Annotated in this window: 51 protein-coding genes, 1 pseudogene, 1 riboswitch and 1 other annotated feature (1 of these 54 running past the window's edge); of the genes and pseudogenes, 9 read left to right on the top strand and 43 right to left on the bottom strand. The window is 32.5% G+C overall.

Translation table 11 applies throughout. The features are described from left to right. From T473_RS0109560 to T473_RS0109515, 10 genes are all read right to left on the bottom strand, one after another. A protein-coding gene (locus T473_RS0109560) for an N-acyl-D-amino-acid deacylase family protein (protein WP_024621698.1) crosses the window boundary here: on the bottom strand, positions 1 to 1,014 show its 5' portion. The gene continues 567 nt to the left of window position 1, outside the view; the window shows 1,014 of its 1,581 coding nt (coding positions 1–1,014); it begins with the start codon at positions 1,012 to 1,014; its stop codon lies beyond the left edge, outside the window. Between the two features lie 78 nt (positions 1,015 to 1,092). Continuing rightward, the gene (locus T473_RS0109555; protein ID WP_024621697.1) at positions 1,093 to 2,280 is read right to left on the bottom strand and encodes a YgeY family selenium metabolism-linked hydrolase; all 1,188 of its coding nucleotides are present in this window, start codon (positions 2,278 to 2,280) and stop codon (positions 1,093 to 1,095) included. Between the two features lie 140 nt (positions 2,281 to 2,420). Further along, positions 2,421 to 3,653: a diaminopropionate ammonia-lyase gene (dpaL, locus tag T473_RS0109550; RefSeq protein WP_024621696.1), complete on the bottom strand. Its 1,233-nt coding sequence runs from the start codon at positions 3,651 to 3,653 to the stop codon at positions 2,421 to 2,423. Between the two features lie 229 nt (positions 3,654 to 3,882). Next, positions 3,883 to 5,703: a sigma-54 interaction domain-containing protein gene (locus T473_RS0109545; RefSeq protein WP_024621695.1), complete on the bottom strand. Its 1,821-nt coding sequence runs from the start codon at positions 5,701 to 5,703 to the stop codon at positions 3,883 to 3,885. Positions 5,704 to 5,953: 250 nt separating this feature from the next. Continuing rightward, positions 5,954 to 6,331, bottom strand: a complete 378-nt coding sequence (locus T473_RS0109540) for a RidA family protein (RefSeq protein WP_024621694.1) — start codon at positions 6,329 to 6,331, stop codon at positions 5,954 to 5,956. A gap of 374 nt (positions 6,332 to 6,705) precedes the next feature. Further along, the gene (gene hslO / locus T473_RS0109535; protein WP_024621693.1) at positions 6,706 to 7,581 is read right to left on the bottom strand and encodes an Hsp33 family molecular chaperone HslO; all 876 of its coding nucleotides are present in this window, start codon (positions 7,579 to 7,581) and stop codon (positions 6,706 to 6,708) included. A gap of 119 nt (positions 7,582 to 7,700) precedes the next feature. Then, positions 7,701 to 8,447 carry a class I SAM-dependent DNA methyltransferase gene (locus T473_RS0109530; RefSeq protein ID WP_024621692.1) on the bottom strand — a complete coding sequence of 249 codons (747 nt, stop codon included), beginning with the start codon at positions 8,445 to 8,447 and terminating at the stop codon, positions 7,701 to 7,703. Between the two features lies 1 nt (position 8,448). Continuing rightward, positions 8,449 to 8,766, bottom strand: coding sequence for a small, acid-soluble spore protein, alpha/beta type (locus T473_RS19780; protein ID WP_024621691.1), 318 nt, complete (start codon positions 8,764 to 8,766; stop codon positions 8,449 to 8,451). Between the two features lie 71 nt (positions 8,767 to 8,837). Beyond that, entirely contained in the window at positions 8,838 to 9,956 is a 1,119-nt protein-coding gene (locus T473_RS0109520) for an N-acetyldiaminopimelate deacetylase (RefSeq protein WP_024621690.1), read from the bottom strand. A gap of 564 nt (positions 9,957 to 10,520) precedes the next feature. After that, entirely contained in the window at positions 10,521 to 11,714 is a 1,194-nt protein-coding gene (locus T473_RS0109515; protein ID WP_024621689.1) for an L-serine ammonia-lyase, iron-sulfur-dependent, subunit alpha, read from the bottom strand. Positions 11,715 to 12,073: 359 nt separating this feature from the next. Further along, a riboswitch (Lysine riboswitch) is annotated at positions 12,074 to 12,242 on the top strand. A gap of 243 nt (positions 12,243 to 12,485) precedes the next feature. Here T473_RS0109515 and T473_RS0109510 point away from each other — a divergent pair. The 5 genes and pseudogenes from T473_RS0109510 (at position 12,486) to dapB (T473_RS0109490) (ending at position 17,170) form a co-directional block, all read left to right on the top strand. Then, a complete protein-coding gene (locus T473_RS0109510) occupies positions 12,486 to 13,487 on the top strand; it encodes an aspartate-semialdehyde dehydrogenase (RefSeq protein ID WP_024621688.1) in 1,002 nt (333 codons plus the stop codon). Positions 13,488 to 13,625: 138 nt separating this feature from the next. Then, positions 13,626 to 14,513 (top strand): 4-hydroxy-tetrahydrodipicolinate synthase, encoded by an 888-nt coding sequence (dapA, locus tag T473_RS0109505; protein WP_024621687.1) that lies wholly within the window; start codon positions 13,626 to 13,628, stop codon positions 14,511 to 14,513. Positions 14,514 to 14,672: 159 nt separating this feature from the next. Beyond that, a pseudogene (gene dapB, locus T473_RS16595) lies at positions 14,673 to 15,424 on the top strand (4-hydroxy-tetrahydrodipicolinate reductase). A 19-nt stretch (positions 15,425 to 15,443) separates the two neighbouring features. Then, positions 15,444 to 16,160: a 2,3,4,5-tetrahydropyridine-2,6-dicarboxylate N-acetyltransferase gene (dapD, locus tag T473_RS0109495; protein ID WP_024621686.1), complete on the top strand. Its 717-nt coding sequence runs from the start codon at positions 15,444 to 15,446 to the stop codon at positions 16,158 to 16,160. Between the two features lie 248 nt (positions 16,161 to 16,408). Next, positions 16,409 to 17,170, top strand: coding sequence for a 4-hydroxy-tetrahydrodipicolinate reductase (gene dapB, locus T473_RS0109490; RefSeq protein ID WP_024621685.1), 762 nt, complete (start codon positions 16,409 to 16,411; stop codon positions 17,168 to 17,170). 289 nt (positions 17,171 to 17,459) lie between these two features. Here the strand turns inward: dapB (T473_RS0109490) and T473_RS0109485 are convergent, their stop codons facing one another. Further along, positions 17,460 to 18,185: an MBL fold metallo-hydrolase gene (locus tag T473_RS0109485; RefSeq protein ID WP_024621684.1), complete on the bottom strand. Its 726-nt coding sequence runs from the start codon at positions 18,183 to 18,185 to the stop codon at positions 17,460 to 17,462. A 366-nt stretch (positions 18,186 to 18,551) separates the two neighbouring features. Between T473_RS0109485 and T473_RS0109480 the strand changes: the two genes are divergently transcribed. Continuing rightward, entirely contained in the window at positions 18,552 to 18,995 is a 444-nt protein-coding gene (locus T473_RS0109480) for a GNAT family N-acetyltransferase (RefSeq protein ID WP_024621683.1), read from the top strand. 47 nt (positions 18,996 to 19,042) lie between these two features. On the opposite strand, the gene T473_RS0109475 is transcribed toward T473_RS0109480, so the two are convergent. The 16 genes from T473_RS0109475 to T473_RS0109390 form a co-directional block, all read right to left on the bottom strand. Continuing rightward, a complete protein-coding gene (locus T473_RS0109475; protein ID WP_024621682.1) occupies positions 19,043 to 20,026 on the bottom strand; it encodes an ornithine cyclodeaminase family protein in 984 nt (327 codons plus the stop codon). A 382-nt stretch (positions 20,027 to 20,408) separates the two neighbouring features. Continuing rightward, positions 20,409 to 21,716 carry an L-cysteine desulfidase family protein gene (locus T473_RS0109470; protein WP_024621681.1) on the bottom strand — a complete coding sequence of 436 codons (1,308 nt, stop codon included), beginning with the start codon at positions 21,714 to 21,716 and terminating at the stop codon, positions 20,409 to 20,411. Between the two features lie 197 nt (positions 21,717 to 21,913). Next, positions 21,914 to 23,677, bottom strand: a complete 1,764-nt coding sequence (locus tag T473_RS0109465) for a sigma-54 interaction domain-containing protein (RefSeq protein WP_330369454.1) — start codon at positions 23,675 to 23,677, stop codon at positions 21,914 to 21,916. Between the two features lie 48 nt (positions 23,678 to 23,725). Next, positions 23,726 to 23,881 carry a hypothetical protein gene (locus T473_RS18865; protein WP_200865887.1) on the bottom strand — a complete coding sequence of 52 codons (156 nt, stop codon included), beginning with the start codon at positions 23,879 to 23,881 and terminating at the stop codon, positions 23,726 to 23,728. An 82-nt stretch (positions 23,882 to 23,963) separates the two neighbouring features. Then, a complete protein-coding gene (locus T473_RS0109455; protein WP_242825909.1) occupies positions 23,964 to 24,524 on the bottom strand; it encodes a class I SAM-dependent methyltransferase in 561 nt (186 codons plus the stop codon). 194 nt (positions 24,525 to 24,718) lie between these two features. Beyond that, positions 24,719 to 25,354 carry a single-stranded DNA-binding protein gene (locus T473_RS0109450; RefSeq protein ID WP_024621678.1) on the bottom strand — a complete coding sequence of 212 codons (636 nt, stop codon included), beginning with the start codon at positions 25,352 to 25,354 and terminating at the stop codon, positions 24,719 to 24,721. A gap of 626 nt (positions 25,355 to 25,980) precedes the next feature. Further along, positions 25,981 to 26,871, bottom strand: coding sequence for a sulfite exporter TauE/SafE family protein (locus T473_RS0109440; RefSeq protein WP_029791676.1), 891 nt, complete (start codon positions 26,869 to 26,871; stop codon positions 25,981 to 25,983). 134 nt (positions 26,872 to 27,005) lie between these two features. Beyond that, the gene (locus T473_RS0109435) at positions 27,006 to 28,013 is read right to left on the bottom strand and encodes a proline racemase (protein WP_024621676.1); all 1,008 of its coding nucleotides are present in this window, start codon (positions 28,011 to 28,013) and stop codon (positions 27,006 to 27,008) included. Positions 28,014 to 28,258: 245 nt separating this feature from the next. After that, positions 28,259 to 28,729, bottom strand: coding sequence for a glycine/sarcosine/betaine reductase component B subunit (locus tag T473_RS0109430; RefSeq protein ID WP_024621675.1), 471 nt, complete (start codon positions 28,727 to 28,729; stop codon positions 28,259 to 28,261). A gap of 14 nt (positions 28,730 to 28,743) precedes the next feature. Then, complete coding sequence (gene prdD, locus T473_RS0109425; RefSeq protein WP_024621674.1) at positions 28,744 to 29,502, bottom strand: proline reductase cluster protein PrdD; 759 nt, start codon at positions 29,500 to 29,502, stop codon at positions 28,744 to 28,746. Positions 29,503 to 29,576: 74 nt separating this feature from the next. Beyond that, positions 29,577 to 30,302: a D-proline reductase (dithiol) protein PrdB gene (gene prdB / locus T473_RS17750; RefSeq protein ID WP_077173604.1), complete on the bottom strand. Its 726-nt coding sequence runs from the start codon at positions 30,300 to 30,302 to the stop codon at positions 29,577 to 29,579. A 43-nt stretch (positions 30,303 to 30,345) separates the two neighbouring features. Beyond that, positions 30,346 to 30,648, bottom strand: a complete 303-nt coding sequence (locus tag T473_RS0109410; protein WP_024621671.1) for a CBO2463/CBO2479 domain-containing protein — start codon at positions 30,646 to 30,648, stop codon at positions 30,346 to 30,348. Between the two features lie 43 nt (positions 30,649 to 30,691). Next, on the bottom strand, positions 30,692 to 32,578 hold the full coding sequence (prdA, locus tag T473_RS0109405) for a D-proline reductase (dithiol) proprotein PrdA (protein WP_024621670.1): 1,887 nt from the start codon (positions 32,576 to 32,578) through the stop codon (positions 30,692 to 30,694). 18 nt (positions 32,579 to 32,596) lie between these two features. Then, positions 32,597 to 33,883 (bottom strand): proline reductase-associated electron transfer protein PrdC, encoded by a 1,287-nt coding sequence (prdC, locus tag T473_RS0109400; RefSeq protein ID WP_242825908.1) that lies wholly within the window; start codon positions 33,881 to 33,883, stop codon positions 32,597 to 32,599. 347 nt (positions 33,884 to 34,230) lie between these two features. Beyond that, on the bottom strand, positions 34,231 to 35,988 hold the full coding sequence (prdR, locus tag T473_RS0109395; protein ID WP_024621668.1) for a sigma-54 dependent transcriptional regulator PrdR: 1,758 nt from the start codon (positions 35,986 to 35,988) through the stop codon (positions 34,231 to 34,233). Positions 35,989 to 36,076: 88 nt separating this feature from the next. Beyond that, the gene (locus tag T473_RS0109390; RefSeq protein WP_024621667.1) at positions 36,077 to 36,838 is read right to left on the bottom strand and encodes a polysaccharide deacetylase family protein; all 762 of its coding nucleotides are present in this window, start codon (positions 36,836 to 36,838) and stop codon (positions 36,077 to 36,079) included. Between the two features lie 349 nt (positions 36,839 to 37,187). Here T473_RS0109390 and T473_RS0109385 point away from each other — a divergent pair, with 349 nt between their 5' ends. Both T473_RS0109385 and T473_RS0109380 read left to right on the top strand, forming a co-directional pair. Next, a complete protein-coding gene (locus T473_RS0109385; RefSeq protein WP_024621666.1) occupies positions 37,188 to 37,400 on the top strand; it encodes an alpha/beta-type small acid-soluble spore protein in 213 nt (70 codons plus the stop codon). Between the two features lie 179 nt (positions 37,401 to 37,579). Next, the gene (locus T473_RS0109380) at positions 37,580 to 38,134 is read left to right on the top strand and encodes a DUF4364 family protein (protein WP_024621665.1); all 555 of its coding nucleotides are present in this window, start codon (positions 37,580 to 37,582) and stop codon (positions 38,132 to 38,134) included. Here the strand turns inward: T473_RS0109380 and T473_RS0109375 are convergent. Then, complete coding sequence (locus tag T473_RS0109375) at positions 38,118 to 38,984, bottom strand: YncE family protein (RefSeq protein ID WP_024621664.1); 867 nt, start codon at positions 38,982 to 38,984, stop codon at positions 38,118 to 38,120. The genes T473_RS0109380 and T473_RS0109375 overlap by 17 nt on opposite strands. Before the next feature lie 163 nt (positions 38,985 to 39,147). Between T473_RS0109375 and T473_RS0109370 the strand changes: the two genes are divergently transcribed. After that, positions 39,148 to 39,393: a TIGR03905 family TSCPD domain-containing protein gene (locus T473_RS0109370; protein ID WP_024621663.1), complete on the top strand. Its 246-nt coding sequence runs from the start codon at positions 39,148 to 39,150 to the stop codon at positions 39,391 to 39,393. A 95-nt stretch (positions 39,394 to 39,488) separates the two neighbouring features. Here T473_RS0109370 and T473_RS0109365 read toward each other — a convergent pair whose 3' ends face one another. From T473_RS0109365 to T473_RS0109295, 15 genes are all read right to left on the bottom strand, one after another. Beyond that, entirely contained in the window at positions 39,489 to 40,787 is a 1,299-nt protein-coding gene (locus T473_RS0109365) for a bifunctional folylpolyglutamate synthase/dihydrofolate synthase (RefSeq protein WP_024621662.1), read from the bottom strand. Between the two features lie 22 nt (positions 40,788 to 40,809). Next, complete coding sequence (locus T473_RS0109360; protein ID WP_024621661.1) at positions 40,810 to 41,823, bottom strand: S8 family serine peptidase; 1,014 nt, start codon at positions 41,821 to 41,823, stop codon at positions 40,810 to 40,812. A gap of 211 nt (positions 41,824 to 42,034) precedes the next feature. Further along, the gene (locus T473_RS0109355; RefSeq protein ID WP_242825905.1) at positions 42,035 to 42,745 is read right to left on the bottom strand and encodes a LytR/AlgR family response regulator transcription factor; all 711 of its coding nucleotides are present in this window, start codon (positions 42,743 to 42,745) and stop codon (positions 42,035 to 42,037) included. Between the two features lie 271 nt (positions 42,746 to 43,016). After that, positions 43,017 to 45,683 carry a valine--tRNA ligase gene (locus T473_RS0109350; RefSeq protein WP_024621659.1) on the bottom strand — a complete coding sequence of 889 codons (2,667 nt, stop codon included), beginning with the start codon at positions 45,681 to 45,683 and terminating at the stop codon, positions 43,017 to 43,019. A 56-nt stretch (positions 45,684 to 45,739) separates the two neighbouring features. After that, positions 45,740 to 45,961 (bottom strand) — a binding site (T-box leader). Positions 45,962 to 46,107: 146 nt separating this feature from the next. Further along, positions 46,108 to 46,938 (bottom strand): polysaccharide deacetylase family protein, encoded by an 831-nt coding sequence (locus tag T473_RS0109345; protein ID WP_024621658.1) that lies wholly within the window; start codon positions 46,936 to 46,938, stop codon positions 46,108 to 46,110. A 99-nt stretch (positions 46,939 to 47,037) separates the two neighbouring features. Beyond that, positions 47,038 to 48,432 carry a [Fe-Fe] hydrogenase large subunit C-terminal domain-containing protein gene (locus tag T473_RS0109340; protein ID WP_024621657.1) on the bottom strand — a complete coding sequence of 465 codons (1,395 nt, stop codon included), beginning with the start codon at positions 48,430 to 48,432 and terminating at the stop codon, positions 47,038 to 47,040. 136 nt (positions 48,433 to 48,568) lie between these two features. Then, a complete protein-coding gene (locus T473_RS0109335; protein ID WP_024621656.1) occupies positions 48,569 to 49,456 on the bottom strand; it encodes an FUSC family protein in 888 nt (295 codons plus the stop codon). Between the two features lie 138 nt (positions 49,457 to 49,594). Further along, a complete protein-coding gene (phoU, locus tag T473_RS0109330) occupies positions 49,595 to 50,248 on the bottom strand; it encodes a phosphate signaling complex protein PhoU (RefSeq protein WP_024621655.1) in 654 nt (217 codons plus the stop codon). Positions 50,249 to 50,280: 32 nt separating this feature from the next. After that, positions 50,281 to 51,045: a phosphate ABC transporter ATP-binding protein PstB gene (pstB, locus tag T473_RS0109325; protein WP_024621654.1), complete on the bottom strand. Its 765-nt coding sequence runs from the start codon at positions 51,043 to 51,045 to the stop codon at positions 50,281 to 50,283. A 15-nt stretch (positions 51,046 to 51,060) separates the two neighbouring features. Continuing rightward, positions 51,061 to 51,885: a phosphate ABC transporter permease PstA gene (gene pstA / locus T473_RS0109320; RefSeq protein WP_024621653.1), complete on the bottom strand. Its 825-nt coding sequence runs from the start codon at positions 51,883 to 51,885 to the stop codon at positions 51,061 to 51,063. A 1-nt stretch (position 51,886) separates the two neighbouring features. Beyond that, entirely contained in the window at positions 51,887 to 52,816 is a 930-nt protein-coding gene (pstC, locus tag T473_RS0109315; RefSeq protein ID WP_024621652.1) for a phosphate ABC transporter permease subunit PstC, read from the bottom strand. A 381-nt stretch (positions 52,817 to 53,197) separates the two neighbouring features. Continuing rightward, positions 53,198 to 54,028: a phosphate ABC transporter substrate-binding protein gene (locus tag T473_RS0109310; protein ID WP_024621651.1), complete on the bottom strand. Its 831-nt coding sequence runs from the start codon at positions 54,026 to 54,028 to the stop codon at positions 53,198 to 53,200. 172 nt (positions 54,029 to 54,200) lie between these two features. After that, positions 54,201 to 55,985 (bottom strand): oligoendopeptidase F, encoded by a 1,785-nt coding sequence (gene pepF / locus T473_RS0109305; RefSeq protein WP_024621650.1) that lies wholly within the window; start codon positions 55,983 to 55,985, stop codon positions 54,201 to 54,203. A 22-nt stretch (positions 55,986 to 56,007) separates the two neighbouring features. After that, positions 56,008 to 56,856 carry a DegV family protein gene (locus T473_RS0109300; RefSeq protein WP_024621649.1) on the bottom strand — a complete coding sequence of 283 codons (849 nt, stop codon included), beginning with the start codon at positions 56,854 to 56,856 and terminating at the stop codon, positions 56,008 to 56,010. 120 nt (positions 56,857 to 56,976) lie between these two features. Further along, complete coding sequence (locus tag T473_RS0109295; RefSeq protein WP_024621648.1) at positions 56,977 to 57,624, bottom strand: MgtC/SapB family protein; 648 nt, start codon at positions 57,622 to 57,624, stop codon at positions 56,977 to 56,979. Positions 57,625 to 57,671: the final 47 nt, after the last annotated feature.

Below are 57,671 nucleotides of genomic sequence, written 5' to 3'. Positions count from 1 at the left end.
AAATTGTATAAAGTTATCCCAACCTTCGATTCCGTTAGCTATATCATCTTTCATTTTTTGTCTATCAGCTTCGTTGTTAAGTCTTTCTATAAGATTATCTGTTCCACCAGCATGTGCCCATGGAGGTAAAACAACTCCTAACATAGTACTTCCTGCTGCATATGGATATTGATCTAGAGAAACAGTAAGTCCCTCTTCTTTAGCTTTGTCTAATAATTCTAACATTTGTGGAATGAACTTCCAGTTAGCTTTACCACAAACTTTAAAGTGTGAGAAGTGAATTTTAATTCCAGATTTTTTACCTATTTCGATAATCTCTTCCATTGATGACACTATTGTGTCAGCTTCACTTCTTTGGTGAACAACAAATGGTCTATCGTATTTTGCACCTATTTTACATATTTCAATGATCTCTTCTGTCAATGAGTATGCACAAGGTATATATATAAGCCCACTTGATATACCAATAGCCCCTGCTTTTAATTCTCTCTCTGTGATTTCACACATCTTTTGAATTTCTTCTTTAGTAGCAGGTCTATCTTCAAGTCCCATAGCTTCCATTCTGATATTTCCGTGAGGCACTAAATATGTCTCATTAAGGCCAATCCCATTATCTTCCATCATTTTCAGATAATTTTCAGTAGTCTCATAATTCCAGTCTATTTCATCACTTTCACCATCTAGACCTGCAAGATTTTTTCTCCATGGAGATATAAATTCTTTAGGTAATGGGGCCATAGATATGCCATCTTGCCCCAAAACCTCAGTTGTAATACCCTGTCTAATTTTTACCTCATTATATGGATTTACTAAAATCATCAAATCTGAATGGCTATGAGTATCGATAAATCCTGGGCAAACTACTCTTCCTTGAGCGTCTATAACTTTATCAGCTTGCTCATCTAGTTTAGCACCTAACTTAAGTATTCTGTCGTTCTCGATTAATAGATCGCCTTCATAAGGAACAATATTATTTCCATCTATGATAAGCCCATTTTTTATTAAAGTTCTCACAAAACCATCTCCAATTCTATTGTTCAATACATAAAATATCTCTTATATCTATATCATATACAATGTGTCAGTTTGAATTTATTTTCCGTAAACTGATTTTAATATACCGTAGTATCCTTTTGCACCTGTGAAAAGTTGCTCTAATTCTATATACTCATCTATAGTATGAGCAAGATTTTCTTTTGATGGCCCGAATCCTATAGTTCTTATTCCTGCCTCACCAGCGTAGTGGCTTCCGTTAGTACAGAATGAATATTGAGTTATTTCTGGGTTTATTCCAGCTTCTTTTAATCCTTTGTAAGCAGCTTGAACGAACTCATCATTCTCATCGTATAACCAACCTGGGAAGAATCTTTCACTCTCTATTGTGTTTCCTGTGTAGCAAAGTTCTTTTCCGAATGCGTAAGAAACTTTAGCGTTTAGCTCTGAATCTTCTTTCATCATTTTTTCTAATAACTCTTGAACTGGAGCTAAAACACCTTCTCTAGTTTCACCAACTAGTAATCTTCTATCGAAAGTAGCTTTACAATAATCTGGCACTACTGACGCTCCTGGGTATGGAGAAGATTTTATATCAGTAAGAACTAATATTCCGTCTCCTAATCCACCTTGGTTTGGAGGAGTCAAGTTTTGAATTGCTTGAATTACATTAGCCATTTTGTAAACAGCGTTTATTCCTTTTTCTGGGTTTGCAGAGTGAGCTGGTTTTCCGAAAGTTTCAACAACTACTTCCGCTCTACCTCTTTGACCTATTTTAAGGTTTAATTCTGAAGATTCACCTATAACAACATAGTCAGGTTTAACTGCTGCACTTATTTCTCTAGCAGAAACACCTTCGAATATTTCTTCATGAACAACACCAGCTACATATAATTCACCAGCGAAATCTTTATTAGTATCTTTTGCGAAGTAAGAAACAGCGGTCATCATAGCACTGAATTGACCTTTCATGTCTGAAGTTCCTCTTCCGTATAATTTACCATCAACTATTTTACCTTCGTATGGTGGTTGAGTCCAAGCAGATGGATCTGGAACTGGAACAGTATCTATATGTCCATCAAATAATATTTTCTTTCCTGGTTTATTTCCTTTTATACAACCTATTATGTTACCGTATCTATCTCTTGACCAACTGTCAAATCCTAATTTTTCCATGTTAGCTTCTATAGCTTTTACTACATTTTCTTCTTGCCCTGAATCACTTGCCTGTCTTATAAGATCTTGTAAAACTCCTGTTAATTCTTGTTCTCTTGCTGTAGTTAACATTTCAATTCCTCCAACCAATTCATATTTAATTTTTTTATTTAAATTTTACTATTCTATTTTATAGTCTTTAAAACTTGTTATCTTTTTATATTTCTATCATTTTAACTTTTATTCATTTAAAATTAAAAGTTCTAAACTTATTATTTTCTTCCGTGAGGTCCATGAACACTTGGGCAATTTCCATCCCATACTATGCTTTTGTACATTTCTGGATCAGTGTCACCTTCTGTACTTATAACTAATACTTTAGAGTTAGCATCTAATCTAAGAGCATCTCTTAAGTCTTTCATATCGTCGTTTGTCATTATTTCAGCTACTAATCCTGTAGTAACAGCTCCTGACTCTCCTGATATTACTTTTTCGTCTCCTCTTAATGGGTTACCTAAAGTTCTCATACCTTTAGAAGCTACCCAGTCTGGTGCAGAAACGAATGCTGAAGCATAGTTTTTAAGTACTTCAAATCCTATTGTGTTTACTTCTCCACAAGCAAGACCAGCCATTATTGTAGGCATATCTCCACCAACAGCCACTGCTTTTCCGTCGTTTACTTCAGCTGATTTGTAGTAGCAATCTGCTTCGTCAGCTTCTACAACTACAGTTATAGGGCACTCCTCAAAAGCGTTTGCAACGTAACCTTGAACAGCTCCTGCTAATGATCCAACTCCTGCTTGAACAAATACATGAGTTGGTCTATCTACACCGTACTCTTTTAATTGTTCAACAGCTTCTTTAGCCATTGTTCCGTATCCTTGCATAATCCATGCTGGGATGTCTTCGTAACCTTCCCAAGCTGTATCTTGAACTACTAGTCCTCCTGTTTCATTAGCATGCTTAGTAGCTAATCTAACAGCGTCATCGTAGTTTAAATCAGTTATACTTGCATCAGCACCTTCGTCTTTGATCTTGTTAAGTCTAAATTCTGTAGATCCTATTGGCATGTAGACTACTGATTTTTGCTTTAATCTGTTTGCAGTCCAAGCAACTCCTCTACCGTGGTTACCATCAGTAGCTGTGTAGAAAGTTACATCTCCTAATTCTTTTCTAGTATCATCTGATATTAATTTATCGTAAGGTAGTTCTGATATATCTTTTCCTAATTTATCTGCCATCCATTTACCCATAGCATAAGATCCACCTAATACTTTAAATGCGTTTAAACCAAATCTGTAAGACTCGTCTTTAACGAATAATCCTCCTACACCTAATTCTTTAGCTAAATTATCTAGTTTCACTAATGGAGTTTTAGTATATTGTGGGAAACTTTCGTGGAATTTCTTAACCTTGTCTATTTCCGCATCTTTTAAAAAGTCTATTATTTGTTCTTTGTTATCTGTCTTTGGTAAAGTATTTACTTTCCATTTGATTTCTCTCATTTATTTTTCTCCTTTCGATTTTCACAATTTAAATTATATTTCCGTCTATATTTAATAGCAATTAGTATGCCAACTACGCTTTTGTTAAATAAATATTTTTTATCTAGTGTCTAAGCCATTTATCATTATTGTCGATTTGTCTGTATCTTTATCGATTATTATTTAATACAAAAAATTCTCGTTATGATAACATTTTCCCAATTCGAGAATTATCATAACGAGAATTAATTTATTCGTCTTCTAATTTTCTATAAAGAGTAGCTAAACCTATCCCAAGCTTCTTAGCTAGAAGCTTCTTAGTCTTAGTATCCCTACCATACTTGTCTAGTAACTTATTTATATACATAAGCTCTAAATCCTTTATTTTAATTATATTTTCTTCATTTTCTAGTAAATCTGCAGATACCTCACTTATATAAGAATTAATCGTTATAGATAGTGAAACATCACTTTTTCCATTTATAGGATCCACTTCTTCTTCGTAGTAATTTAAAATATCCACAGGAAGCATATCCTTATAAATCGCGCCCTCATCATCCACTAAATTCATCATATACTCTACAGCGTTTTCTAACTCTCTTACATTTCCAGGCCAGTTGTAATTGATAAGCATATCCATAACGGGCTCTCTAATTTCATTTAGATGCTTGTCTAATTCCACCGAATATTTAGATACAAACATCATCATCATATCTGCTATATCTTCTTTTCTTTCTCTCAACGGTGGCAAATTAATCGGTATTACATTTATTCTATAATATAAATCTTCCCTAAACTCGCCTTCATTAACAAGATGTAAAAGATTTTTATTCGTCGCAGTTATGACTCTTATATCTAAGTCTATAAGTTTATTCGACCCAACTCTAGCAAATTTTCTCTCCTGAAGAACCCTTAAAAGTTTAGCCTGTAAGTGCATAGGCAGGTCACCTATCTCATCCAAGAATATAACTCCTTCATTCGCAAGTTCAAATTTCCCCACCTTACCGCTACTACTAGCACCACTAAATGCACCTTTACTGTAGCCAAACAATTCACTCTCCAGCAAGTTTTCCGGTATGGCCGCACAATTTATCGCAATAAAAGGTTTGTTCCATCTATCTCCTTCAGAGTGTATCGCCTTGGCTATGAGTTCCTTACCTGTCCCACTTTCACCAGTTATCAGAACTGACGAATTAGACTTAGCAAGTCTCTTAGTTCTCTGTTTAACTTTCTTAATAGCCTCAGAACTACCTACTATAGAGTCTATGTTTTTAAATCCCCATCCGCTATTTATCTCTGTACCCTGCTTAGCGGCATACGTCTTATCGAATACTAGTATTCTGTCAAAAGTTGGCACATAAGGATATACGTGGATTTTTTTAGATGTAATATTGAATACTTCTTTTCCTATTTTAAACTCTACCAATTCTTTTCCATTAGAAAATGTTTCAAGCAGTTTTATTGTAATCAGCTTGTCTAAAGCATCACTGTTAATTCCCAATTTTTTCAAAGCTATATTGTTTATATAGGAAATATGGCTATTGCTATCTAAAATTACGACACCTTTTTCGACATGATCCAATATTTCCCTTAGTGTCGTGATCATCTTATCATTATTGTCGCTAATTTCAAACTCCTCCATCTTCATCGATATAAGGTCTGAAATATGATTTATAAACGTTGTATAACTCTCTAGTTTGTTTTTTATTTCTTTTTTCTTATATACATCAGTGCTTATTGCTCCTATTACACCAATAGTATGATTATCATTATATTTAATCGGAACAGCAATAATAACTTTGTTTAGACATGTCTGGTAATGATCGCACTCTACACATACGTCACTGTCACAAATATCTAAAACCGTCATCTGTTCTCCCGATACCATGACTTTATTGTAAATATACCCCTCTGTAACTACACTTTCATCTATTTTAGATTTGTAGATTCCAGAACCGCTTATCCTCATCAATCTATCGTCGACAATTTCTATATCTATATCTAAAACACTTGCAATAGTTTCAGTATATTTTATCATATATTGTTGGAATTCTTTTAATCTACTTCCCATCAACATACCTCCATAAGAACTTAATTTTAAATATAGTACCCACTTATATTTTATCACATATAAGCACGACAGGTTAAGAATTTATTAACAATAAAGGCCTTATTTACAATATAAAATAAAATTTTATAAAAAAATGCCTTTTATTTAGTAAAATGAATTCATTTTGCTAAAAAAAAGGCTAAATGTTTTTAGATAGATTTTTATATATAGATTTAATATAAACTTTTTTTAGTAGACTTAACTTTTATTACTATATTGTTGCTAAAGCTTCTATTTCAACAACAGCATCCTTTGGCAATTGTGCAACTTGTACACATGATCTTGCTGGTGGATTTTCTTTGAAGTATGTTGCATAAACTTCATTTACATCATTAAAATCTTTAAGATCCTTAACGAAAACTGTAGTTTTGAATACTTTATCCATGCTAGTACCAGCTTCTTCTAATATCGCTTTAACGTTATCTAAAGATGCTTTAGTAGCTAACTTAGGATCAGTCATTAATTCTCCCGTTGCCATATCTATTGGAAGTTGTCCCGATGTAGAAACTATGTTTCCAATTTGTATAGCTTGTGAGTATGGTCCTATTGCTCCCGGAGCTTTCTCTGTAGAAATTACTTTTTTTGACATTTACGTCACCTCCTGCTAAGTTAAGTATTGATCATGTTCTTAGAACACGATTCTAAACACTAATAAACCCTTCTTTATCTAATTAAATCATATAACTTCGTTGTTAATGATTTATTAATGCTCTTTCATATTTTAAAAAGCAATTTTCATGCCACTTTTTTCTTTTCACTTTATTTTTTTATTAATTCTATTCTTAATGTAAAACTAATACATCTAGCTACAATTCTACATAATAAAACTTTTTTTAACAAAGTAAACGGCACTTTCTTGCTTATCATTATGAGAATTTTATCATAACGAGAATTTTTTTTTGATAATTTTACTAACTTATCACTATACTAAATCAAATTGATAAAATCGCTCAACCTTATTCGTTAAATTGAATCAATTAGATCTTGTAACTCTTCATCTGAAAATTTATACTTTTGATTGCAAAATTGACATCCGACTTCCGCCTGCTTATCCTCTTCTAATAGTTCTATCAAACTATTTTTTCCTATAGAAATAAGAGCTTCAGCCATTCTTTCCTTTGAACAATCGCACTCAAATGAAACATCACAAGAATCTAGAACCTTTGGATTTAATCCTGATAGTACTTTTTCCAGCATATCTTCTGGCTTATCTCCAGATTTCAACATATCTGTTATAGAAGGAATCTCAGATATGTTTTTCTCCAACTGACTTATGACTTCCTCAGTTGCATCTGGCATAAGCTGTACTATAAATCCTCCAGCATATTCAACTTCATCTTCTCTAGTGTAGACACCAAGCGAAACTACTGAAGGAGTTTGCTCAGACATAGCAAAGTAATTTGTAAAGTCTTGAGCTATTTCTCCACTAGCTATAGGATAAGCTCCATTATAAGGTTCTTTTAAACCAAAATCTTTTATTACTCTTATAACGCCATCTTTACCTACTGCCCCCGCAACATTTAGTTTTCCATTTGGGTAATCTTCCACTACAACATCGGGATTTGACACATATCCCTTTACAGTTCCTCTAGAGTTTGAAGTAACCAATATACTTCCAATCGGCCCTCCACCCTTTATTATTACTGTTAATTTGTCCCCATCATTCTTCATCATCAGACCCATAATAGAAGTCGCCGTAAGCGTTCTTCCAAGAGCAGCAGTTGCTACTTTTGTAGTCTTGTGTAAACCTCTCGCTTTTTCGACCATATTTGTAGTATCTGCTACAAATGCTCTAACCTGACCATCTCCAGCAATTGCTCTAAGTATATAATCTTTCATCTAATTTCCTCCAAATATCACAGCTTTATTATTTTCACTAATTTTGCTTTAATTTATTCTTTAATTTTATTGCTTTTTTAAAATTATTATCAATTTTACTTTTTGATATTTTATTCAAATCATTTCTTACACACAAAAAATATTCTTTGAGAAGTACTTTTAGGCTCTTCAAAGGTAAAATCACCATAAACCTTTATATTGTCAAACCCCGATTCGTTTAACATCCCTACAATTTCTTCTTTTGTATACGCTCTTTGTCTATGTTCTTCTTCAAATTTATCGAATTTACCACCTTCATCTTTTATAAAGAAAGCTAACTCCATATCTAGTGTGTTATCTTCCTCGAAAAAGAAATTTTGCCACATATAAGTTACGTCTTCTCTATTTTCTCCGTACATATTGTTTCCCAGAACTTGAGATAATTTATAGTAAGAGCTTATATCGAATAGAAATAACCCACCGTCTTTTAAAAGATCATAAGTCTTTTCAAATACACTTTTGAGATCTTCATCATCTATTATATAGTTAAACCCGTCACATGCACATAAAACACAATCGAGGTTATCTATTTCAAAATCCAATTCCGTTATATCTTGCTCTAATAAAACAAGCTCTATACCTTCTTTTTCTGCCTTTTCTCTCGCAACGCTTAGCATTTCATACGATATATCTATACCCGCTATATCATAATCTTTTTTTGCAAGCGGTATAGTTATATTTCCAGTACCACATGCAAGCTCAAGTATATTTTTAATCTTTACATCTTCCTTATCTATAATATCTTCAAGGTATTTAACCCAATCATCATAGTCGACCTCATCCATAAGTTCATCGTATACAAAAGCGAACTCAGTGTATTGCTCCATTTTATCTTTGCTCCTCTTTTTTCCTCTTCCTGTTTCTGGATGTTAATATACCGCCGATTTGACCAGCTTCTTTAGCTGTCAACTCAGCCCAACCGTATTCTTTTACTTTATCTAGAAGCCCTAATTCAGAAGCTATCTCGTATTTCATAAAGTCATTGTTAGTGATTATCTTGGTATTTTTTCCATTAACAATCTTAGTTTTTTTGTAAACCGATCTATCTTCTTCATTTATATCTAATTTTCTATTATTTACATTTTTATAATCTTCAATTTTATCGTTATTTTCATCTAAGTGTTTTTTATTATTATTATCGTTCATTAAAACCACCCCTTATATCTTTATTTTTGTCATATAAGTGATTTTTATACAAAAATATAAGGGGATATTTTTTAATCTATAGATTTTTTAAATTTAAGTAGTTTTTTGTATGTTTCTATCGCATTCATTAAGATCTTCTCGTCGAAATTAAAGTTAATATTGTGAAGGCTGTTTACATATCCCTTTTCTTCATTTCTAGCTCCTAGCATAAAGAATAGTCCTGGAACCTCTTTTTGATAGTATGAGAAATCTTCTGAGATCATCAGCGGGTCCAACTCAATGACATTTTCTTTACCTATAGCTTCTACAAATTCATTAAAAAGATTTTTGTCATTGTTTACCGCTCCGTAGTCGTCTATAATCTCCACATCAATCTTACAGTCGTACGAAACTTCAAAACCTGCCGCGATTTTTCTAAGTCTTTCCTTCATTGTGTTGTATACTTCTGGCTTAAAGGTCCTAATAGTCCCTTCCAATCTAATATTTCCTGCAATTATATTTCTTCTAGATCCCCCATTGATGCACCCAATAGTAAGGACTGCATTTTCTATAGGACTGAGATTTCTAGAAACTATACTTTGAATTGCATTTACAAAGTTTCCTGCAATAACAATTCCATCCACACTAGTTTGTGGCATTGCCCCATGCCCGCTCTTTGAAGTTATATCTATATTTAGATCTCCAATTTGAGCTAGAAAATATCCAGGTCTTACTCCTACATATCCCTCTGGTATTTCAGGATATATATGTAGTCCAAATACTTCATCTACATTGTACTTTTTAAATACACCTGCTTTAATAATATCTTCCGCTCCACCAGGTCCTTCTTCTGCTGGTTGAAATATAAATACTATATTGTCGTTTAGGCTTTCTATATTATTTATCACATATTTTATCAGACCTAATAGAATCGATGTGTGTCCATCGTGGCCACATAGATGTTTTGGACCCTCATCACTACAAAGAGCATCTATATCTGCTCTAAAAGCTAGAGTTTTTTTAGGATTTTTCCCTTTTATAATTCCTACTACACCTGTTTCTAGAACAGTATCGTATTCGACCCCTAGATTATCAAGGTGATTTTTTATGTATTTTGAAGTCTCAAACTCATTTCTTCCAAGCTCCGGAATCTTGTTTAAAGTTCTTCTATGTTCCAACATCTGTTCAAAAAATTCATTTTTCTCTCCCATATTTTACCCTCCCAACCTAGTCTATATATTAATTTTTTTATATTTATAACTCATATTTCTTATGTTTATTAGAAACTTATTTCTCTTTATTATTAAAAATTTATTTATACTGATTTTATCATAAAAGCTTTTTTAATACTATTTTAAAATTACATGCTTATAAGTCTTTACACCTTTTATAACATACTATAAAACATAATCTACAATTTATAGACTTTAATGTACTAATCTCTTCAACAATTAAAATATTTGATATATGCTTTGGTTTAATGCATACTTTTTTATATGTTTTGAAGAAATCGATATAAGCGTTTTAGTACATATAACAATGTTCTGTTTTACATCAGCAGGAGCACTGCTTTTGGTTTTTTCAAATGTCAAGGAAATTTTATAGTAAATATAATGGAAACTTTTTAAAACAGTACTCTTCTTATTAATTTAAGCTATAAGTCGTAGTTTATGTTATAGAACACTGAATTTATAAATGAATTATAAAAGGCTGATGAAATTAACGATCGTTAATTTAATCAGCCTTTCTTATTTAATAAATAAATTTCTTATTTCTTAGCAAGAGAAGAAATGCTTTGCAAGTCCACCCTTAGCTGTTTCTTTGTATTTATCCATCATATCTATACCAGTTTCTTTCATAGTTTCAACAACTTGGTCTAAAGTTATTGAATGATGTCCATCAGTTAATAAAGAGTAGTCCGCTGCATCGTACGCTCTCTTTGCAGCCATAGCATTTCTCTCTATACATGGTATTTGAACATATCCATATACTGGGTCACATGTCATTCCTAAGTGATGCTCAAGTCCAATTTCCGCTGCATATTCAATATGTCTTACATCTCCGCCTTTTAAGTATGCCACTGCTCCAGCAGCCATAGAACAGGCCGCTCCAACTTCACCTTGACAACCAACCTCAGCTCCAGAAATTGATGCGTTAGTCTTTATTATATTACCTAACATACCTGCAACACAAAGAGCTTCAACTAACTTTTTGTCATCGTATCCATAATGATCTTGCATTGCAAATAATATTCCCGGGATAACCCCTGCTGCACCGCAAGTAGGTGCGGTTACTATTATATTTCCAGATGCATTCTGCTCAGATGCTGCTAAGGCATACGCATACACTAAAGTCGAGAATTCTTTATCTTCTTGATATTTTTTGTAGAAGTCGCCTGCTCTTCTCTTTAGGCTAAGTTTTCCTGGAATCACTTCATCAGTACTTAAACCTTCTTTAACTGCATTTTTCATAGCTTCTCTAATCTTATCTAAATACTCAAGAATATCGTGACTATCGTTTTCCACTACATAATCAACTAAAGTTTTATTGTTTTCTTCGCACCATTTAATAAGATCGTCCATAGTCTCTAAAGAATACACACTGTTAGCTTTGCTATTTCTTTGACCTTCTTCAGCTAAAGTTCCTCCACCTACAGAGTAAACAGTCCAATCTGCAGTAACTTTTCCGTCTTTATCTAAAGCTTCAAGCATCATTCCGTTTGGGTGGAATTCTTGTACTTCTTCTTCCTTCCAAATGATCTCAACTTTTTTTGGGGCTATCGTTTTCTCGATTATATAATCAGTCAAATGTCCTTTGCCTGTAGCCGCTAAACTACCATATAAATGAACTCTAAAGCTTTCAGCATCTGGATTATCATTTTTAAATCTCTCCGATGCTCTTTGAGGTCCCATTGTATGTGAACTCGATGGACCATTTCCTATCTTGAATAATTCTTTTAAACTATCCATTATTTACCTCCCAATATTTTAATTGATTTTTACATCTAAATTTACATTTTATAATAATAATCTTTTCATTTTGACATCTAATTATATTATACATAATTTAAACAATCAATACATAATAATTATAATAAAAAACTAATTATTGTTAAAATTAGTATTTATTAAAAAAGTTCCATATATTACATATGATTTATACCCCAAAAATCTAAAATTAACATCTATTTATAAAGTCTCAATATAAAAAATAGCTGATTTTTATCTCTTTATTTTAATATATTTAGTAATATTGAATAATAATTTCGAATATTAAGTTGATTTTATCTAATTTATGTATTATCATTAATATAATTAAATAACCTATAACCTAGGGTAGAGGTGCTTCAACTAAGACTATTCAATAGGAGCTGGCAAGTTTTGATCATTGAGGAAAGGGGTTGTGGCCGAAGATAGTACTGTGCAAAGGTACTTTCTGGGATTGCATATAAAATATGTAATACTGTCGCTTTTTTAAAGTGGTGAGCTACAGGGTTTACTTTGAATTAAAATAATCACGTACAAAGTATACCTTTGTACGTTTTTTTGTTTGAAATTTAATTTTACTATAATATAGATATTGTGTTCAAAGAGGATATTTAAGGCATATTTTACAATGTTTTTGGCATTAATCGCAATTTACATAGCAAAATGTTATTCATATAATATAGTAAAGCGAGTTTAAAGAACTACAAACAAAATAGGTTTATAAATATAAATATTAGCAATGAGGTGGATTGTATGAAAAAAGTTAATTTAGCAATTGTCGGCGCAACAGGAATGGTTGGAAGAACATTTTTAAAAGTATTAGAAGAAAGAAATTTCCCTATAAATAATTTATTTTTATTTTCTTCTGCGAAATCAGCTGGATCTAAGGTAAATTACGCAGGAAAAGAATATACTGTAGAAGAACTTACTCAAGACTCTTTTACAAATAGAGGAATTCAGATAGCTTTATTCTCTGCAGGAGGAACAATAAGCGAGAAGTTTGCTCCTATTGCGAGCTCAAACGGTGTCTTAGTTATAGACAACTCAAGCCACTGGAGAATGGACCCAGATGTTCCTCTAGTTATTCCAGAGGTAAACCCAGAAGCTATAAAAAACCATAAAGGTATCATAGCTAATCCAAATTGCTCTACTATACAAGCATTAGTTCCACTAAAACCACTAGATGATAAGTACAAAATAAAGAGAGTTATCTACTCTACTTATCAAGCCGTTTCTGGATCTGGAGTAAAGGGAGTTGAAGACTTAGAAAAAGGAATGGAAGGAAATCCTACAGGATTCTACCCACATCAAATTTCTTACAACTGTCTACCTCACATTGATTCATTTACAGAGAATGGATATACAAAAGAAGAGTTAAAAATGATAAACGAAACTATGAAAATATTAAACAACTTCGATCTTAAAGTTACTGCTACTACAGTAAGAGTTCCTGTAAAAAACGGTCATAGTGAATCTATAAACGTAGAATTTGAAAACAGCTTTGAATTAAGCGATTTAGTAAGCAGTTTAAATTCTGCTCCAGGAGTTGTATTGGTAGACAATCCTGAAAACAACGAATATCCAACTGCATTTGAAGTAGATGGAAGCGACGAAGTATTCGTAGGAAGAATAAGAAGGGACTTCAGTATAGACAACGGAGTTAACTTATGGGTAGTTGCTGATAATATCAGAAAAGGTGCGGCAACTAACACAATACAAATAGCGGAAAAAGCAATAGAATACGATTTAGTGTAAATAAAAATTAATGTTAAGTAACTAAGCAGCAGTATAGTGAAATTAAAAATCTCATTAAGTAAAGAAACAAATTGAATTTAAAAGAATTCAGGGTATAATTTAATTATGCTTAATATAAAAATTGGGAGGTAATTGATTATGTTATTTAAAGGTTCTGCAGTTGCAATCGTAACACCGTTCACAGAGGATGGAAAAGTAAACTTCAATAAGTTTGGTGAATTATTAGAGTTCCAAATAGCCAACGGAACAGATGCTGTAGTAGTTTGTGGTACTACAGGGGAAGCCACTACTATGACTACAGAAGAACAATTAGATCTTGTAAAATACGCTGTAGAAAAAGTAAACAAAAGAATTCCAGTAATAGCAGGCTCTGGATCAAACAACACAATGCACTCAGTATTTATGAGTCAAGAGTGTGAAAAACTAGGCGTTGACGGATTATTAGTTATAACTCCTTACTATAATAAAGCAAACAAAGCTGGACTTAAGCGCCACTTTGAAACTATAGCTGCCAGCGTTAAACTTCCTATAATACTGTACAATGTACCTGGAAGAACTTGTGTAAACATAAGCCCAAGTTTAGTTGCTGAACTTGCTAAAATAGATAATATAGTTGCTGTTAAAGAAGCAAGCGGAGATTTAGGTCAAGTAGCTGAAATAGCTAGCTTAGTTCCAGAAGATTTCGCAATTTACTCAGGAAATGATGATACTATCGTCCCTCTACTTTCAGTAGGTGGTCACGGAGTTATATCAGTTCTTGCAAATATATGCCCTCAAGAAACTCACGACATGGTAACTAAATTTATAGAAGGCGACGTACAAGGTGCAAAAGAATTACAACTTAAATTAGACGCTCTTATAGCATCACTATTTATAGAAGTTAACCCTGTACCAGTAAAAACAGCTCTTAACTTAATAGGATATGAAGTTGGAGATTTCAGACTTCCTCTAGCTGAAATGGAAGAAAAAAATCTGGATGTATTAAGACAAGAATTAGTAAACGCTGGATTTAATGTGGTTAAGTAATTCAGTAAATCATAATTCAGCATTTATTATTTAAGAAATTTAGCGGTTCAATAATAAATTTTAAAATAATATTTAAGTTTATTGTTTAATGTTTAATTGCTTATAGATTATCTACAGTATTAAGATACAGAATCAAGAAAAGTAACATAGGAGGAAAATATGTTAAAGATAATAACAACTGGCTATGACGGTAAAATGGGTAAAATCCTTGCTGATGCGATAAGAGAAGACGAAACATTAGAGCTCGCTTGCGTTTCAGCTAGAGGTATGTCAAGCCAAGAAGGTGGACTTAAAATATACGATGATATGTCTCAAATAACTGAGAGTGCTGATGTTGTAATCGACTTCTCTCACCCTACAAATTTGGATAACATATTATCTTATGCATTAAAAACAAAAACTCCTTTAGTAGTAGCTACAACTGGATACAATGAAGATGAGAACAATAAAATAACAGAAGCTTCTAAAGATATTCCAGTATTCAGATCTTACAACATGGCCATTGGTGTAAATATAATGTTGAAATTAGTAAAAGAAGCAACAAAGCTATTAAAAGGATTTGATATAGAAGTAGTAGAAAAACACCACAACAGAAAAGTCGACGCACCAAGTGGAACTGCTGTAATGATTGCAGAAGGAATAAAAGAAGTATTATCTGACGCCGAGTTTACATACGGCAGACATGGTAGAGATGCTAAGAGACAACCAAACGAAGTTGGTATACACGCAATAAGAGGTGGAACAATAGTTGGAGAACACGATGCAATATTTGCCGGAGACAGCGAAGTTCTTACAATAACTCACCAATCAGAGTCACGTAGAATTTTTGCAAACGGATCAATAGCCGCAGCAAATTCTTAGTTGATCAAAAACCAGGACTGTACAATATGGATGACATGTTAAGTCTATAAAAAACAAGGAGAAAAACTAATGGTAAATTTAAATGACGCTTACGAAATAGCAAGATACATCAAAGAAGTAGAGAAAAAAACACCTGTTAAAATCTATGTGAATTCAACTTCAGTAGAGAAAGTTGCAAGCGATGATTTCAAAGTATTTGGAAACGACGGTTCTTATGTATTTATTGGAGACTACGATAAAATAATGGCCGCTCTAAACAAATACAATGTTTCAGAAAATGATATGCACATAGAATTTGACAGAAGAAACTCAGCAATACCGCTTAAAAATACATTACACGAGCATGCAAGAATAGAACCAGGAGCTATAATAAGAGACATGGTAACTATAGAAAAAAATGCTGTTGTAATGATGGGAGCTGTAATAAACATAGGAGCTTCAATTGGAGAAGGTACTATGGTAGACATGAATGCAGTAATAGGAGCTAGAGGAACACTTGGTAAAAACGTTCATCTAGGTGCTGGAGCTGTCGTAGCAGGAGTATTAGAGCCACCTTCAGCAACACCTGTAATTGTAGAAGATGGAGTAATGATAGGAGCTAACGCAGTAATACTTGAAGGGGTTAGAATAGGTAAAGGCGCTGTTGTAGCTGCTGGTTCAGTAGTAACTTCAGATGTAGAAGCCGGATCTGTTGTAGCTGGATCACCTGCAAAAGTTATAAAGATGAAAGATGAAAAAACTGAAGACAAAACTAAACTTATGGATGACCTAAGAAACTTAGATTAATTAATAATTAAACATAACAAAGACCAAAAAGATCTAGAATTCATATCGCATGAGTTCTAGATCTTTTTATATGTCTAAATAAGCATACAACTATAATCTATATTAAAGTAAACAACTATAAATTTTGAAAGATTCTGTTATTTTACTTTTAGATACTTTATAGATACATCTACTTGTGCTAAACTTGTGGTAGATTGACAATCAGACTGATTAAAAGGATTAATTTATACAATCAATAGGAGGAAAGCATGTTAAAAATAATAGTAAGTGGATACAATGGAACAAATGGATCGATACTTACAAAATGTATTGACGAAGACGAAAATTTAGATCTAATTTGCGGAGTTTCAAAATCACTAAAAAGCGGATCATATGACGGAAAAAACAAACTATACAAAACCATGGACGATGTAGACGAAAAATGTGACGTAATAATAGACTTCTCACATCCAGCAAACCTAGATTCAATACTAAAATATGCTTTGGCAAATAAAACACCTATAGTACTAGCCACAACAGGATATTCCCAAACAGATTTAGAAAAAATAGATAGTGCGTCAAAAAAAATAGCTATACTATTATCATCAAACACGTCATTAGGAGTCAACATATTTATAGACCTAGTAAGAAAATCAGCAAAACTATTAAAAAATTTTGACATAGAAATAATAGACAAGCACCATAAAAGGAAAGAAGACGCACCGAGCGGAACTGCACTAATGTTAGCAAGCGCAATAGAAGAACTAGACACAGAAAAATACAACACATTTGGAAGACAAGGAAGAGACGCAAAGAGAAACAAAGGAGAAATCGGAATCCACTCAATAAGAGGAGGGTCGATAGTCAGCGACCACGACGTAATATTTGCAGGAGACAGCGAAGTCATAACACTCAAGCATCAAGCACAATCAGACGTAATATTCGCAAAAGGTGCACTAGTAGCCGCAGAATATCTTCAAAGCAAAACTGACGGGCTATACGAAATGAAAGACGTCTTAAATATAGACTAAAGTAAAAAATATAGGATATCTTGTATATATAGTAAGGATGATAAAATCAAACCCTGCAAAAATTTATTTTATCATCCTAAACGAAACATGTACAAAAAAGCTTCAAGGCATGGCTCCGCTTGAATACATAAACCATGCCTTGGTAACTTGAAACTAGGTCTGCATTTTTCAATTTTTGCCGAATATATATTACAATAAATATATTTATATTTGATATTTGATTTTATGATATACTTGCCACTACTATCTATATCACCCCATTTGTCATCATATTTTGTAATTATTGAATTTAGTTAATTTTTGATAGTTGTTCGTATAAATATCTAATTGCAGTTTCCTTAGACTCCATTTTACCATGACCTATAACGTATTTATCAAATTCAAGCACTTTAATGAATTCAATATAAGATTTCAATTTCAATTTATCAAATCTACCATTCAAATTATTGTAATCTCCACAATCAGCATCACCTACGAATACAATTTTTTCACTCGGAACATATACTATAACAGCATCATCTGTATGAGATGATTGTATGTGTTTTATAAAGCAGTTAACCCCACCTAAGTCAACAACTAATTCATTTTTAAAAACAATATCACCTGTAACTACTTTAATTTCATTAAGACAATCATATTCTTTAATAATGTTATTTTTACAAAACTCGATATCAATCCCCTTTTCAATTCGATTATTCATATCATCTTCAGTCCAAGACCACTTTTTCATTTCAACTAGCTTAGTATTAGTCTTATCACAAACGATTGATTTTCCTGAAATAGCATCCATTCCAAATGTGTGGTCCCAATGGTAGTGTGTAATTACTGTATAATCAGGCTTAGATAAACCTGATTTATTTAATAAACAATAAAACTGCTCTACATGCTTTTTAGAATTGCCTGAATCTATAGCTAGAGTATACTTCTCTCCCTTTATATAGCTAATTACAGGTCTGTCGGTATCCTCCATAAATTCCATATAATAAATCCTATCTGTAATTTGTTTTAATTCCATATAATCACCTCCTTTAACTATAATTTATCTAAAATATTCTAATTCTTTAAATGGATAAACATTTGCCCATTGATATTGTTGAATTTCATCTAAAGTAATAAATTTTAAAGTATTATTTTTTGCTGTAACACCAATTAATATAACGATTCACTCCTATTACATTTTTTAAATTTTTCAAAGCATAAATAGTATAACATTAAATTTTTTAGTTATGATATGATTAACGTTTAAAAATGTATATTTGTTGATAATATGCATAGTACATGGTAATATCAAATTTCATACATATATAAATTTAACCTGTAATTGGATTTTAAGGATAGTTTAGAATGAGAGTATATTGAGTAAATAGGAGGTTTGTAATATATGATAATAAAAAGAATAGAAAAATATATGATAAATGATTGTGTTGACTTATTTATGTCCACATTTTCAAAGGAGCTTTGGAATGACACTTATGAATCAAAAGATCAAGTAGTATCTTTTTTTAGGAACCATTTTAACAATAATTATTTTTTGGGATATGTTGCTATAATTGATAATAAAATCCAAGGGTTAAGCATTGGTATGAAAAAACCTTGGATAAAAGGTTTTGAATACTATATAGATGAATTTTGTATAAATCATAGCTTGCAAGGTAAAGGTATTGGAAGTGAGTTTATAAAAAATATTGAAATAGATATAAAAAAAGAAGGATTAAATGGAATAATTCTAAATACAGAAATCGAATTTCCATCGTTTAAATTTTATAAAAAAAATGAATTTGAAGATTTTAAAGATTTAGTCATAATGGGGAAAATTTTAATGTAAAATCGAAAGGTGTCATATCTTAACGGTATTGACACCTTTATAACAATCTACCACTCAGTTCCTACACTAAGTTCCAAAGCTTTATCATAAATCATCTTAGCAGTAACAACATCTTGCACAGAAATTCCAACAGACTTAAACACAATTATCTCATCGTCATTCTCTCTTCCCACCAAACTGCCATTAATAACACTGCCAAGCTCACCAGTAAAATCACCCTTAGAAATAATTCCAGCCTCAAGAGGTTTTATAAAATCCCCAGCCTCAGCCAAAACAGCTTCCTCAGAATCAAAGAAAATCTTACTAGCTCTTGTAAGCGTAGTCGGATCAATTTCCTGCATATTAGGTTGATAAGAACCAACACCACTTATAGTGGCACCTTTCTTAACCTTACTCCCATCAAAAACCGGCGTATTCGAATTCGTAACAGTTATAATCATATCCGCACCATCTACAGCAACATCTGAATTATCAACTGCAAGAAACTTAGTATCATAACTAGCCAGCTCCTTATCCATCAAATCTACAAAAGCTTGAGCTTTTTTTAAACTTCTATTAAAAATTCTAACCTCGTCCAAATCTCTAGCCGCTATCATAGCCTCCAACTGAGACTCAGCCTGTCCACCAGTACCGATCAAAGCACCTATTTTAGCATCCTCCCTCGCTAAAACATCAAACGCAGCTCCAGAAGCAGCACCTGTACGAATTTGAGTAACATAAGTTCCATCTAAAATAGAACAAACCTCACCAGTCGTCCCGTCAAGAAGCAGAACAGTCGCTGGAGTAGAGGGAATTCCCTTCTCAACATTTTTAGGGAAAACAGAAACAATCTTAACTCCAGCACAATCTATATCTTCAATATACCCCGGCATAAACAACAAACTTCCCTCATGTTTAGGCGCAGGAATATTTGTTCTAAGCGGAACAACACTTTTCTTTTCAGTAAAAATCCTAAAAGCCTCTTTATCAGCCTCAATAGCATCTTTCATAGTAAAAATACTCTTAATATCTTCCTTGCTAAGCAATAACATAAAAATACCTCCAAATTGTTTCGTAACACATGAAACATATAATAAAATTGTAATGTTATATAAATTACATACAAATACATTATACGACTTTATATAAACTTTGCACACAACATTTTAACTTAAATTCAAGAGTTTTAGGTTCAAATTCTCTTGATTTTGAACTTCTAAAACTCTACAATTAGATTAACACATCGATTTTGGGCTCTTCGCCTAGCTCTTGGGTCTTGAGCTTCCCGACCCTAAGTCATGGAAGTAAAAAACGGGAGGATATCTTGCATATAAAGAAACCCGTGTATTGCATTGCATTCTTAGACGCTCTTTGTCTAACATGCACTACACGGGTTCTTTGTATGCGAGATATCCTCCCGTTTTTTACAACCATTTACTTAACTTTATTCATATCATCCATTACATTTAGTATCACTTCATCTGTAACAGACATTCCCTTATCACTTACTCTACCTAAATTTCTTATACTCTCCTCGACAGTACTACCCACTATACCATTTTGAGAAGGAACTAAACAATCTTGCTTAGCAATAATAGCACTTTGCATAGCAGCTGAAGCAGCTGATGATAATTTAAGAGCACAACCAGGTTTTGCTCCATCACAGATCATTCCACTTAAGTCTGCTATCATATTCTGTATAGCACCTTCTATTTGCTCTTGAGTAGAATCCATCAACCAAGATAATCCTGCTGTAGCACCTGTTGACGCTGCAACACCACATCCGCAAACAGCTGATAATCTTCCTGTAAAGTTTTTAATAAACCCAGTAACTAAATGAGATATAGCTAAAGCTCTAGCTAATTTTTCTTCAGTTTGTGGAAATTTATCGTTGTAAGCGACTATCGGAAGTATTGCTGTAAGCCCATGGTTCCCACTTCCATTAGAACTCATAACAGGCATCTTTATTCCAGCCATTCTGGCATCTGACGCACCTGCTGTAAGCATCATTGCATGGTTAATTAGATCGTCTGTTAAAAGTCCATCTTCTATAGATTTCTTGATTCCGTATCCAACGCCTATACCAATTTTTTGATCTAGACCTAAGCTCGCCATTTCTTCGTTCATTTTAACTCCATCAAGTAGGAATTCTATATCTTTAAAGTTCATGTTCTCAATATTTTCTATAAGCTCTTTTATTGTCACAGTATCCATAAGTTTTTCTTCAGTAACAGATGAAGTTTCTGAAGCATTATGATCTACTTCATTGTTTAGTAAAGCTTCTCCATCCCTCTCTAAATACGTAAAGTTATCGTGTTTTGTTCTTATTATTACTTTTGCAGTATGGTCTTTACCTTTAAGATTAACCTCTATAAGTACTTTTTCCTTAGTATCAGCTGGAGATATTGAGATAGCATTGTTGTCCATGTATTTTTCACTCTCTTCAACTTCTTCAGTTGTTAAAGTTTCAAGCACGCTTAATCCATTTTCAGAATGCCCGCCAATAATTCCCATAGCTGCAGCTATTTTAAGACCTGCTCTCTTAGATCCTGGTATACCAACACCCATACCGTTTTTGTAGATGTTTGGGCTAACAGACATTTCGTTTTCTAATACTTCTTCACCTAGTAATTCTTTAGCTTTTGCACAAGCAAGTGCAAGTGCAACTGGCTCCGTACATCCAACTGCCGGTTTAACTTCTGCTTTTAATATATCAATTAATTCTGCTCTTATATCTCTCATAATGTTTCCTCCTAAAATATAATTATAATTTTATACCTTATTATAAGAGCAAAAACCATGCCAAAATAAAATCGTTTCCATATTTTTTATACACGAGTAATACCAATATTTTGATACAAATTATATCTATGACACAATTATTCATATAAAAAACATATTCAAAAAGAAACAAAATAATCCCAAAATGAGATTCTATGTCAATTTGGGATTATTTCATATTTTTCAAGTTTTCTATAAAGAGTCGATCTAGATATTCCTAAAGACTTGGCCGCTAGATCTTTATCTTTTTTGTAGTCTTTGTATTTATTTAAAGCTTTTATTATCTCTCTTCTCTCTAATTCATCAAGTTTAACAATATTTTCATCTTCTCCTAGAGTTACATGTATATTTTTAACCTTTTGTGGTATTACATTTGTAGTTATTATTGGTGTAGAAGACATATTTACACTGTACTCTATAATATTTTGTAGCTCCCTTATATTTCCGGGCCATCTATAATTAATCATAGTATCTACAACCCTCTCTTCTATGCCTACAACTTCTTTTTCTAGCTTCTTAGAGTATTCCTTTATCATGTAGTCTATAATCTGTGGAATATCCTCTTTTCGCTCTCTGAGGCTCGGAAGTTTTATAGGGATTACATTTAATCTATAGAATAGATCTTCTCTAAACGTCCCCTCTGCTACCATTTTTTCTAAATCTTTATTTGTAGCTGCAATTATTCTTACATCTACATATATATGGGATTTGCCTCCAAGTTTGTTTAGCTCCTTTTCTTGGAGAACTCTAAGTAGCTTTGCCTGCAAATGAAGACTCATATCACCTATTTCATCAAGAAATATGCTACCTTTATGAGCGAGTTCAAATGTACCTATTTTACCACCCTTTTTTGCACCTGTAAAAGCACCTTCCTCGTATCCAAATAATTCACTCTCAAGTAAATTATCTGGTATAGCCGCACAGTTTACAGTTATAAATGGATTATCAACTCTGTTGCTGTGGTTGTGTATAGCTCTAGCAAAAAGCTCTTTACCTGTACCACTTTCTCCTGTTATTAAAACTGTAGAAGCTGATTTCGAAGCCATAGAAGCCTCTTCTTTAGACTTCATAATCGCTCTGCTGTTTCCTATTATATTCTCAAGTTTTATTCTGTAATCCTTATTCATTTTATTGTAGTTTTTGATAGCATCTTTTTTATCTATAAAGTCTATTACATAGCCTTTCAATTTACCTTGAAGCTCTATTTTATTCATATTGTAGAGTCCTTTTGAATCATGACCGTTCCTTCTGTAGAAAAAACTACAAGACTTATTCTTATTAAAGTTTTCAATAGAAGGTCTATTTATAAACTCAAGCTCTCGAAATATATTCTTACCTGCCATTTCACCTTTAAGATTGAATACTTGCATAAATTTAGAGTTGTATTTATCTATTTTTCCATTTACATCAATCGATACGACAGCCTTGTCCATATTATCAAATAGAGTTTCTAGTTTCTTTTTTTCTAAATCTAGTTCATAAGTCTTTATATGAGCTTTTAATTTGCTCGATATTAGATCTGCCATCTTACCTAAGAAATTAATCAGATCGTTTTCTTTATCTTTAATTACATGTGCCTGATCTTCGGTAAATGCTATAAGCCCAATTACCCCATAAGATTTATCTTCGTATACAATAGGGCAACAAACCTCTGCAAACTCCATACACTTTTCGTTTCCACAACACTCTTTACAAATTTCACTACTCTGAGGATCGTCTATGAAAATGATGGATTGATCTGTGTATGATTTTTTAAATGCAGAATACTCATTTACTCTTTCACCTATCTTATCAAGATAAATACCTGTCCCAGCTATTCTTATCAAATCGCTGTTTACTATTGTAACATCTATATTTAGCACAGATTCAATAGCGTATGCTATGTTTTGTATATCTTCTTTTATATAACCTAATTCCATCATATTAATCATTCCCTATTAATTTATTCTATATTGGTTTGCCCTTTAACCCTATTTATTGGTATATTCTTTATCTCTATTCTTTCTTATAAATAGATTCTCCCTTATATCTTTCAACACAACTAAAATTTTATTCAATGTAAACTGAATAGATATCAACATTACAAACAACATTACTATTATTATTACCCTGTATTCTAGACCCATAATCTACTCTCCTTATCGAGAAAAGACTAGGCTATTAGCCTAGTCTTTTCCATGTTGTATCTATATTTATATATTAACTCATTTATCTTCTTTTTCCTATATAAATGTATTTATTTGTTCTAAATTCTTCTAATTTTCCTTCAAAATTTAGATTTAGAAATGCGTTAAACACTTCGTGTGGGTAGTAAAATTTTGAATGAAATCCACAGAATCTATCTTTAAGGTATTCTAATTTCACTTTAAAATTTTTAAAGTTTAAATCCTCAATAATAAGATCTCCTTCATTCTTTAATACTCTTCTAATTTCAAATGATGCCTTTTTAAAGTTTTGTATTTCGTCTAATTGATCTACCACTATTAGTTTGTCAAAATAATTATCTTCAAATGGTAGGTATTCTAATGTACCTTTGACAACATTGCAGTTTTCATTGTGTACTAAAGAATAACAGACATCTTCATAATTACCATCTTCAAGTATTGTAACAGAGGTTCCATACATTCTAAGTCTTTTACCTAAGCTTCCTATTCTGCCTACAAGTAAAATTCTTTCCCCCACATTGTATTTTATCTTCTCTAAAAAACATCTTATTTCATCAGTTTCAGCTGATGCTTTAGCGTTATGCTCATTCACCTGAAGTAACATGCTTTTCACTATATTTCACCTCTTTAATCCTCTCTCTAAAATAATGTACAAGATACATTATACTAAGTGGTCCTCAACTATTCAATAGCAAAATAAAATTATTTTTTTTATTAAAAACTGCACATGAAATATACTCAATTATTTGATTCAATTTTATACAGAAACCAATTATCATTTGCATTAAAATTAGCTTATTAGGCGTTATTATTTTCATAAAGTTTCTTGATTTTAGATATAGAAACTTCATATGCTACCTTTTTAAGTACTTCTCCATTGTCGAGCTTCTTCTCGTACTCTCTGCTCTGTACTCTTCCCCAAAGTTGTATCCTATCACCTATATTTAGGCTTTTAGCAAATTTTGCATTTCTCCCCCAAACTATTGCTGGTATGTAATCTGACTTATTATACGGTCTATTGATAGCCATGAGAAGATCTGTAATTTCTCTACCCAGAGGTGTTTGTCTATAGACTGGATTTTTGCATATGTAACCATCCAAAAATATACTATTTGGATCTTTATTGTCATCTTCTATTTGAGTTATTTCTCTAACGAAGATTGTTAGTATCAATCGGTTCTTATTATCTATTGATTTGTTATAAGATCTAAGTTGACCTGTAACACTAACAAAGTTTTGTTCTTCAATATCAATATCTTGAAGCAGTCTTTCTGAGATTGTTATTGGAAGTATATCAAATGAATCACTCAATCTATTTATTTTTATATCAATATTATAAAATTTTTCTCCAAAAATTTCATGGCTGAACTTTAGCTCATTTTCTAGCTCCCCTCTTAAGTTTACAACGTTATTCTCAGTATTAATCGATATCATATTTTATCCCTCCAAATTTGTTAAATTCTTATGTTTTCTTGTTTACTTATACAATAAATATATTTAACTGGAAGGCCTTTTATTACAAATACTTAAGTATTTATTTTGCAAAAATCCATTCTAAAACTCGACTTGAGCTAGAATGGCTTTTACTTAAATTTATATTCTGTTTATATTACATATATATAAGTTATTAATTATTTATTAACTTTTCCTTCTTTGAAACTGATCTAAGCATAGTTGATGAAGTATATGCATTATAGGATATACAACTGTTGGCGACATTCCTAAAAAATCACCATAGCCATGCAAGGTCCATAAAGACCTATTCCAGCTGTTATAAGAGCGCCTAATATAAAGTTACCTACAGCTCCTATTAAATCTAAGTACCTGTAAGTCCTGTCGCTGTACCACCTTCTGGCATCTTATCTATACAAGGATGTGATAAAAACATTATTGCAGCTGCTACTGCAAGTGCTTCCATTACATTTCCTCCGATGTTAAAGTACTAAAATATGATATTAATTCTAAATCAACAATAAAAATAGTAGATTATCAATAATCTACTATTTTTAATATAATGACTACAATAGCCATTTAATAAATTTTTAACTAATAAAATCTTTTTATTTAACTTCAGCTTTTTTTTTAGTTGCTGACATTAACATTGTTACTGCTGTATAAGCTATAACTACAATTACCATAAGTTTTAATATTTCCATTGGTAATCCAGTAAAGAATTTAACTGCAACCATAACCCCAATTACACCACCTATAGTTATACCTAAAGATGCTTTTTTACTATAAGCTTCTTCTTTTATGAACTTAGAACTTGCAACTGGCATAAGCATTGCACAAGATCCCATCATTATTGGGAAAGCAACGTCTGGTGACATTCCTAGGAAGTAAACAAGAGCCATACATGGTCCATATAATCCTATTCCAGCTGTCATTAATGCTCCTAGTATAAAGTTACCTACTGCACCTATTATAAGTTTAATACCTGTAAGTCCTGTTGCAGTTCCACCACCTGGCATCATATCAACCCAAGGATGAGATAATAACATTATTACTGCAGTAACAGCTAGTGCTATTCCCATAATTAATTGTACTTTCTTTTCGTCAAGTTTAGCTATTATTCCTGCACCAATATATGATCCAACAACTGCAGATGCAATTAAAACTGTAAGAGTAAGTGGATCAACTTTTATAACTGCTGTAAATATAAATGCTTCTAAAAGTACTGGTATTGTGTGACAAACATTTAATGTTCCTGGTAATAATCTATCAGGCACTTTTATTTTTAAAAACTTAAACATCGCTACTGTAGGTGCGAATGAACCTATGCCTAAAGTGTCACCAAAATCAGTCACGAACCCTGTAGCAAGTGATTTTCCAAAGCTAATATCTTCTTCCATTTTTCCTTCTTTATTAGCTTTTACTACATCTCTACCAAATATAATTCCAAAAAACGCTGCAAACGCAACAAATAAACCACGCACAATATTGACTATCATTTCAAGTCCCCTTTCTTTTTTTGTTATATTCTGACAATTCCGTCCCTACTGAGTACTTAGATTTTGTTTTATACTATAGAGTAGCGATTTTATTTTGCTACTCTATAGTATTCAAATCAATGTTAAATAATTACTTATTTTAAAATAAATCCGTATTTGACTGGATCTTCATCATCAAACATAAAGTTATTGAATCCTGTCATATAAGCAGAACCGCTTATTCTTGGGATTATAGCGTCGATATTTCCAACTTTAGTAGTTTCTACTATTTCACCTTTGAATAATGTTCCTAGTATACTTTCATATACGAATTTTTCTCCTATTTTTAATTCACCTTTAGCGTWAAGTGTAGCAAGTTTAGCACTTGTTCCAGTTCCACATGGAGATCTGTCTACTTGACCTTGACCAAATATAACAACATTTTTGTAAGTTGCTTCTGGATGAGTTGGCTCATCGTAGATTTCTATAAGGTCTACAGTTTTTATGTGAGCTAAAGTAGGATGTTGTATTTCTATAGTTTCATTTATGATGTCTCTTAACTTCATAGATAATTCAGTTAATTTACCAGCATTTTCTGGAACTATTTTTAATCCTAATTGGCTAGCGTGGATTATAGCGAAGAAACTTCCACCGAATGATATATCGAATTTAACTGTACCAACACCTGGTAAGTCAACTTCTACCCCTTCTTTGTATAAGAAAGATGGTACGTTTAAGAAAGAAACTTCTTTAGCTTTACCATCTACTACTGATACATCTCCTCTTACTATTCCTGCTGGAGCTTCCATAACTATGTGAGTAGTTGGTTCAGTTACTGGAACAACGCCAGTTTCTACTGCAACTGTCATAGCACCAATAGTACCATGTCCACACATGTTTAGGTATCCTCCACCATCCATGAAGATTACACCAAAGTCAGCTTCTGGATCACAAGGTTGAGTCATTACTGAACCAAACATATCGTTGTGTCCTCTTGGCTCTAACATTATACCAGTTCTTATATGATCTAAGTTTTTCTCTAAGAATTCCTTTTTCTCAGCCATTGTGTTACCTTTTATATTAGGTATTCCACCTACTACGATTCTTGTTGCCTCTCCAGCTGTATGAGAGTCAATTGCTTGAATACTTTTGCTGAATTTCATTTAAAAAATCCCCCTTAGTTTTTATTTGCCTATTTTGCATCTTTAGCTTCTCTACTACGCATTTTGAGTTTTAGGAAAAAAGTGCTTTTTAGACATCAACTTCTTCTATATTATTTCGGCCAATCTTTTCTGTATCTACATGGCCCTCTGTCTTATAATAATCAACTATGGTCTTCATATGTTTATTTTACATAATAAAACTATAATTCCCATAATTGTAAGACTAATAGTTGGAATAAATTCTTTTATTTACTATGGTTTCTCATCTTTAATTTCAAAAAAGCAAGTGCTTTCTTGGCATCAATTTCATTTGTATTGTTTTCACCGACAACCTCTGTTTCAATTCCTTCTTCAGACTTGTTTATATCTACTATAGTGTTCATGTACTCATTAGAAACTACAAATTTTGCTTGAACACCATTGAAGGTAACTCCTACAGTGGGTATGTCTCGTTTACCTATTTCTTCAAATGTATTGGCGTAATCGACATGCGAGTTTCCCCAACCATCAGAAGATAGGATAACTCCATCTACACGCATAGCCTCTAACCACGCTGCTGTTCTCTGACCGACAAAGTCTTTGTATTTATTGTCTTGAGGTGTACCAAGTACTATAACCCCTACAAGGTCTACATCTTTGTCTTCTCCTACAACATCTAAAAGAGGATCTCTAAAGTGATGGAGAGAGGTTTCTTTTGTTGAAGGTCCTATTCCCATTTGCTTCTCCTCCTTTAAGTCATGGCTCTAAGAGCGCCATCCCTGTATTCATTTGGTGAAATTATCATAGGCACATTACACATATCTATAATAGATGTACCTCCGTGGAATCCACTAGGTTCATCTGAGAATAACTGATTGTCATACATTGCACCTTGTCCGGCAATCTGCTTGACGATTACTATTTTTTTTGAATTAGGTTTGATTTTGTCAAAATATTCACGAGATTCCGCGGCATTTCGCCCATCTTCTACTTTCAAGATGTCCCTAATTTCTTGTATAAACTCGTCACACACTTTAAATGATTCCAGAGCTAGGCTTCTTGAAAATGGCAACCCGCCTTTTAGTGTAACATCCATATGTATTATATAATCACTTATGGACGGTGTCCCACATCTACCAAAGACCATTTGTTCGCTAAGAATACCTTCAGATGATCCGAATTCATGCATTTGTCTGCCATCTTCATCTACACCTGTAAGCATTATATAGACACCCGTAAGTGTATGTGTGATTCCTTCTCCAATTCTTCCCAGTACTTTAGTTGATATCGGTATTATATCCATAATAGTATTTATTTCTCTATTATGGTCTCCTGGTTTAATTATATCTAGCTTGATATCTGTGATCAATTCACAATTTGCCAGTAGTTCATCAACTTTACTAACATTAATTGTAAGTTTATTTTTGTCAATTTTAGTCTTCGGTCCAGATTTAACTTCGTTAATGTGAAACGGCTTGATTACTAGCCTTCTCAGTATTTTTTCTTCCATTAAATTCACCTTTATTTGTAAACCCTACTTCTTAAAATTTAAGAAGCAGGGTTTTATATTTTGACTATTATCTACTAGATACTAGCATGATACTCATATGGTAATGGAACTATCTTACCAGCTGAAGGTATCGCTACTAATTGTCTTAAAGTATCTTTAAGAATTCCTGTTTGCATTTCTATATTATTTGGTTCACCAGCGTTAGCACCCATTGGAACTAATGGAGCAACAGCTCTAGGAGATCCGTTTTGTCTAACTACTGGAGGAAGAGCTGCTATCATTATTGTTGGTATACCAGCTTCTTCTATGGCTCTCTGCACGATCGCGGCAGTTCTATGGCAAGTACCTCAGCCTGCTGTCATAACTACAGCGTCAACGCCCTCTTCTTTAAGCTTTTGAGCTATTTCTGGACCAGTTTTTTCTGTGAATGCTGTTTGGTCTCCACCACCACCCATGAATGTGTAGTGCATTGGAGCGATAGCTTTTACAAATCCTTCTTTAACTATTTCATGTAATCTATCTATAGGGAACATACAGTTTATGTCTCTATTTGCATCTGCATTATCGTATCCACCATGTGATACCATTAAATCTTCAACTTTAGCACTGTCTGGTACAACTCTGTAAGTTGTATCACCTGCTAAATTGAATCTCTTGTCACTCTTTAAATGTACACCTGCTGCTGTAGCTAAAGCAATTGTCATATCTTTTAATTCTTTAGTTACAGGAGTCCATACTGGAGGAGGTGTTATTGGTACGAAAATTTCAGATTGAAGTCCTTTTACTGATGTAAGACTCATATATTTCCTCTCCCTTCTATATTTAAAACCTTGAATTTAGAATTTATTTATTTTCTAAGTCATTCTTTTCTTGCATTCTTTTCTTGATTGCTTCTCTTGTCTGTCTTTCTCTCTCCATATTGTTGAGATACTCTTGGTTTGGCTCTGGATCCAATACTTCTGGATAGCTTAACAGAAATCCAACTTCCTGACCTATTTTAGGCTTATCTTCAGTTATAAGCATTCTGTGTGGAATTTTAAATTGTCCAAGTCTACCTTTTAAATCTATAGTAACACTTGCCTCAGTAATTTCCACGATAATTCCTTCATACATTCTCTCTGAAGATATATACTTTAATCTATCCATACTACATTTTCCTCTCTTTGCCAAATTTACTTATATATTAATCTTAGTTAGCTTCTACTTCGTATATTTCTTTTCTCTTCTTACTCATTGGTAGAGATTGCTCATTTTCTTCAAGAACTATCTTCTCTCCAGTAGCTTTTTGTATAGCATCCACGTTATTTAACTTAACATTTGGATTCCATTTTCTTTCTGGAGTTTTTACTTCTTCACCAACCATAGCTGTTTTAAGCATAGCCATAGCTCTTACTGCATCTTCTGGAGATAAAGTATTATTTGATAATATTTCGTTCTCTATACCTTGTCTAGACTTGTTGTTATCAACCATATGAGTCATGTACTTGTTACCAACAACTAGAGCACCTTGAACAGCTGAGAATGTAACACCAACTACTGGTATACCTCTCTTACCGATTTCTTCTATATGAGAAGCGAAGTCTATATGGTTATTACCAAATCCTTCTGTAGTTATGATAGCTCCATCTACTTCCATAGACTCAACTAACATACCTAATCTCTTAGATACGTAGAATTTCTCAGAGTTTGCTTGTGGAGAACCAACGAATACAACTCCTACTAAATCTACTTCTTCATCATCCATAGCTCTTATTACTAATGGCTCTCTGAAGTAATGTCTTGACATCTCTTTAGAAGCAGGTCCTATACAAGTAAGTGCATGTATACCACCATCTAATACTTCAAGTGGAGAAAGAACTACTGGTATATTTCCAAGGTCAACGTTTGGATGAGCTCCTAATGTACCAACTGGCTCAACTGGTAATATTAAGTTGTCATGCATTGCACCTTGTCCCATTATCTCTTTTATTACAACTATCTTTTTCTTTCCTGATCTTCTGTATTGCTCTATAACTTCTTCATCAACAACTAGAGAGTTGTCAGCTTTCTTAAGAGCTTCTCTTACTTCTTGTATTACGAAGTCAAATGCCTTATGAGCAGCTAATGGTCCAACTCTTTCCATGTTAGTTCCAGCTTTTATAGTTGCTTGACCTTTGATGAATATTTCACCTTTGTCAGCAGCACCTGGTCTACCCCACATGATGTTAGTTTCAAGAACACCTTCTGAAGAACCGAATTCACCTATTTGAACTCCGTTTTCGTCTGTTCCTGTAAGAACCGCAACAACACCATCTAATACTCTAGTAACACCTTCACCAAGCTCACCTTCTTCTTTAGTAGCTATTGGTTGGATGTCCATTACAGCTTCACTGTACTTACCGTAATCAGCTGGAGTTATTATTTCTAATTGTAAATCTTTAACTAACTCTTCATTAGCTTGAGCATCTGCACAGATCTCTTCAGCTTTTCTTATGAAAAGAGTAGTTCCTTCGATTTTAGTCTCATCAGCAAACTCAACTTTTTCTATTTTATAGTGAGTTTTCTTTAAACTTCTAAGCAGTTTGCTTTCTTCAACTGGAGCTGCAACTTCTGCTACTGGAGCAACTGCTGCACTTTCTACTGCTGTAGCTGGTACAACACCCATTTGAGCTGCTACACCTAAAGGAATTTCTAAGTTGATATCTCTTCCTTCACCTATATGAATCTTAACAGTTTGTCCTGATGCTGCCATTGGAGCAACTGGTGCTACTGGAGCTACTGCTGCTACTGCATCAGCAACTGGTGCTTCTTCTTTTGCTGGTGCTTCTTCTACACCTGCCATTGGAACTACAGCGTCTAAATCAGCAGCTGTTATTGGCATTAAAGCGTCTACAGTTTTCACTAATTTCGCTCCTAAAACTTGACCAATTTTTAAGCATTCGTCTGAAATAGTTAATAATCCTGAATCTTCTAAATCCGCAAATATAGCTGGATCTTCTAAATTTGATGGTTCTAATACTGTCCCTGCCTCAGCTCTACAGCAGCATACTGCTGGGTCATTTTCATGAGCTTTCGCTGTTTCTACAGTTATTGACATATTAAAATACCTCCTCTGTTATTTTTTTCTTCTATATAGTCTATGTCCAGCCGCTCTTAATGTATGGTCTGTACTATGGTATACTGGCAATCCTAACCTAGGTGCCACTTGCATCACTGTGTTAGTTCAATCCTCACAGTTAGCTATAAGTACAGCTTCAGCGCCTTGACTTTTTAGCTTAAGAACTGTTTCTGCTTGTCCTGGACAGATTCCAGGTAAGTCACATCTATATCTTCCATTAACTTCTACCATTCTCTTGCATCTTTCTTCTGCAACTACTTCAGCATTCATCATAGAAGCTATTTCTTCTAATCTTTGCTCTTGAGCTCCACATTCACATGCAATTATTCCTAACTTTTTCTTAGTTGTTGGGAATGGCATAGAAACTAATATTCCACCAAGTGTCTTAACTACAGGGCTATCTTCTTCACCGTGTTTACCTGTGAAAGGTCCACCTAAAACGATTTCCCCGTATGGTTTAACAAATCCACCCGCTTCTTCTATGAAGTATTTTACAGGCATTCCTATTGGAACATCTAAAAATACATGACCTTCGTTTTCAGCGCCTTTAACTCTTCCTGCTACAGTTAAGTCTTTAGTTATAACTGGTCTTCTATCTTCTATTGCAGCAACTATATTTTTTATAGTCTCAACATTTGATATTATTGCATTTGCCTCAAGTGGCAATTGACCAGGTACAAGTTCTACACCTAATAGTTCTCTTATGATAACTCTCTCGTCACCAGCTGGGTACATATTAGATAAAAACTTCACTTCTACCTTAGGCTCATTCTTACAAGCGTTTTCTAAAGCAGCGACAGCCTCTTTATGATGTTTCTTTATGGCTATATACGCTTTATCAGCTTTTGTAATTTCAAGCATGTATTTTAAACCTTTAACTATTACTTCTGGGTGCTGTTCCATGAATCTCATGTTGTGTTCAAGAATTGGCTCACACTCAGCGGCGTTTGCTATAACTACTCCACCAGGTAATTCACCTTTTAATTTAACATGAGTAGGGAATCCTGCTCCTCCTGATCCAACTACACCTGCTTCTTGTATAGCTTCTAGGTAAGTGTCAGTGTCTTTTATTTTTACAAATTCTTCAGGTTGATCTTCATCAGCCTCTATAAATATAGAAGCATCAGTAATGTCCACTACTTTACCATATACACTTGAGTGAATATTGGCTCCAAGTCCAGTTGGTTCAGCAATAAGTTGTCCTTTTTTAACAGCTTGTCCTACTTCAACGATTGGTTTACATGGTGCTCCTACGTGTTGTCTTAGTTCTAGTCTAAGTACGATTGTAATCACCCCCTCCTAAATTTATCACTACTAGAATATATTAAGCAACTTGCGTGCCAACTTTATCAGTTAAAGTTTTTTTCTATAGTGACATTTTATATTATAGCATTTATTAAGGTGTTTGCTATATTTCAAATTTTACCTTTTTTAATTTCATCATAGATTTAACAAAATAAATCATTTGAGTTTCTAGACTTTACAGGGATATTTTGTCGGATTTTGGACACTTTTGTTGTATTAATGATCAAATTCATTGATAAAAAATCGTCAAACCTATGATTTTACTAGATCGTTAATTTTTTTTCATATTTCGTCAAGAATTAGTCATATGTCTGTTTTTCGACAATTTAATTTTTCTGGAATTTTATATTGTATTGTTCTATCTTATAATAAAGTGTTGTTCTGGGTATATTCAATATCTTAGCGGCTTTTGCCTTATTGCCATTAGCCATTTTCAGAGCTTTATTAATATTTTTTATCTCTAGTTGTTGAGTGGCTGTAGTCAAATCTAAAGGGTAGTCTTCTTCAATAGCTATCTGTTTTGTCTGCTCTATTAAATAGCTCGGGAGGTCATTTACATCTATTGTATTTGAATTAGAAAGAACTACAATATTTTCAATAGTATTTCTAAGCTCCCTTATATTTCCTTTCCACCTACAACCTTCTAATACTTCAAACGCTTCCTTAGTAATATTTAAAATAGGTTTGTTATTTTGTAAGCAAATTTCCTCTAGGAAACTGTGTACTAGCAAACCTATATCCTCTTTACGTTCTCTAAGCGGTGGTATATTTATCTCTACTACATTTAATCTATAATATAGATCTTCTCTAAATGTTTCTTCTTTTACCATGGCCTCAAGATCTTTGTTAGTGGCAGATATAACTCTTACATTTATTTTTATAGTAGTATCCCCACCGATTCTTCTAATTTCCTTTTCTTGAAGCACCCTAAGAAGTTTTGCTTGCATATTTAACGGTAAATCTGCAATCTCATCCAAAAATACTGTTCCATCTCTGGCCAATTCAAAAATTCCAGACTTTCCCTTCTTGCTTGCTCCTGTAAATGCACCTGATTCATACCCAAAAAACTCACTTTCAAATAGTTCATTTGGAATAGCACTACAGTTAACTGGTATAAACTGGCCTTTTCTATTGCTGTAATCGTGTATTGCTCTAGAAAAAACTTCTTTCCCCGTACCACTTTCTCCGCAAATAAATATACTACTGTTGGTCTTTGCAACTTGTTTTGCTATTGACTTAGCCTTTTCTAGTTTGTAACTTTTTCCTAATATATCGTTAAAACTTCCCTTTGATAGGTTTTTAACTTCATCTTGTAGGTATTTCAACTTATCATGAGTTTGTTCTAGTTCTATTGATAAATTTTTAGCTTCAGTTACATCGACTTCCGTACAGACAACTCCAATAAATTCATCTTTGAAAAATATTGGTTTCGCATGAACAAGTCCGTGCATTCCCTTCTTTTTATATGTGTAGTATACATCGCTCATACTCTTCTTAGTATTCAGTACTTTCTCAGAGACCGTTCCCTCTAGAAAATCACTCATCTTACTTCCAACTATTTCTTCAGATTTAATATTATAACGATCCTCCATGAATTTATTCCACAGTATTACAACACCCTCTTTATTTATAGCGCATATACCCTCTTTTATCTCACCTATGATATACTTCAAAGTTATTCCGTAGTCTTCTAAGTGCATGTAAAGATAGTCTCTGATATGCTCTTGTGTCAGCACTCCAATTATCTTTTTATCTTCCATAACAGGAAGTATACCTATTTTGTTTTTTATCATTAGGTCTCTACACTCGTCGAGATTTATCCCTTTTTCTACAGTGATCACATTTTTCTTCATAACTTGATCTACTGTTTTGCTTTTGCTCTCTTTAGAATTATCTAGATGATGTATATCAGTCATAGATATAATACCCTTTAAATCATTCTGGCCATCTATTACAACTAAAGTTTTTCTATTTGTCCTTATCATTTCGTTTATAACCTCTTGAATAGACAAACTTGTATTTACAGAAGCGATTTCCAAATCCATTACTTCATCTACTTTTTTTACTTCTGGAATAGAAAACATAACTTTCCCTCCCCCGATTGATGTATACTTTAATTTTAACACAATCTACAGTAAAATTATTAAAAATAGACTTCTTAATATTAATTATTTATTTTCGCTTCTGTTCGCCATTCGAATCTACTGTGTAATTATCTTTATATATAACATTTGACACGTTATCCATTTTATATCCATCTTTTTCAAGTGTAGTAAGAATTGTATCTAAATAGTTTTCTACTCCTTCAGCATCGGCGTGAAAAAGTATAATAGATCCAGGTCTAACATCCTTTACAACTTTTTCAATTACATGATTTGCGCCTATTTCCTTCCAGTCTGTCGAATCCAAATCCCATTTCACTACTTTATATCCAAGTTCTTCACATACTTTTAGAGACTTAGAATCTGTATCTCCATAAGGTGGTCTAAAAAGCATTGTGTCTACACCAGTTACTTCTTTTATTTTTGTTCTAGTAGTTTCTAATTCATTTTCAATGTCTTCTTTTGAAATCTCTTTTATATTTGCATGTGTATTCGAATGGCTACCTAACTCATGACCGTTTGCAGATATTTTTTTTGTGTACTCATTATTGTCATCTATCCAACTTCCAACTAAAAAAAATGTTGCTTTTACATTGTGCTTTTCCAAAATATCCATTATTTTATCTATATTATCAGTACCCCATGCAACATCAAAAGTAATGGCAATTTTTTTCTCATCAGTATCAACTCTATAAATCGCCATTTTAGAATTATCATTTACATCATTAAAGTATTTAATACCATAAGAAAAAGAAAAAACTAATCCAATAAGCATACAAAAGTAAACAACACTATTTATCAATACTTTGGTCCTTCTATAATTTGATCTCATATTATCCCTCCATTAAAAATACCGTATATTTAAACTTATTTTTTAAATGCACAAAAAATTACTGTTAATTCATATAACCTATTTAATTAATTTTAAGATTTAAATAAATAGGTTATATGAACTTTATTTTTTAATTATTTTGACATTATTGCATATTTTTCTCAGTATATATTGTATTTCATTTGGACAAATTACTATTAACATCACATTGATAAAAAAGTTGTCAGGCTAAATTGTGAAGAGTATGTTCTTGGACATTATAAGCAGGCATTCAAACAACATCGTTTACAATCTGATATCTCTTTTATAAAAGTGTTGTTGACATCAAATACCAAGGAGGATGATTACTATGACAAATTCAAGTTCAAACAACAAAACAGTTGTACCAGAGGCTAAAGCTGCTTTAAACCAAATGAAATTGGAAATAGCTAACGAATTAGGTTTATCTAACTACGAAAGTATAGATAAAGGTAATTTAACAGCTAGAGAAAATGGATATGTTGGTGGATATATGACTAAGAGATTAGTTGAAATGGCCGAAAGACAAATGGCTGGAAAATAACTGCAAGTAAATAGTAATTTCTGACATCCAGGGATATAAATAGGGTACCTATATAGGTACCCTATTTTACTTTTATCTTTATTAAACATTATGAATTATCATTAAATTGTACTTTCAATTTTTTGCTTTTTAGTTTAATATATTAGTAGATTGTAAAATAGTTTTGGAGGATGATAAGTATGTTTGAAAACTCATCTGAGGAATTAGCATACCACAAGCTTTTAGTTTTATATATTTTAAGGAAAATTAACACTGATTTAACTAACTCTCAAATAACACAAGTTGTTCTTGAGACAGAAATGATAAATTATTTTTCACTTCAACAGATGCTATCTCAACTGATGGATTCAAAACTTTTAAAGATCCACAAAAAAAACGACAGAGAGTACTACACGCTTACTCAAAAAGGGTTAGAGACTCTTGAGTGTTTTTCTACAAGGATACCTGAAAACGTTACTGAAAAAGTTGACCATTATATAGATGTAAACGGTGAAAGTCTTTTAAATGAAACCCAAGTGAAATCGAGTTTTGTAAAACAAAGTGAAAACGAATTTATCGTAAATCTAAGAGTTATAGAGAATCAATCGAATTTAATAGATTTAAATTTAAATGTTTCGTCTCAGAAACAGGCAAATCTAATTTGTAACAATTGGAAAAACAATGCATCTTACATGTACGCTCAGGTAATTGACTTACTTGTTCGCGATACAAAAGAGCCTACAGACACAATATAGCTGTAGGCTCTTTGCCTACTTTAATAGTCTTTACCAAATTGTGATTATTGGTTTCGTACACCTTAATACAGTTTCTATCCGTATCCGACACCAAAAGAATCTCCTCATCTTCTGGTATTGCAAGACCTTGAGGAACTCCGTTCACGCCTATGTCGTCAATTTGTTCTCTAGTTTTATAATCAAATATCTTTACACATCCATATCCTAAGTCTGTTATATATATCTTTTCTCTAGTATAATTAAACCTAACTTCTACCGGCAATAGGAAATTATCCATAACTTCTTTAATCTGTAGATTAATTTTATCAAATATCACAACTTTTCCATCAAGTGTTGGAACATAAATATCTCCATTTAAATGATCTAACCTCAAATGCCACAGTTTATAATTTAAAGTTACACTTTTTTCTACATATTTATCTATCATATCTATACATGAGATGGAGTCATTAGATGGAACATACAACTTTTTATCTCTTTCACTAAAATCAAATCCATGCGGCATCTCACCAACTTTTATAACCGCCACAGGTTCAAGTGTCGATCTGTTTAATACATAAATGCTGTCTGAATCCCCATTGGATATAAATATATCGTTATCATTTAGCAAAATTTGATTTAAGCTTCCTCCTATCGATGCACTCTCTACAACTTTCCCACTCGATAAATCTAAAACGTAAAGTACTCCATCAGAAAGACTTGGCACATAGATATAGTTTTTATCTTTATCAATGCAAAAATGATGAGGGTAAATATTTTCGTCAAGGAGAATCTCTCTTTCTAATTCTAGTGTTTTTCTGTCTATTACACTTATACTCTTTGACAAATAATTAGAAATATAAATTTTCAAGTTAAACCTCCTCTCACAACCCCTAAATTATATATACATACTTAAATAAATATGATATCAAAGGCAATAATGTTATCAATTAATTTAATTTGCAATAATATAGTTAAGTTGGTATCATGTTAATATTAATATATAAAAATATCATAGAATTGGAGACTTAATAATGAAAATAGTTTTTAAACCATCTGGAGTATGTTGCAGAGAAATGAATTTCGAAGTGGATGATAACAATATAATTACAAGCGCTGAATTTATTGGCGGATGTAGTGGTAATTTATCAGGGCTAAAGAGCCTAATAATTGGACAAGACGCAAAAGATGTAGCTACTAAACTTGAAGGGATTCACTGTGGTGATAAATCAACTTCATGTCCAGACCAGCTATCAAAAGCAATAAATCAGTCACTTTAATATTAAAAGTGACTGATTTTTTATTTTTGCTATATAGATTTTATTTTACTTTGTATTTATCTTACTTATCTGTAATTTGCCTGTACTTATAGGCATTAATTTTCTTCTTTTATTATTGCTCTAATCGAACCTATCATATATAATGATCCCGCTGCAATTATTACATCGTCTTCATTTGATTTACCAATAGCGTATTCTACAGCGCTATTTATATCTTCAATTGCAACTACATCTTCTACATATTTAGAAATCTTTTCTTTTAGTAATTCCGGTTCCATAGATCTATCACTTAAAGGATATGTAGCGACTACCTTTTTAAAATATGGAGTTAATACTTCTAAGACACTGTCCACGTCTTTATCCTTTAACATCCCTATAATCAAAATACATTTTTTACCCGTAAAGTTCTTTTCTAACACTTTAGCCAAGGACTTTGCTCCATCTAAATTGTGAGCTCCATCTATTATAAATAGAGGTTTTTCTTTTATAACTTCGATTCTACCTGGCCACTCCGTTTTAAGTAGCCCGTTTTTTATATTGTCTATGCTTATATTAAATTTATGATTTTTATTTAAGTACTCTATTGTATTTATAGCAAGAACTGAATTTCTTATCTGATGCTCTCCAATAAGAGCTATCTCTATATTTTCATACTTAAAATCAGAGCTGGTATAGTTAAATACTTGTGACTTTACATCACTTTTAACAACTTCTATGGAGCTAAATTCAACGTCTATAAACTCTGCATTTTTTTGTTTACAAATATCTTTGATTACTTCTTCAGCTTCTCTTAATTGTTCATATACAATGACCGAACCATTTTCTTTGATAATACCAGCTTTTTCGTATGCTATTTTCGGGACAGAATTACCTAAAACTCCAATGTGGTCTAAGCTTATCGATGTTATTACACTAACTAACGAACTGCTTATTACATTAGTTGCATCATATCTACCGCCAAGTCCAACTTCCAGTACTACATAATCAACTTTACAATAATTATAATAATAAAATGCCATAGCTGTTACTATTTCAAACTCTGTAGGATTTGAATAGCCTTCTTTTAACATAATAGAAATCTTTTCATCTATTAGTTGTACTATTCTTGTAACCTCTTCTCTTGATATTTCCTTTTTATCTACTCTTATTCTTTCAGTAAAATTTTCTAAATAAGGAGATGTGTAAAGACCTACACTGAAACCTCCATCTATTAGTATGTTGGATATAAATGAACAGACAGATCCCTTTCCATTTGTCCCAGCTACGTGAATTATATTTAAATTTTCTTGAGGGTTCCCTAGCAACTCTAATAACTTAGATATGGTTTCTAGACCTAATTTTATTCCGAACCTATTAGTATTCGAAATATACTTTAATGCTTCATCATAATTCATTTTATTTCCTCCGCTGTAACTATTAACCTTTTATATACGTCTCAACAAGCTCTGTAATAGAATATATTGATAATAAATCGTGTCTCGATATATTCATAAAATCAAACTCAATGCCAAAATATTCTTCAAACTTTCTCAATAAACAATAACAATTGTATCTGTTTAAACCAATATGTTTATTGAACAAACTACACTCATAAATAAAATTATCTACTTTTGGTATATTTAAAAACTCTTTGATAATATCTACAACAGTTAAAAATAATTGATTATCATTTTTGTATAGATCAACTTTAAAATCTGGATACCTCTGAGCCTCTTTTAAATCACTGCTAGTCCAATTATTTTTCTTAGATAGAATTTCAAGCTTTTTATTTAAACTCTCAAACGACAACATTGGGTTTTCGTTTAATAGCCTTGCGACTTTACCTGTTAACTTTGCAGCTGCATAGCTATTGCAACAGTCAGATAGAGTATAGTTATTATCTGTATTGCAAACCATCCTTGGGATTGAATCTATAACGCACTGTATCTTTGCTTTTTCATTGTACCAAAAGATATTTTTTTTATTTAGTATACACCCTTTTACACCTATAACACCTGAAAAAATAGCTGGATAACTTTCATAAGCTGTATTATCTGTAGGACATATAACTATTTTGTCCTTTTCATAAAGCTCACAACATATTTCATGAAGTCTTTTGATATCTTTGCCGTCTTTTACCGAAATATTCATAAGAACTATTCTTATATCACTTTCTAATATGAAGCGCAGTCCTTCCTCTATAAGCTCTAAATTTGAATTTCCAAACTTATCTAGTACCTTCACTGCAATTAACTCAACACTGTTAAGCTCTTTCTTTATTATAGAAGCACATGCGGTTCCATGTCCATTCTCATCACCATAGCTATCTGTTTCAAACATATAATTATGGATACATTCATAACTTATTCCTGTAATCTTATTATCTTTTAAATAGTCATGATACCTATAAATACCTGTATCAAAAATTGCTACTTTTACTTTATTATCCATATAAATAGACACCCCATCATTAAGATATTTACTATTGATCTACAATCATCAAAACTTTAATAATGCAGCTAAAAAATAGTATGAAGAAATTATCTACCCCTCTAATATATTTTTTAAATACAAAAGCTTTAATAAAGAATACAAACATATACATATAAATCAAACTTTACACTTAATAAAAAATCGGATCTATTAAACTACAGCTATATTTCTACAATGTTGCTCCTAAAGCTGAAGCTAGTTTAATCTTCAAATCCTTCAATCTGTGTTTACTAATTGGAATTAAATTATCTCCCAGTGTGATCGTATTGTTTTCGATTATATCAATTTTTAATAAATTTACAATATAACTAGTATGACATCGATAGAACTTCTTCTGATTTAGCATCTTCTCTATCTGTTTCATACTCATGCTATGTCTATAATCTCTATATTCAGTATGAATTACAACATCTCTTCTATCAGTTTCAATAAACAGAATATCATCTACAATAATTTTAGTTGACTCTTTTTTACTATTAAGCAGTAAATACTCGTCTTTTTTCTCGAGCAACATGTCAATACAAGGATTTAAATTATCTTTAAACTCTTCATAGCTTTGGCATTTCATCAAATATCTATATGCGTTTACTTCGTATCCATACCTTGCGTAATCAGCAGAAGCAGTCATAAAAATTATTTCGACTTTTTTATCAAATTTTCTAATTTCTTTTGCAGTTACAATACCATCCATCTTATTCATTTGAATATCTAACAATATAAGATCAGCATCTTTGGGATAATTATCTACTAATTCCTCACCTGAAGCGAATTCTATGATTTCATATTTAAGTTTTCTGCTTTTGAGAACACTATCTGTCAGATCTCTTACAACTTTCCTAGCTACGGCCTCATCATCGCAAATTAATACTGTTAACATCATTAATCACCCCAATTGTCAATTACTATACTTCAATCAACATGATAAGTTCTATTTAAATAGATTTTAACATATATTGACAATTATATCACTCATTATATGCGCTTATTTCAATATATTCTGACTATGTAAAATTGCACTAGCATGAATATATTGGTTTATCAAAAGCTTGAAAATATACTTCTTTTAAGACTATATTAAAAGGAAATAGACGTACCAAATATAATTTGATACGTCTATTAAAACTATAAGCTATCTTTTTACCCAATAAAAATTAATTAGTTTTCGCGTTTAAATTTATAAGTCTTTCTTCTACAGATTTAAGCATATCCTCAAACTTATCTTTTTTAGCCTTTTCTTCATCTACTAAGCTTTGAGGTGCTTTAGCTAAAAATCCTTGGTTAGAAAGCTTTCCATTTACTCTCTTTATCTCTTTTTCTATATTATCTTTTTCCTTTGAAAGTCTTTCTATTTCTTTTTCGAAATCTACAAGTTCTGCAAGTGGTATAAATATTTCTCCTCCATCGTTAACAATACTTACAGCATCTTCTGGTATTCCAGATTTATCTCCTATTATTTCTACTGTTGAAGCAGAAGCCAAAGTAGTGAAATAGTTCTTTCCAAGTTCAAAAGCTTCTTTTGAGTCATCATTAGGAACTATAATAACTTTAGCTTTCTTAGATGGTGGAACATTCATCTCAGATCTAACATTTCTTATACTTCTAATTCCACTCATTATAGTTTCCATCATGTCTTCTTCTCTTGCCATGCAATCTTCTTCAGTATATTTAGGCCAATCTGCTACTATAATAAATCCTTCCGAACCAGGTATATGAGTGTAAATTTCTTCTGTAATAAATGGCATATATGGATGAAGTATTTTTAATACTTTCTCTAAAACATAAGTTAATGTATAAAGAGCTGATTTTTTAGCTTCTATATCTTCACCATAAAGTCTAGGTTTTACTATCTCGATATACCAATCGCAGTACTCTGACCATGTGAAATCCGAAATTTTTTGTAGAGCTATCCCTAAGTCGAATTTATCCATATTTTGAGTAGCTTCTTTAACTAAGTCATTAGCTCTAGATATTATCCACTTATCTCCTAGAGTTAAACTGTCTTTAACATCTTCTCTAGTTATATTTTTAAATTCATCGCCTTCTATATTCATAAATACGAATCTAGATGCGTTCCATAGCTTATTTGCGAAATTTCTAGCATATTCTACTCTTTCCATGTAGAATCTCATATCATTTCCCGGGGAATTTCCTGTTATTAATGTATATCTTAGCGCATCTGAACCGAATTCACCGATTATATCAAGAGGATCTATACCATTTCCTAGAGATTTACTCATTTTTCTACCTTGAGAGTCTCTTACAAGCCCATGAACTAGTACGTGATCAAATGGTTTTTCATTCATACAGAACATTCCTGCAAATGCCATTCTTACTACCCAGAAGAAAATTATATCGTAACCTGTTACAAGTACACTTGTTGGATAGTAGTAATCTAATTCTTCTGTTTTATCAGGCCATCCAAGAGTAGAGAAAGGCCAAAGCGCAGAACTAAACCATGTATCTAGAACATCTTCATCTTGTTTTAAATTAGCGCTTCCACACTTACTACATTTTTTAGGTGCAGAATTAGCAACCATTATTTCCCCACAATCTTGACAGTAGTAAGCAGGTATTTGATGCCCCCACCACAACTGACGAGAAATACACCAGTCTCTTATATTCTCAAGCCACTGTAGATAAGTCTTATCAAACTTGTCTGGTACAAGTTGAAGATCTTTATTATTTAATATATCTATAGCTGGCTTAGCAAGTTCGTCCATCTTAACGAACCATTGCTCAGATAATCTTGGCTCTACTACAGTATGACATCTGTAACATGTACCAACATTGTGGTCGTGCTCTTTTATTTTAATTAAGTATCCAGCACCTTCAAGATCCTTAACTATGGCTTTTCTACATTCAAATCTATCCATGCCTTCGTATTTTCCACAAAGCTCATTCATAGTTCCATCTTCATTCATTACATTTATCTGCTCTAGATCATGTCTTTGACCAACCTCAAAATCGTTAGGATCATGCGCTGGAGTCATCTTAACTACACCTGTTCCAAACTCCAAATCAACATAGTCATCAGCTACAATCTTTAATTCACGCCCTACAATCGGTAGTATTGCTGTTTTCCCTATATATTTTTTATATCTTTCATCTTCTGGATTTACTGCTATACCAGAGTCCCCTAAAATAGTTTCTGGTCTTGTAGTCGCTATTTCTAAGAAATCATCGCTATCTTTAAGTAGGTATTTTATGTGATAAAAGTTTCCATCTTGATCTTCATACTCAACTTCGGCGTCAGATAGTGTAGTCTTACAATCTGTACACCAGTTAATTATTCTATTTCCTCTGTATATTTGACCTTTTTCATAAAGTTTTACGAAGAATTCAGTAACAGATTTGTTACACCCTTCATCCATTGTAAATCTCTCTCTATCCCAGTCGCATGAGTTTCCAAGTTGTTCAAGTTGATTTACTATTTTTCTACCGAATTCATTTCTCCAGTCCCAAGCTCTATTTAAAAACTCTTTTCTACCAAGTTCGTACTTAGTTTTTCCCTCTTCTGCTTTGATTCTTTCAACAACCTTAACTTCAGTCGCTATAGATGCGTGATCTGTTCCTGGTATCCATAGTGCTTCAAAACCATCCATACGTTTCCATCTGATAAGTATATCTTGAAGAGTGTTGTCTAGTGCATGCCCCATGTGTAACTGTCCAGTTATATTTGGCGGCGGCATAACTATTGTAAAAGGCTTCTTATCAGGATTTGGTGAACTCTTAAAGTATCCTTTATCCATCCATGTCTTATACAGTCTTGATTCAAAATCTTTTGGATTGTACGTTTTTGCCATATTGATTTCTTTCATAAATTTTACCTCCTATTTTGTTAATTTTCGACAAATAAAAAAGAGCTTTAAGTCCAACAAAGGACGAAAAGCTCGCGTTACCACCTTAATTCCAAAGCATATCATATACTTTGGCTCTCAAAAGAATTTAACGGTTCAACCCGTCCAAACCTACTATTATTTCAGTCTAGAAACTCCGAAGCTACCTTCAGTAAATCTGTACTTAGGAAATCTTTCAGCCGGTGAATTTCCCTCTCTTAAAGCAGTTTTTACTTACTCCTCTTCATCACAGTATTTAATGTAATTACTATTATACAACTATTATTCATTTTGTCAATTACTTTTTGATTATTTTCAGAATTTTCTAAATCAGTTATCATAATTAATCTATATTTGAATAGACTCTCTTTAGTTTATCTTATAGACCTTATTCTCAATTTTAAAATTACTTCAAATTCTCTCTCCAGTAGTTTTTAGGAATTTCATTTTCACTTATAGGAAGAATTGTGTAATCTCTCTCTTTCAATATTTCTATGATACTGCTTAGAGCTTTTACGCTCTGTTCTTTTTCATGTATGAGAACTACAAGTTCATCCCTCTCTCTGCCATAATAAAGTACATTGCTGACTATCTGATCCTCACTGGATTTCCAGTCTAGTGTATCTAAATTCCAGTCCCAAATCAAGTATCCATTGGCAACTAGTTTTTTATAAGAACTCTCTGGCATATATGGCTTACTTCCATACGGCAACCTTATTAAATTAGATATTTGACCACTTATTTCTTTCATAGTATTTTTACAAGTTTCAAATTCATCTAAAGTTGCCTGAGGTGTCTTATAAAGCATTTTTACATCGTGTGATACACTGTGAAAACCTATACTATTCCCCTCATCTACTATCCTTTTGACTTCTTTTTTATAGCTTTTCATATTTCTATCGATGAGAAAGAATGTAGCCTTGACATCATTTTCTTTTAGTATATCCAATAACTCATTAGTATATTTACTAGGACCATCATCTATTGTTATGTAAGCCACTTTTTTCGGAGTAGCTCCAGGTCCTTTATTTTTTTCTTGGGAAGTTTTGTACATTATCTCACTCAGGGTCTTCTTTTGTAAAATTTGGTCAACCTCATTTTTATCAAGCTCAACTGCTGTTGAAGTCTGTACACTTTTACTGCTTTGCTTAGCGACTTCTCTTACACCAATAAAACTAATAAAAACGGCTAGACCAATAATCAAACTAATAATCATCTTCTTGTTTTTTAAATTCATCCCCCAAATCTCCCTCTACTACATACATTAAAACTGCTCAAAATAATGCCTTTTTTAATATTCTATTGTAAATGCAGAAGGTTTATAACTTTATTTGATCTATTTTTTATTTATAAAGTCTCTACTAAATATCTTTTTGACTTGTTCTTCTTCTTTTTCACCTAAAGACTCTAACCTTTTTATACCAAGTGACGTTAAAAATTGAAGTACATTGACATTATCAAATGGCGTCTCCATATTTGTAGCATCACAGTAGTCGTTTACATTTTGAGTCCCTTCTTCTACGCTAATAATCCTCTTCGGTCCTCCGACACATCCTCCGACACATCCCATTCCTTCTATAAATGTAGCTTCAAGCTCTTTATTAATTACTTTCTTCATTCCCTCTTTGCAGCTTTTAGCTCCATCAAATGATGTAGCTACAAATGGGATATCTTTATTCAGTCTCTTAACTGATGTCTCTACTGCTTTACTTACTCCACCAGTCCTAGCATATACTCTTCCAGCCGCTGAAGCTTCAGATCTCTCTTCATCCTCTAGTTCTTGAGGCTTTATCTCAAGGGCGTCAAAAATTTCTTCCAACTCTTTAAATGTTAAAACGTAATCAACTGCGTCTTTAATATCATCTAGAGTAGCCTCTTTTTTCTTCGCAATACAAGGGCCTATGAATACTACTTTTGCATCTGGATCTAAAAATTTAATCGCCCTTCCACAAGCCACCATCGGCGATACAGATGGAGATACATTTTCAATTATCTCTGGAAAACTATGTTGTATTAAGCTGACCCAAATTGGACAACAGCAACTTGTTATAAAGTACCCACTATCTTTATTTTCTATATGGTGTTGATATTCATAGGCCTCTTTCGCAGTCAACATGTCAGCGGCTAGAGATACCTCTATCATATCCTTAAACCCCATCTCTTTTAACGCTGATCTCAATTTTCCCGGAGTAGCTTCCTTGCCGAATTGTCCTACAAATGCTGGTGCAACTATAGCATACACAAGTTTATTATCATCCTTTAGCAGATCAATCATGGGAACAAATTGGATTTTGTCTGATATAGCTCCTAACCTACATGCTGATATACAGTCTCCACATGTGCTACAAGAGGATTCTTCATGGTGACTCATATGTTTATCCCTAACCGAACACGATTCATCCTCTCCGTTGTTTTCGCAGTATTTACACGCATCTTTTATTACCGAAACTATTGGTTCCTTAACTTCTCGCAAATCTTTTGCCTCTTGTAGTATATCTTTTACAGTTTTAGGTGAATCATCAGCCGTCTCTAATCCCATTACTATTCTTATTAGATTTACTATAGTCTGTTTATCAAATTTTTCTTCATAAGAGCTATCTTCATTTAAGATTCTATCTGGTATCTTATCTATATCATCAGTTTTATCGTACCATATTGACTTTACCAGCTCATTGAAGATCAACATCTTATACTTATCGAGTACTTTTACTTCGTTTTTTACATTATTCATAAACTTCCTCCTTGGCTTTGAGCAATTTATTCTATTTATCATTGTTATATTAAAAATAAATAAAAAAAGTATTTCCTGGATTTATACTCAATATAAGTATAATGTTTCCGGAAATACCCTAATTTATTTACATATTTTATAAATCTTCCTCTAAAGTTATAGAAGTGTTCAATTTATTTAAAAATTCGATCTCATACAGTATTTTCATAAGGTGATAATTGAATACAGGACTTTTTTCCTCATCAATAGTCCAATCAAGTTTTTCTACGCCAAAAGTGTCCTTCAAACAATTATAAGTCTCTTCTTTTAAGTACAGTTTATCTTCAAGCAAACATATCGACTGCATATGGAAGTAAATTTCTCTGCATGTATTTATAGTTTTTTCTAATATATCCACATTTGCTTGGCTTAGACTATAGTCTACTTCATCCAAATACTTTGAGTAAATGCTCTCTAATCTTTGAATTACCTCTTTTATCTCAGACGCATCCTTTTCTTCTTTATCGACTATTCTATTCTTAACCCATTCAAGAGTCATATTTTCAATCATCTTAAATTTATCTAATGTATTATCAAAATAATTTGGTCTGGCAAGTACGTAGTTTACTACGACACCAAATACTACTCCGACAGATGTATCCAAAACCCTGTGGATAGAATAATATACTGGGTCGCTTGTTCCAACTCCTAGATGTATTGCCAAAAATGTAACACATCCTACAACAATAGTATTTGCCTTTAAGAGATTACATATATATATTGTAATAATTATACCAATACTACATAAAAACGGATCTCCCGGCTTTATAAGTGCAAATAAAAATCCAATAATACCGCCCAATATAGTCCCCGCAACTCTATTAAATCCAGATTTAAGTGACCCTTTTACAGTATCTTGAACCGAAATAATACATGCAACTGCTGAAAAAAATAAATTTTCTGCTACAAATTTCCCAAGTAACATACAGAAGAATACAGCTATCCCAGTCTTTATAGTTCTCATTCCCAATTTTGGTATTCTCAAAACAATAACCTCCAAAAAGATATTAATTTAAATAATGTCTTTTTAATAACTTTTCATTAGTATAACACATATCGTTATTTTTTTCATTTTCCAGAAACATATACTAAACTTTCAAAATAATTAAAAAAAGAGATAAGATTAACCTATCTCAACCATATCTCCATCTACTGCATATATAATTTGTTCGCATACATTCGTTATGTGATCGCCGATTCTCTCTAAATATCTACCTATAAATAAAAGTTTAACCCCTTGATCTATAGTCTCAGGTTTTCTGTGCATTATACCAAGTGAATCTCTTTTAATAAGAGTATATAAATGATCTACTTCATCATCCATATCACCAATACTATAAGCAAGCTTTGTGTCTAGAGTTTCTAGTGAATGTCTCGTTTTAGCCAACATCTCTACGCATACCTCAGACATCTTAGGTATATCTACAAGGTCTTTTATATATGCTTCCTTAACGATTTCCAACATTTCTTTTGAAATATTTGCTGCATAATCACCTATTCTCTCAAGTTCTATCGCTATATTTGCAAATGCGTATATAATCCTAAGATCTCTCGCCATAGGCTGCTTTAAAACTATAAGCTCAATACTTTTATCTCTTATTTGTTCTCTTAATTCATTTATGATATCGTCGTTTTTAATAACTTCTTTTGCACCTTCTATATCTCTATTTACCATACAAGTAACCGACTTATCTATCGCCACTTCACATTTTTCCATCATAGTGATGATGTACTCTTTTAAATTGTCTATGCTTACATCCAAACTATTAATTTTCATACTTAACACTCCAATTATTTAATATAAAATTATTAACCAAATCTACCTGTTATATAATCTTCTGTACGTTTATCTGTAGGATTAGTAAACATAGTTTTAGTATCTCTAAATTCTATTATCTCTCCATTTAAGAAAAATGCTGTCTCATCAGATATACGTGCTGCTTGTTGCATATTATGAGTAACTATAACTATTGTATACTGTCCTTTTAAACTTGCTATAAGCTCTTCTACCTTAGCTGTAGAAATTGGATCTAACGCAGAAGTCGGTTCATCCATTAGTATAACTTTTGGTTTCATCGCCATAGTTCTAGCTATACATATACGTTGTTGCTGGCCTCCTGATAGACCTAAAGCTGATGATTTCAAACTATCTTTTACATCATCCCAAATAGCCGCTCCTTTTAAACTCTCTTCAACTATTTTATCTAATACTTTTTTGTCCTTTACCCCTTGTATACGAGGTCCATAAACTATATTATCATATATACTCATAGGAAACAAATTCGCCTTTTGAAATACCATACCAACCTTTGTTCTAAGATCTATAACATCTTGAGACTCATAAATATCTTTTCCATCAATCACTATTTTACCGTCTATTGTAACATTTTCAATAAGATCGTTCATTCTATTTAAGGTTCTTAAAAAAGTAGACTTTCCGCATCCTGATGGACCTATCAAAGCAGTTACTTTGTTTTCCTTTATGTCTATGCTTATATTCTTTAGAGCTTGTTTTTCTCCATAAAATAAATTTAAATCTTTAACACTAATTTTCATATTGTTGTCCAAATACATAGTTACACCTCTCGTTTAATAATTAGCTCTATTGAACTTTTTAACTACAAATTTTGTTAAAATGTTTAGTACAAAGACTAGAACTATTAAAACTATACCGACGCCGGTTGCTGCTGATATATCTCCACTTTCTTTTGTAAGCAGATATGAATGAACTGTCAAAGTTCTTGCACTGTCAAAAATTCCACCTGGCATATTTGCTACCGTACCTGCTGTTAAAAGCACTGCAGCAGACTCGCCTATTATTCTACCTACTGATAATATTATACCAGATAATATTCCCGGTATTGCACTAGGAAGTATAACTTTGTACAAAGTTTGAAATTTTGTCGCTCCAAGAGCTAAAGACCCCTCTTTATACACTTGCGGTACTGTCTTTAGAGCTTCTTCAGTAGTACGAATTATCACTGGAAGTATAATTATAGATAATGTCAGTGATCCCGCTAGTATCGAATATCCGATACCTAAAGTAACTACAAAGAATATTCCCCCAAACAATCCGTATATAATAGATGGAATACCTGCTAGTGCCTCTGTTGCGAATCTAACTAATGTAACTAGCTTGCCTTGTTTAGCATACTCTTGTAAATATATAGCACTTAGTATGCCTAGAGGTGTTGCTATTAAAATAGATACAGCTACAGTGTAAAGTGTTGTTATAATCATAGGAAGAATACCACCAGCTCCACTTGAAGAGTACCCACTAGTCAAGAACTGCAAGTCTAACTTCGATATACCTTTTATAAAAATAAAACCAACTATTGACACTAAACATGCGATTGTGAAAAACACTGATAAAAATATTAACGCTTTTAGTAAGTTTTCTTTAAACTTTCTCATTCTATTTAACCACCTTGTTGGAAATTTTATTTAATATAAGATTTAACATTAATATGAATACAAATAGTACTACCCCTGCTGCAAATAACATGTCTTGATGAGTTCCATACGCATAACCCATTTCAAGGGCGATGTTTGTAGTAAGAGGTCTTACACTGTCTAGTAAAGATGTTGGCAATATAGTTGAATTTCCCGCAACTAATATTATAGCCATTGTCTCTCCCAGAGCTCTTCCTAATCCTAAAACTATAGCAGATAAAATTCCCGATTTAGCTGCTGGTATAACTACCTTAAACACTGTTTCGATCTTAGATGCACCAAGTGCAAGTGAACCTTCTTTATATGCTTTAGGCACCGCTCTAATAGCCGTTTCTGATACAGATACAATTGTAGGCAAAACCATAATTGAAAGAACCACTATAACCGCTAATAGAGTTTGTCCCTTTGGCGCATTGAATACACTTTGAATAACTGGCACAATTACCACAACTCCAAATATACCGTATAGAACTGATGGTATACCTGCTAAAAGCTCAATTGCTGGTGAAATTATCTTAGCTACTTTTTTAGGTGCTAATTCTGCGATATACACTGAAGTAAGAACTCCAATTGGGACACCTATAAAAAGAGCTCCTAAAGTACCTACTATTGAAGCAACTATCATCGGTGCAATTCCGAAAACACCTATCGAAGGTACCCACTCATTTCCAAATAAAAATTCTGTAAACGAGTAATGTTCAAATATAAATGGCTTTAACCCTTTATAAAATACAAAACCTATTATTATAAATAAGCACGCTACACCTAAGAGTGCACTGATCATAAATACATGTTCAGCGATTTCATCAATCAAATACTTCAATTTATTCTTGTTTGGTGATTTACTTACGCTTTTTTTATCAAATTTAACATCTCCTGATTTTGCCAACATTTATATCCTCCTTTACAAACACCTACTATATTTAAGAAGCTATAATACTCTGCTTGTTTAAGTTTATTTTTTGTATGTATTATCTATCTTTATTTTATATTTTTAAAGTTAAATTGATGTTATAGAGAAGTTAAGCATCCGTAAAGTTCGTTAAGGTTTATATATCGCCTCTTGAAATATCGAACTATAATATAGGTTTTTATGCAAATATTTCGACCAAGTTTACTTATCTATAATAATTCAAGCGTCTTTCTCCCGCAAACAAGGCCGTTATCTCACTCGAAATAACAGCCTAAAATTAACAAAGTCTATAATATAGAATACCCAAATCGAGCTTCAATTAATCCTCTATTAAATAACTTATAAAAAAATATTTAAACGCTATTTTACACTTACAAATCCGTGTTTTTCGACTACTTTCTGACCTTCATCACCAAGTATATAGTCTATAAATTTCTGACCTTCTTCTGTAAGCTTTTCATCTTTGTATATAAGTAGAAACGGTCTAGATATAGCATATTTATGTGTTTTTACATTTTCACTACTAGGGGCAACACCGTCAATTGATACGCTCTTTACAGACTTGTCCACATATCCCAGTGAGATATACCCAATTGCATTTTTGTTATTTGATACTGTCGTCTTGATATTTCCAGAACCATCGCTTATAAGTGCGTTTTTAACAAGTTCTTCTGGGCCATATCCTACTATTGATTCAAATCCTTCTCTCGTTCCAGACCCGTCTTCTCTAGAAACCACTACTATAGGGCTGTCGTGACCACCTAACTCTTTCCAATTAGAGATTTTACCTGTAAAGATATCTTTAACTTGCTCTTTAGTTAAATTACTTACTTTGTTGTCTCCATTTGTGATTATGGCAATTGCATCAAGGGCAATCTTTGTTTCCGATAAATCCGCTTTTTTCTCATCGCCTTTTAAATCTCTCGATGTCATACCTATCTCAGATGTTCCCTCAATAGTATTTTTTATTCCAGATGAAGAACCTATTTGCTGAACTTCTAAATCAATATCATTGCTCAAAGTTATTTTGTACTCTTCTACTAGAGGTTCCATTACAGCCCCTACTGATGTAGACCCGGATATCGTCACTTTATGTCTATCTCCGTTATTATTATCTTTACTACACCCAACAAATAAAACTCCTGTCAATAGCACTACAGATAAAAATAGTACCTTTTTATATTTAAACATAGATGTTTTCCTCCCATAAAAAAAGTTATTATATAAATAAAGCTCTATTTACATAATAACTAATTTTTGTTAAGCCGATATTACATACTTGTTAAGAAAAAGTAAATACAGCCATTCCTATATTTTTCAATTTTTATAAATTTATTTATCCTTAAAATTATGTTTAGTATTTTTACAGTTCTTTTTCTAATTCATCTACTAAACTTTTAAATACATTTATCGCTTCTTCTACTGATTCTTTTTTCTCCATATCCACTCCAGCAACTCTTAGCTGATTAAGCGGAAAATCAGAACCTCCGCTCTTCAAGAAGTTTATATATCTTTCTTTTGCAGCTTCTTCTCCAGTTAAAATCTGTTTACTTAATGCACTTGCTGCTGAAAATCCTGTAGCGTATTTATACACGTAGAAGTTAGAGTAAAAATGCGGTATCCTAGCCCATTCTAATCCAATTAATTCATCTACTACTGTTGATTTTGAATAGTACTTCTTGTTTAAATCGTAGTATATATTTGTAAATTCCTCTGCTGTAAGAGGTTCTTCTTCCTCTATCTTAGCGTGTGTTATCTTCTCAAACTCAGCGAACATAGTTTGTCTATAAACTGTAGTTCTAAACTGCTCTAGATAATAGTTTAGAAGATATATTTTTTCTTCTTTTGAGTCTGATTTTTCTAGTAAATAATTGATTAAAAGCAACTCATTTAAAGTAGATGCTACCTCTGCTACAAATATCTTATAACTAGAATATATATACGGCTGTGTAGATTTTGAGTAATAGCTATGAACCGAGTGACCAAGCTCATGTATCAATGTAAACAGTGAGTTTAGATCATCTTTATAGCTCATAAGTATATAAGGATGAGATCCGTAGCTACCCCAAGAGTATGCCCCACCTTTTTTACCTTCATTTTCATATACATCTATCCAACCCTCTGAAAAGGCCTTTCTAATTACATTTAGATAGTCTTCCCCAAGTGGCGCTAAAGCGTTTAAAATTATGTCTTGAGCTTCTTCGTACGGTATCTTTATATCATATTTTTCAGTAAGTGGAACGTATAGATCATACATATGTATTTCATCTAGTCCCAAGAATTTTTTCTTTAATTCAATATATTTATTTAGAGTAGGCAAACTTTCATCTATAGCTGAAATCAAGTTGTCATAAACCTCTACATTTATATCGTCTTCAAATAGAGATGCCTCTATCGCCGACTTGTGATTTCTCACTTTAGCATAAAATATTTCAGATTTTATAGCACCGTAAAGAGTCGATGCAAATGTGTTTTTATACATTCCATAAGTATTGAACTCTGCCTCAAAAGCATCCTTTCTAACTCTTTTGTCCTTGTTCTTAATGTATAGAGAGTAATTTGAATGAGATATTCTAACCTTTTCTCCATTTTCGTCTTCTATCTCTGGAAACTCCATGTCTGCATATGCAAGCATATCATATACATTTTCTGGAACCGATGATATTTCTGATGTAGCTGCCAGAAGCTCCTCTTCTCTCTCACTAAGTGTATGAGGTTTATCTCTAAGCAAATCATCGACAAACTTTTTATAGAAAGAAACTTTTTCATCTTTTAAAAATTCATTTAGCAACTTTTCATCCATAGCTAGTATTTCAGGTACTATATACGATGTTGCCATGCTCAGCTCAGCAGATAACATTTCTGTTCTTGAAGCGTCTCCTTGATACGTATTGATTCTCGTATCTTCATGTTGCTTCATATGTGTGTAAACGTATAAATTCTGAACTAATTTAGACGCATTTTCATAAACGCTAAGTGCATTTAAAAAATTTTCTTTATTTTCGCCTAATTTACCTTTGTACTCTTTAACTTCATTTATATATTCTTTTACAGTCTTTATGTCCTTTTCAATGGCTTCTTTGCTCGAATACATTTTATCAAGTTGCCATTTAAATTTATCATCTATTTTACTTCTATCTGTTCCCAATACTAACACTCCTTTTATAATGTTATAAGACAGCTACAAGTATCGCTCCTTCTGATGTAAATGTTCCCATTATAGGTCCTATACTTGCGGTTAATATCTCTTTAAAATCATAATGATCTTCTATATACCTCTTTATTTTTGTTACTTTATCTGGGCAGTTTGAATGTGCGATTGTAATAGATTTACCAGTAACATCTCCGACACTATTTTTCACATAATCAAACAGCTTTTTAAGGCTGTTAACTTCCCCTCTTGCCTTGTCTATAGGTTTTACTAGACCTTCATCTATTTTAATCAAAACTTTGTAATTTAATACACTGATTATTTTTCCTGCAATAGGATTAACTCGACCGCCTTTAACTGCATTTTCTAAAGTATCTAAAACTCCATAGAATACGATATCCTTTTGCTGTTTTTCTATATCTTCGAGTATTTCATCCATACTTTTGCCTTCTTCTATTAGTTTTGCACACTTTGAAATCATTAGTGCAACTCCTATAGATCCGCTTTTACTATCTACTACTTCTATTCTTTTTTCTGGATGTTCTTCTAGGTATAATTGTTTAGCTAGAACCGCATTGCTGTAAGTACTAGATAGTTTAGAAGTCAGTGTTATTACTAATAGCTCTTCGTGATTTTCATTTTTAAAAAGTTCTATAAATCTTTCTGGTGAAGGGCTAGAAGTCTTTGGTAATTCAGCACTTGACCTCATTTTTTCATAGAAAGTGACATCATCAATCTCTAATCCCCCAACGTAAGATTCGTCTCCAAAAGAAACATTTATCCCTACTAAGTCCGGATTTGCTCTTTTTAATATTTCTTTTGGGAAGTCACAAGATCCATCTGTAACAATCTTAATATCTTTTTTCAAACTCTACACCTCAGTCTCATTTGTAATGTATTTATATTGTATTTTTATTATTTGATATACCTTATATTCTATACACTTTGATCAAAATATTCCATCTTTATTTTTTATATATTCTAAAATCTATTCAGTATACTCTATACCTATTATACCATCTAGGTTTGTAATTTCGTGAGTTATAAGTCCTAAAACTATTCTCCTATCGTGAAGCACAGTTAACACAAGTTCCCATGAATCACTATTACAGCACTCTACATTGATATTTTTTATAACAATTTGCCCTTCCTCTAATTTTTTACATATAATAGAAAGCATTTTTAAATCTTCAACTTTTATCCTTATAGTATTTTTTTCATTTCTAAATAAAAATTCAGAACCAACTCTAAGCAAAAATAACGTTATTACTATAGAAAGCCAACCCAATATAGATAGAGTATAATATCCACATCCAATAGCCAGCCCTAGACATGCAGTTGCCCACATTCCTGCGGCAGTTGTAAGACCTTTAACACCCCCCTTAGTCTTTAGTATAGCCCCGGCACCTAAAAACCCTATCCCTGTCAAAACTTGACCTGGTATTCTAGAAGGATCACTGCTTGCATAATCAGCTACAAGCTCAATAGATACTATTGCAGATATACATGCCCCTAGGGCAATTAGTATATGAGTTCTAAATCCTGCAAACTGATGTATCTTCTCTCTTTCTAATCCTATTAGCCCTCCAAGGACTAAAGCTAACACTAATCTAGAAACTATTTCCAACGTATTCATATTGTGTCCCCCCTAGTTTTTATTTATATCTTATATAATTATCAATA

Origin of the sequence: Clostridioides mangenotii TR (assembly GCF_000498755.1) — a bacterium.
Taxonomy (GTDB): domain Bacteria; phylum Bacillota; class Clostridia; order Peptostreptococcales; family Peptostreptococcaceae; genus Metaclostridioides; species Metaclostridioides mangenotii_A.
Note: the sequence above shows the minus strand (reverse complement) of the source record. Positions and strands in the feature narration are given on the sequence as shown.

Bases quoted from the DNA above. Each gene is read 5' to 3' on its own strand.
- T473_RS0109470 (WP_024621681.1), bottom strand. From the start codon at position 21,716: ATGAGAGATATAAGAGCAGAATTAATTGATATATTAAAAGCAGAAGTT.
- T473_RS0109485 (WP_024621684.1), bottom strand. From the start codon at position 18,185: ATGGAATTAAAACAAATTACAGATAGGATTTATTATATGGAATTTATG.
- T473_RS0109520 (WP_024621690.1), bottom strand. From the start codon at position 9,956: ATGGGAGAGAAAAATGAATTTTTTGAACAGATGTTGGAACATAGAAGA.
- T473_RS0109345 (WP_024621658.1), bottom strand. From the start codon at position 46,938: ATGAATTTAAAAAACAAGAAGATGATTATTAGTTTGATTATTGGTCTA.
- T473_RS0109440 (WP_029791676.1), bottom strand. From the start codon at position 26,871: ATGATAGTCAATATTGTGCGTGGTTTATTTGTTGCGTTTGCAGCGTTT.
- T473_RS0109450 (WP_024621678.1), bottom strand. From the start codon at position 25,354: ATGATATCGATTAATACTGAGAATAACGTTGTAAACTTAAGAGGGGAG.
- T473_RS0109510 (WP_024621688.1), top strand. From the start codon at position 12,486: ATGAAAAAAGTTAATTTAGCAATTGTCGGCGCAACAGGAATGGTTGGA.
- dpaL (WP_024621696.1), bottom strand. From the start codon at position 3,653: ATGAGAGAAATCAAATGGAAAGTAAATACTTTACCAAAGACAGATAAC.
- T473_RS18865 (WP_200865887.1), bottom strand. From the start codon at position 23,881: ATGGGTCTAGAATACAGGGTAATAATAATAGTAATGTTGTTTGTAATG.
- T473_RS0109385 (WP_024621666.1), top strand. From the start codon at position 37,188: ATGACAAATTCAAGTTCAAACAACAAAACAGTTGTACCAGAGGCTAAA.
- T473_RS0109370 (WP_024621663.1), top strand. From the start codon at position 39,148: ATGAAAATAGTTTTTAAACCATCTGGAGTATGTTGCAGAGAAATGAAT.
- phoU (WP_024621655.1), bottom strand. From the start codon at position 50,248: ATGAAAATTAATAGTTTGGATGTAAGCATAGACAATTTAAAAGAGTAC.
- T473_RS0109380 (WP_024621665.1), top strand. From the start codon at position 37,580: ATGTTTGAAAACTCATCTGAGGAATTAGCATACCACAAGCTTTTAGTT.
- dapA (WP_024621687.1), top strand. From the start codon at position 13,626: ATGTTATTTAAAGGTTCTGCAGTTGCAATCGTAACACCGTTCACAGAG.
- T473_RS0109480 (WP_024621683.1), top strand. From the start codon at position 18,552: ATGATAATAAAAAGAATAGAAAAATATATGATAAATGATTGTGTTGAC.
- T473_RS0109355 (WP_242825905.1), bottom strand. From the start codon at position 42,745: ATGATGTTAACAGTATTAATTTGCGATGATGAGGCCGTAGCTAGGAAA.
- dapB (WP_024621685.1), top strand. From the start codon at position 16,409: ATGTTAAAAATAATAGTAAGTGGATACAATGGAACAAATGGATCGATA.
- T473_RS0109455 (WP_242825909.1), bottom strand. From the start codon at position 24,524: ATGTTACTTCAGGTGAATGAGCATAACGCTAAAGCATCAGCTGAAACT.
- T473_RS0109365 (WP_024621662.1), bottom strand. From the start codon at position 40,787: ATGAATTATGATGAAGCATTAAAGTATATTTCGAATACTAATAGGTTC.
- T473_RS0109410 (WP_024621671.1), bottom strand. From the start codon at position 30,648: ATGGATAGATTAAAGTATATATCTTCAGAGAGAATGTATGAAGGAATT.
- T473_RS0109465 (WP_330369454.1), bottom strand. From the start codon at position 23,677: ATGATGGAATTAGGTTATATAAAAGAAGATATACAAAACATAGCATAC.
- prdA (WP_024621670.1), bottom strand. From the start codon at position 32,578: ATGTCAATAACTGTAGAAACAGCGAAAGCTCATGAAAATGACCCAGCA.
- T473_RS19780 (WP_024621691.1), bottom strand. From the start codon at position 8,766: ATGAACGATAATAATAATAAAAAACACTTAGATGAAAATAACGATAAA.
- pstC (WP_024621652.1), bottom strand. From the start codon at position 52,816: ATGTTGGCAAAATCAGGAGATGTTAAATTTGATAAAAAAAGCGTAAGT.
- T473_RS0109540 (WP_024621694.1), bottom strand. From the start codon at position 6,331: ATGTCAAAAAAAGTAATTTCTACAGAGAAAGCTCCGGGAGCAATAGGA.
- T473_RS0109310 (WP_024621651.1), bottom strand. From the start codon at position 54,028: ATGTTTAAATATAAAAAGGTACTATTTTTATCTGTAGTGCTATTGACA.
- T473_RS0109545 (WP_024621695.1), bottom strand. From the start codon at position 5,703: ATGGGAAGTAGATTAAAAGAATTCCAACAATATATGATAAAATATACT.
- prdD (WP_024621674.1), bottom strand. From the start codon at position 29,502: ATGGAAGAAAAAATACTGAGAAGGCTAGTAATCAAGCCGTTTCACATT.
- pstA (WP_024621653.1), bottom strand. From the start codon at position 51,885: ATGAGAAAGTTTAAAGAAAACTTACTAAAAGCGTTAATATTTTTATCA.
- hslO (WP_024621693.1), bottom strand. From the start codon at position 7,581: ATGAAAGATTATATACTTAGAGCAATTGCTGGAGATGGTCAGGTTAGA.
- T473_RS0109390 (WP_024621667.1), bottom strand. From the start codon at position 36,838: ATGAGATCAAATTATAGAAGGACCAAAGTATTGATAAATAGTGTTGTT.
- prdR (WP_024621668.1), bottom strand. From the start codon at position 35,988: ATGTTTTCTATTCCAGAAGTAAAAAAAGTAGATGAAGTAATGGATTTG.
- T473_RS0109475 (WP_024621682.1), bottom strand. From the start codon at position 20,026: ATGTTATTGCTTAGCAAGGAAGATATTAAGAGTATTTTTACTATGAAA.
- T473_RS0109340 (WP_024621657.1), bottom strand. From the start codon at position 48,432: ATGAATAATGTAAAAAACGAAGTAAAAGTACTCGATAAGTATAAGATG.
- dapD (WP_024621686.1), top strand. From the start codon at position 15,444: ATGGTAAATTTAAATGACGCTTACGAAATAGCAAGATACATCAAAGAA.
- pstB (WP_024621654.1), bottom strand. From the start codon at position 51,045: ATGTATTTGGACAACAATATGAAAATTAGTGTTAAAGATTTAAATTTA.
- T473_RS0109515 (WP_024621689.1), bottom strand. From the start codon at position 11,714: ATGGATAGTTTAAAAGAATTATTCAAGATAGGAAATGGTCCATCGAGT.
- T473_RS0109430 (WP_024621675.1), bottom strand. From the start codon at position 28,729: ATGGGAATAGGACCTTCAACAAAAGAAACCTCTCTCCATCACTTTAGA.
- T473_RS0109295 (WP_024621648.1), bottom strand. From the start codon at position 57,624: ATGAATACGTTGGAAATAGTTTCTAGATTAGTGTTAGCTTTAGTCCTT.
- T473_RS0109360 (WP_024621661.1), bottom strand. From the start codon at position 41,823: ATGGATAATAAAGTAAAAGTAGCAATTTTTGATACAGGTATTTATAGG.
- T473_RS0109555 (WP_024621697.1), bottom strand. From the start codon at position 2,280: ATGTTAACTACAGCAAGAGAACAAGAATTAACAGGAGTTTTACAAGAT.
- T473_RS0109530 (WP_024621692.1), bottom strand. From the start codon at position 8,447: ATGGAGCAATACACTGAGTTCGCTTTTGTATACGATGAACTTATGGAT.
- T473_RS0109350 (WP_024621659.1), bottom strand. From the start codon at position 45,683: ATGAAAGAAATCAATATGGCAAAAACGTACAATCCAAAAGATTTTGAA.